This window comes from Actinoplanes campanulatus, from assembly GCF_014647795.1.
Lineage (GTDB): Bacteria > Actinomycetota > Actinomycetes > Mycobacteriales > Micromonosporaceae > Actinoplanes > Actinoplanes campanulatus.
In genome coordinates this window covers 681,224-738,241 of the sequence record NZ_BMPW01000001.1, presented here as the reverse complement: position 1 = coordinate 738,241, position 57,018 = coordinate 681,224, and the positions used below count along the sequence as shown (strand labels likewise).

General features: G+C 71.1%; 50 protein-coding genes and 2 pseudogenes (2 of these 52 only partly in view). 35 read left to right on the top strand and 17 right to left on the bottom strand.

What is annotated here, in order from left to right; translation table 11 throughout:
• Both IEZ13_RS03255 and IEZ13_RS03250 read right to left on the bottom strand, forming a co-directional pair.
• On the bottom strand, nucleotides 1–1,175 hold the 5' portion of the coding sequence (locus IEZ13_RS03255; protein WP_183216478.1) for a YifB family Mg chelatase-like AAA ATPase. The gene continues 361 nt to the left of window position 1, outside the view; only the first 1,175 of its 1,536 coding nucleotides appear in the window; the start codon lies at nucleotides 1,173–1,175; the stop codon falls past the left edge of the window.
• Nucleotides 1,175–1,534: a YraN family protein gene (locus IEZ13_RS03250; protein WP_183216476.1), complete on the bottom strand. Its 360-nt coding sequence runs from the start codon at nucleotides 1,532–1,534 to the stop codon at nucleotides 1,175–1,177. Before IEZ13_RS03250 ends, IEZ13_RS03255 begins: the two co-directional genes overlap by 1 nt.
• Before the next feature lie 348 nt (nucleotides 1,535–1,882).
• Here IEZ13_RS03250 and rpsB point away from each other — a divergent pair, with 348 nt between their 5' ends.
• The 7 genes and pseudogenes from rpsB (at nucleotide 1,883) to IEZ13_RS03215 (ending at nucleotide 8,770) form a co-directional block, all read left to right on the top strand.
• Nucleotides 1,883–2,794, top strand: coding sequence for a 30S ribosomal protein S2 (gene rpsB / locus IEZ13_RS03245; protein ID WP_183216474.1), 912 nt, complete (start codon nucleotides 1,883–1,885; stop codon nucleotides 2,792–2,794).
• Between the two features lie 29 nt (nucleotides 2,795–2,823).
• A complete protein-coding gene (gene tsf / locus IEZ13_RS03240) occupies nucleotides 2,824–3,654 on the top strand; it encodes a translation elongation factor Ts (RefSeq protein ID WP_183216472.1) in 831 nt (276 codons plus the stop codon).
• Nucleotides 3,655–3,761: 107 nt separating this feature from the next.
• A complete protein-coding gene (pyrH, locus tag IEZ13_RS03235) occupies nucleotides 3,762–4,517 on the top strand; it encodes a UMP kinase (RefSeq protein ID WP_183217204.1) in 756 nt (251 codons plus the stop codon).
• 58 nt (nucleotides 4,518–4,575) lie between these two features.
• On the top strand, nucleotides 4,576–5,133 hold the full coding sequence (gene frr, locus IEZ13_RS03230; RefSeq protein WP_183216470.1) for a ribosome recycling factor: 558 nt from the start codon (nucleotides 4,576–4,578) through the stop codon (nucleotides 5,131–5,133).
• A gap of 191 nt (nucleotides 5,134–5,324) precedes the next feature.
• Nucleotides 5,325–6,257: pseudogene (locus tag IEZ13_RS03225) on the top strand (phosphatidate cytidylyltransferase); the annotation flags it as partial.
• 43 nt (nucleotides 6,258–6,300) lie between these two features.
• A complete protein-coding gene (gene rlmN, locus IEZ13_RS03220; protein WP_183216467.1) occupies nucleotides 6,301–7,479 on the top strand; it encodes a dual-specificity RNA methyltransferase RlmN in 1,179 nt (392 codons plus the stop codon).
• A 37-nt stretch (nucleotides 7,480–7,516) separates the two neighbouring features.
• Nucleotides 7,517–8,770 carry a DivIVA domain-containing protein gene (locus IEZ13_RS03215; RefSeq protein WP_183216465.1) on the top strand — a complete coding sequence of 418 codons (1,254 nt, stop codon included), beginning with the start codon at nucleotides 7,517–7,519 and terminating at the stop codon, nucleotides 8,768–8,770.
• 58 nt (nucleotides 8,771–8,828) lie between these two features.
• On the opposite strand, the gene IEZ13_RS03210 is transcribed toward IEZ13_RS03215, so the two are convergent.
• The gene (locus IEZ13_RS03210) at nucleotides 8,829–9,068 is read right to left on the bottom strand and encodes a DUF2631 domain-containing protein (protein ID WP_183216461.1); all 240 of its coding nucleotides are present in this window, start codon (nucleotides 9,066–9,068) and stop codon (nucleotides 8,829–8,831) included.
• 121 nt (nucleotides 9,069–9,189) lie between these two features.
• Here IEZ13_RS03210 and IEZ13_RS03205 point away from each other — a divergent pair, with 121 nt between their 5' ends.
• Nucleotides 9,190–10,740, top strand: a complete 1,551-nt coding sequence (locus tag IEZ13_RS03205) for a Rieske 2Fe-2S domain-containing protein (RefSeq protein ID WP_183216459.1) — start codon at nucleotides 9,190–9,192, stop codon at nucleotides 10,738–10,740.
• Here the strand turns inward: IEZ13_RS03205 and IEZ13_RS03200 are convergent.
• Together IEZ13_RS03200 and IEZ13_RS03195 are read right to left on the bottom strand one after the other, a co-directional pair.
• On the bottom strand, nucleotides 10,737–12,293 hold the full coding sequence (locus IEZ13_RS03200) for a phytoene desaturase family protein (RefSeq protein WP_183216457.1): 1,557 nt from the start codon (nucleotides 12,291–12,293) through the stop codon (nucleotides 10,737–10,739). The two genes, IEZ13_RS03205 and IEZ13_RS03200, sit on opposite strands and share 4 nt — an antisense overlap.
• An 11-nt stretch (nucleotides 12,294–12,304) precedes the next feature.
• Nucleotides 12,305–13,096 (bottom strand): YhjD/YihY/BrkB family envelope integrity protein, encoded by a 792-nt coding sequence (locus IEZ13_RS03195; RefSeq protein ID WP_183216455.1) that lies wholly within the window; start codon nucleotides 13,094–13,096, stop codon nucleotides 12,305–12,307.
• Nucleotides 13,097–13,157: 61 nt separating this feature from the next.
• Here IEZ13_RS03195 and dxr point away from each other — a divergent pair, with 61 nt between their 5' ends.
• The 3 genes from dxr to ispG all read left to right on the top strand — a co-directional run bounded on the left by dxr (nucleotide 13,158) and on the right by ispG (nucleotide 16,886).
• Entirely contained in the window at nucleotides 13,158–14,366 is a 1,209-nt protein-coding gene (gene dxr, locus IEZ13_RS03190) for a 1-deoxy-D-xylulose-5-phosphate reductoisomerase (protein ID WP_183216453.1), read from the top strand.
• On the top strand, nucleotides 14,366–15,625 hold the full coding sequence (locus IEZ13_RS03185; protein ID WP_183216452.1) for a M50 family metallopeptidase: 1,260 nt from the start codon (nucleotides 14,366–14,368) through the stop codon (nucleotides 15,623–15,625). The genes dxr and IEZ13_RS03185 overlap by 1 nt, the downstream gene beginning before the upstream one ends.
• Nucleotides 15,626–15,713: 88 nt before the next feature.
• On the top strand, nucleotides 15,714–16,886 hold the full coding sequence (gene ispG, locus IEZ13_RS03180) for a flavodoxin-dependent (E)-4-hydroxy-3-methylbut-2-enyl-diphosphate synthase (RefSeq protein WP_183216450.1): 1,173 nt from the start codon (nucleotides 15,714–15,716) through the stop codon (nucleotides 16,884–16,886).
• Nucleotides 16,887–16,892: 6 nt separating this feature from the next.
• On the opposite strand, the gene IEZ13_RS03175 is transcribed toward ispG, so the two are convergent.
• A complete protein-coding gene (locus tag IEZ13_RS03175; protein ID WP_183216448.1) occupies nucleotides 16,893–17,732 on the bottom strand; it encodes a GNAT family N-acetyltransferase in 840 nt (279 codons plus the stop codon).
• Between the two features lie 162 nt (nucleotides 17,733–17,894).
• On the opposite strand from IEZ13_RS03175, the gene IEZ13_RS03170 reads away from it, so the two are divergent.
• Nucleotides 17,895–18,455: a PadR family transcriptional regulator gene (locus tag IEZ13_RS03170; RefSeq protein ID WP_183216446.1), complete on the top strand. Its 561-nt coding sequence runs from the start codon at nucleotides 17,895–17,897 to the stop codon at nucleotides 18,453–18,455.
• Between the two features lie 60 nt (nucleotides 18,456–18,515).
• Here IEZ13_RS03170 and IEZ13_RS03165 read toward each other — a convergent pair whose 3' ends face one another.
• The 5 genes from IEZ13_RS03165 to IEZ13_RS03145 form a co-directional block, all read right to left on the bottom strand.
• Complete coding sequence (locus IEZ13_RS03165) at nucleotides 18,516–19,481, bottom strand: LLM class F420-dependent oxidoreductase (protein ID WP_183216444.1); 966 nt, start codon at nucleotides 19,479–19,481, stop codon at nucleotides 18,516–18,518.
• Nucleotides 19,482–19,577: 96 nt separating this feature from the next.
• Nucleotides 19,578–20,645, bottom strand: a complete 1,068-nt coding sequence (locus tag IEZ13_RS03160) for an ABC transporter permease (protein WP_183216443.1) — start codon at nucleotides 20,643–20,645, stop codon at nucleotides 19,578–19,580.
• Nucleotides 20,642–21,535, bottom strand: coding sequence for an ABC transporter ATP-binding protein (locus IEZ13_RS03155; protein ID WP_183216441.1), 894 nt, complete (start codon nucleotides 21,533–21,535; stop codon nucleotides 20,642–20,644). The genes IEZ13_RS03160 and IEZ13_RS03155 overlap by 4 nt, the downstream gene beginning before the upstream one ends.
• A gap of 69 nt (nucleotides 21,536–21,604) precedes the next feature.
• A complete protein-coding gene (locus IEZ13_RS03150) occupies nucleotides 21,605–22,249 on the bottom strand; it encodes a response regulator (protein WP_183216439.1) in 645 nt (214 codons plus the stop codon).
• Nucleotides 22,246–23,481, bottom strand: a complete 1,236-nt coding sequence (locus IEZ13_RS03145; RefSeq protein ID WP_183216437.1) for a sensor histidine kinase — start codon at nucleotides 23,479–23,481, stop codon at nucleotides 22,246–22,248. Before IEZ13_RS03145 ends, IEZ13_RS03150 begins: the two co-directional genes overlap by 4 nt.
• Before the next feature lie 614 nt (nucleotides 23,482–24,095).
• Between IEZ13_RS03145 and IEZ13_RS03140 the strand changes: the two genes are divergently transcribed.
• From IEZ13_RS03140 to IEZ13_RS03110, 7 genes are all read left to right on the top strand, one after another.
• Complete coding sequence (locus tag IEZ13_RS03140; protein WP_183216435.1) at nucleotides 24,096–25,592, top strand: amino acid permease; 1,497 nt, start codon at nucleotides 24,096–24,098, stop codon at nucleotides 25,590–25,592.
• 13 nt (nucleotides 25,593–25,605) lie between these two features.
• Nucleotides 25,606–26,952, top strand: a complete 1,347-nt coding sequence (locus IEZ13_RS03135; RefSeq protein WP_183216433.1) for a glutamine synthetase family protein — start codon at nucleotides 25,606–25,608, stop codon at nucleotides 26,950–26,952.
• A 16-nt stretch (nucleotides 26,953–26,968) separates the two neighbouring features.
• Nucleotides 26,969–28,330: an aldehyde dehydrogenase family protein gene (locus IEZ13_RS03130; RefSeq protein WP_183216431.1), complete on the top strand. Its 1,362-nt coding sequence runs from the start codon at nucleotides 26,969–26,971 to the stop codon at nucleotides 28,328–28,330.
• Entirely contained in the window at nucleotides 28,331–29,095 is a 765-nt protein-coding gene (locus IEZ13_RS03125) for a 3-oxoacyl-ACP reductase (RefSeq protein ID WP_183216429.1), read from the top strand.
• Between the two features lie 181 nt (nucleotides 29,096–29,276).
• The gene (locus IEZ13_RS03120; RefSeq protein ID WP_183216427.1) at nucleotides 29,277–29,990 is read left to right on the top strand and encodes a gamma-glutamyl-gamma-aminobutyrate hydrolase family protein; all 714 of its coding nucleotides are present in this window, start codon (nucleotides 29,277–29,279) and stop codon (nucleotides 29,988–29,990) included.
• On the top strand, nucleotides 29,975–30,709 hold the full coding sequence (locus IEZ13_RS03115; protein WP_183216425.1) for a gamma-glutamyl-gamma-aminobutyrate hydrolase family protein: 735 nt from the start codon (nucleotides 29,975–29,977) through the stop codon (nucleotides 30,707–30,709). Before IEZ13_RS03120 ends, IEZ13_RS03115 begins: the two co-directional genes overlap by 16 nt.
• Before the next feature lie 81 nt (nucleotides 30,710–30,790).
• On the top strand, nucleotides 30,791–34,333 hold the full coding sequence (locus tag IEZ13_RS03110; RefSeq protein ID WP_183216423.1) for a SpoIIE family protein phosphatase: 3,543 nt from the start codon (nucleotides 30,791–30,793) through the stop codon (nucleotides 34,331–34,333).
• Here the strand turns inward: IEZ13_RS03110 and IEZ13_RS03105 are convergent.
• Nucleotides 34,320–34,634 (bottom strand): STAS domain-containing protein, encoded by a 315-nt coding sequence (locus IEZ13_RS03105; protein ID WP_183216421.1) that lies wholly within the window; start codon nucleotides 34,632–34,634, stop codon nucleotides 34,320–34,322. The two genes, IEZ13_RS03110 and IEZ13_RS03105, sit on opposite strands and share 14 nt — an antisense overlap.
• A gap of 79 nt (nucleotides 34,635–34,713) precedes the next feature.
• On the opposite strand from IEZ13_RS03105, the gene map reads away from it, so the two are divergent.
• Nucleotides 34,714–35,571, top strand: coding sequence for a type I methionyl aminopeptidase (gene map / locus IEZ13_RS03100; protein ID WP_183216419.1), 858 nt, complete (start codon nucleotides 34,714–34,716; stop codon nucleotides 35,569–35,571).
• 9 nt (nucleotides 35,572–35,580) lie between these two features.
• Here map and IEZ13_RS03095 read toward each other — a convergent pair whose 3' ends face one another.
• From IEZ13_RS03095 to IEZ13_RS03085, 3 genes are read right to left on the bottom strand one after another with little or no spacing between them, the layout of a single operon-like run.
• A complete protein-coding gene (locus IEZ13_RS03095; RefSeq protein WP_229794418.1) occupies nucleotides 35,581–36,288 on the bottom strand; it encodes a nucleotidyltransferase domain-containing protein in 708 nt (235 codons plus the stop codon).
• Nucleotides 36,289–36,331: 43 nt separating this feature from the next.
• Complete coding sequence (locus IEZ13_RS03090; protein ID WP_183216415.1) at nucleotides 36,332–36,757, bottom strand: ferritin-like domain-containing protein; 426 nt, start codon at nucleotides 36,755–36,757, stop codon at nucleotides 36,332–36,334.
• Nucleotides 36,758–36,775: 18 nt separating this feature from the next.
• Nucleotides 36,776–37,225 (bottom strand): hypothetical protein, encoded by a 450-nt coding sequence (locus tag IEZ13_RS03085; RefSeq protein WP_229794417.1) that lies wholly within the window; start codon nucleotides 37,223–37,225, stop codon nucleotides 36,776–36,778.
• Between the two features lie 140 nt (nucleotides 37,226–37,365).
• On the opposite strand from IEZ13_RS03085, the gene rimP reads away from it, so the two are divergent.
• The 11 genes and pseudogenes from rimP (at nucleotide 37,366) to truB (ending at nucleotide 48,402) form a co-directional block, all read left to right on the top strand.
• Nucleotides 37,366–37,989: a ribosome maturation factor RimP gene (rimP, locus tag IEZ13_RS03080; protein WP_183216412.1), complete on the top strand. Its 624-nt coding sequence runs from the start codon at nucleotides 37,366–37,368 to the stop codon at nucleotides 37,987–37,989.
• Nucleotides 37,986–39,002 (top strand): transcription termination factor NusA, encoded by a 1,017-nt coding sequence (gene nusA / locus IEZ13_RS03075; RefSeq protein ID WP_183216410.1) that lies wholly within the window; start codon nucleotides 37,986–37,988, stop codon nucleotides 39,000–39,002. Before rimP ends, nusA begins: the two co-directional genes overlap by 4 nt.
• Nucleotides 38,980–39,366, top strand: coding sequence for a YlxR family protein (locus tag IEZ13_RS03070; protein ID WP_183217202.1), 387 nt, complete (start codon nucleotides 38,980–38,982; stop codon nucleotides 39,364–39,366). Before nusA ends, IEZ13_RS03070 begins: the two co-directional genes overlap by 23 nt.
• Before the next feature lie 107 nt (nucleotides 39,367–39,473).
• A pseudogene (locus IEZ13_RS47825) lies at nucleotides 39,474–39,624 on the top strand (translation initiation factor IF-2 N-terminal domain-containing protein); the annotation flags it as partial.
• 101 nt (nucleotides 39,625–39,725) lie between these two features.
• Nucleotides 39,726–42,551, top strand: coding sequence for a translation initiation factor IF-2 (gene infB / locus IEZ13_RS03065; protein ID WP_373292965.1), 2,826 nt, complete (start codon nucleotides 39,726–39,728; stop codon nucleotides 42,549–42,551).
• A gap of 229 nt (nucleotides 42,552–42,780) precedes the next feature.
• The gene (locus tag IEZ13_RS03060) at nucleotides 42,781–43,809 is read left to right on the top strand and encodes a TRM11 family SAM-dependent methyltransferase (RefSeq protein WP_183216406.1); all 1,029 of its coding nucleotides are present in this window, start codon (nucleotides 42,781–42,783) and stop codon (nucleotides 43,807–43,809) included.
• 30 nt (nucleotides 43,810–43,839) lie between these two features.
• The gene (locus tag IEZ13_RS03055; RefSeq protein ID WP_183216405.1) at nucleotides 43,840–44,133 is read left to right on the top strand and encodes a DUF503 domain-containing protein; all 294 of its coding nucleotides are present in this window, start codon (nucleotides 43,840–43,842) and stop codon (nucleotides 44,131–44,133) included.
• A 69-nt stretch (nucleotides 44,134–44,202) separates the two neighbouring features.
• Nucleotides 44,203–44,673, top strand: a complete 471-nt coding sequence (gene rbfA / locus IEZ13_RS03050) for a 30S ribosome-binding factor RbfA (RefSeq protein ID WP_183216403.1) — start codon at nucleotides 44,203–44,205, stop codon at nucleotides 44,671–44,673.
• A complete protein-coding gene (locus tag IEZ13_RS03045) occupies nucleotides 44,670–45,683 on the top strand; it encodes a DHH family phosphoesterase (RefSeq protein WP_183216401.1) in 1,014 nt (337 codons plus the stop codon). Before rbfA ends, IEZ13_RS03045 begins: the two co-directional genes overlap by 4 nt.
• 477 nt (nucleotides 45,684–46,160) lie before the next feature.
• Nucleotides 46,161–47,492 carry an MATE family efflux transporter gene (locus IEZ13_RS03040; RefSeq protein ID WP_183216399.1) on the top strand — a complete coding sequence of 444 codons (1,332 nt, stop codon included), beginning with the start codon at nucleotides 46,161–46,163 and terminating at the stop codon, nucleotides 47,490–47,492.
• A 22-nt stretch (nucleotides 47,493–47,514) separates the two neighbouring features.
• Nucleotides 47,515–48,402, top strand: coding sequence for a tRNA pseudouridine(55) synthase TruB (truB, locus tag IEZ13_RS03035; RefSeq protein ID WP_183216397.1), 888 nt, complete (start codon nucleotides 47,515–47,517; stop codon nucleotides 48,400–48,402).
• A gap of 487 nt (nucleotides 48,403–48,889) precedes the next feature.
• Here truB and IEZ13_RS03030 read toward each other — a convergent pair whose 3' ends face one another.
• Nucleotides 48,890–49,279: a response regulator gene (locus IEZ13_RS03030; protein WP_229794416.1), complete on the bottom strand. Its 390-nt coding sequence runs from the start codon at nucleotides 49,277–49,279 to the stop codon at nucleotides 48,890–48,892.
• 10 nt (nucleotides 49,280–49,289) lie between these two features.
• Nucleotides 49,290–51,932, bottom strand: coding sequence for an ATP-binding response regulator (locus IEZ13_RS03025; RefSeq protein ID WP_183216395.1), 2,643 nt, complete (start codon nucleotides 51,930–51,932; stop codon nucleotides 49,290–49,292).
• 76 nt (nucleotides 51,933–52,008) lie between these two features.
• On the opposite strand from IEZ13_RS03025, the gene IEZ13_RS03020 reads away from it, so the two are divergent.
• The 4 genes from IEZ13_RS03020 to IEZ13_RS03005 all read left to right on the top strand — a co-directional run.
• Nucleotides 52,009–52,941 (top strand): bifunctional riboflavin kinase/FAD synthetase, encoded by a 933-nt coding sequence (locus IEZ13_RS03020; protein ID WP_183216393.1) that lies wholly within the window; start codon nucleotides 52,009–52,011, stop codon nucleotides 52,939–52,941.
• A gap of 114 nt (nucleotides 52,942–53,055) precedes the next feature.
• Nucleotides 53,056–53,325, top strand: a complete 270-nt coding sequence (rpsO, locus tag IEZ13_RS03015) for a 30S ribosomal protein S15 (RefSeq protein WP_183216391.1) — start codon at nucleotides 53,056–53,058, stop codon at nucleotides 53,323–53,325.
• A 207-nt stretch (nucleotides 53,326–53,532) separates the two neighbouring features.
• Nucleotides 53,533–55,866, top strand: a complete 2,334-nt coding sequence (locus IEZ13_RS03010; protein WP_183216389.1) for a polyribonucleotide nucleotidyltransferase — start codon at nucleotides 53,533–53,535, stop codon at nucleotides 55,864–55,866.
• A protein-coding gene (locus tag IEZ13_RS03005; RefSeq protein ID WP_183216387.1) for a M16 family metallopeptidase crosses the window boundary here: on the top strand, nucleotides 55,867–57,018 show its 5' portion. It continues 183 nt past the right edge of the window; the window shows 1,152 of its 1,335 coding nt (coding positions 1–1,152); the start codon lies at nucleotides 55,867–55,869; the stop codon falls past the right edge of the window.

Sequence of the window (57,018 nt, the reverse complement as noted above, 5' to 3'; positions counted from 1 at the left end):
ACCGGCAGCAGGTGGATCTTCATGTCGATCCGGTCCAGCAGCGGCCCGGACAGCTTGCCCAGATAGCGGCGCCGGACCAGAGGCGTGCACTGGCAGGCGTGGTCCCCGGCCGGGCTGGCGCAGGGGCACGGGTTCGCGGCGACGACCAGCTGCGCCCGGGCCGGGTACTCGGTGGTGCCGCGGGCCCGGGACAGCACCACCCGTCCGCTCTCCAGGGGCTGCCGGAGCGCCTGGAGCGTGCCGCGGCCCATCTCGGGCACCTCGTCGAGGAAGAGCACGCCCCGGTGGGCGAGGCTGAGCGCGCCCGGCCGGATCAGCCCGGAGCCGCCGCCGACCAGGGCCGCCAGTGACGAGCTGTGGTGTGGCGCCTGGAACGGCGGCCGGCGGACCAGCCCCCCGTCCGGCGGCAGCACCCCGGCGATCGACTGGAGGGCGGTGACCTCGAGGGCGGCGTCGTCGTCGAGCTCCGGGAGGATGGACGGGAGCCGCTCGGCGAGCATCGTCTTGCCGGATCCGGGTGGGCCGAAGAGGGCCAGGTGGTGGCCACCGGCCGCGGCGATCTCCAGGGCGTACCGGCCGATCTCCTGGCCGGCCACGTCGGCCAGGTCGGGACCGGGCGGCTCGGCCGTCTCCGGTGCGGCCGGCGGATCGAGCAGCGCTGCCTCACCGCGGGCGAACTCGACGAGGCGGTGCAGGGTGTCGACGGCCCGCACGGTGACGCCCGGTACGACGGTCGCCTCCCGCGCGTTGCCGGCCGGCACGATGACGCGGGTGATCCCGGCCCGGGCGGCCGCGGCCACCATCGGCAGCACCCCGCGCACCGGTCGCACCGTGCCGTCGAGGCCGAGCTCGCCGAGCAGCACGACCCGGTCGAGTGGTGCCGGCGGCAGCTCACCGGCTCCGGCCAGCACCGCCGCGGCGATCGCCAGATCGAAGGAGCTGCCGTGCTTGGGCAGGGCGGCGGGCAGCAGGTTCACCGTGATCCGCCGGTTGGGCCAGTCCCGTCCGGAGTTCACCACGGCGGCCCGGACCCGGTCGCGGGCCTCGTTGAGCGCGGTGTCGGGCAGGCCGGTGAGGGCCAGTGCGGGCAGACCGGTGGAGAGGTCCGCCTCGACCTCGACGAGGTGACCGGCGACCCCGGCGAGGCCGACACAGAGCACGCGCGCGTAACTCATCAGAAAGCGCCCCGGATGTGCACCAGGCGGGTGGCGCCACGTGGTTGCGGCATGACCTCCACCACGTCGAAACGGACGCTTCCTCCCCGTACCCCCGTCTCGGTCAGCCAGCGGGCCGCCAGCCGGCGCAACCGGCGCACCTTGCGGTCACCCACCGCGGCCGCCGGTGGACCGAAGGACGCCGTGCGGCGGGTCTTCACCTCGCAGAAGACCAGGTCGTCGCCGTCGCGCAGGATCAGGTCGACCTCGCCGTCGGCGCAGCGCCAGTTGCGTTGCAGCAGGATCAGGCCGCTGTCCTGGAGGTGCCGGGCGGCCAGTCGTTCGCCGTACGCGCCGACCGCTCGTCGCTGAGTCGTCATGACCCGGCACCGTGGCACCGATCGCGGCGGACCGCTCGGCGCCCTGTGGGTCGCGCGGCGCTGTGGATGACCGTCAGCCGTCCGCCGGATCGTGATAGCGACCCAAGACAAGAGGGTGGACCGGCCCGGCGCGGGGCTTGGCGTATGCTTGTCGGCGGCGACCGCCCACGCGGTCGACCTCGCGTGCCCTCCGAACGTGCCGTGGTCTGAGTCACTCAGAGTAACGGTCGTCGGCGGCGGCCCTCCCTGGTCCCGATCTCTTCGGGTCCGACCGTGGCCGCTGACCGGGCGCCAGGACGCCCACCGCCGGTGGGCGTGACAACCAGGGAAGATCAGGGAGTGCCAACCATGGCCGTCGTGACCATGCGTCAGCTGCTCGAGAGCGGTGTCCACTTCGGGCACCAGACCCGGCGCTGGAACCCGAAGATGAAGCGCTTCATCTTCACCGAGCGCAACGGCATCTACATCATCGACCTGCGCCAGACCCTCGACTACATCGAGAAGGCGTACAGCTTCATCCGGGACACCGTCGCCGAGGGTGGCCACATCCTCTTCGTCGGCACCAAGAAGCAGGCGCAGGAGGCCATCGCCGAGCAGGCGACCCGGGTCGGTCAGCCGTATGTCAACCACCGCTGGCTCGGTGGCATGCTGACCAACTTCCAGACGGTGTACAAGCGTCTTCAGCGGATGAAGGAGCTCGAGGCCCTGGGTGACCTGAGCGGCACCGCCGCCGGTTACACCAAGAAGGAGACCCTCCAGCTCTCCCGCGAGAAGGAGAAGCTCACCAAGACCCTCGGTGGTCTGCGTGACATGACCAAGGTGCCGTCGGCGATCTGGGTCGTGGACACCAAGAAGGAGCACATCGCGGTCGACGAGGCCCGGAAGCTCAACATCCCGGTCATCGCGGTGCTGGACACCAACTGTGACCCGGACGAGGTCGACTTCCCGATCCCGGGCAACGACGACGCGATCCGCTCCGCCGAGCTGCTGACCAAGGTCGTCGCCAGCGCCGTCGCCGAGGGCCTGATCGCCCGCTCCGGCCGTGGCCGCGGTGGCAACGCCGAGAAGCCCGAGCCGGGCACCGTCGCTGCCGGCGAGCCGCTGCCCGAGTGGGAGCGGGACCTCTACGAGGGCGCCGAGAAGAAGGCTGAGGAGCCGGCCGCCGCCGCTGCTCCGGCTGAGGCTGCTCCGGCCGAGGCCGCTCCGGCTGAGGCTGCTCCGGCTGAGGCCGCTCCGGCCGCCGCCGTCCCCGCCGAGTAACTCGACCGACTGACATCGAGAGAAGAGTCATGGCTAACTACACCGCCGCGGACGTCAAGAAGCTCCGCGACCTCACCGGTGCCGGCATGATGGACTGCAAGAAGGCGCTCGAGGAGTCCGAGGGCGACTTCGACAAGGCTGTCGAGTTCCTCCGCATCAAGGGTGCGAAGGACGTCGGCAAGCGGGCCGGCCGGACCGCCGCGAACGGCATCGTCAGCCACTCGGGCGGCGCGCTGCTCGAGCTGAACTGCGAGACCGACTTCGTCGCCAAGACCCCGGACTTCGTGGCTCTGGGCGACCGGCTGGTCAAGTTCGGTGAGGACAACAAGATCGCTGACGCCGCCGCGCTGCTGGCCGCCACGATCGAGGACGGCAAGACCGTCGCCGACCTGGTCCAGGACTACGCCGCCAAGATCGGCGAGAAGATCGTGGTCAACCGCTTCACGATCGTCGACGGCACCGTTGCGGTCTACCTGCACCGCAAGGCGCAGGACCTGCCGCCGCAGGTCGGCGTCCTGGTGCAGTACACCGGCAAGAGCGACGAGGCGGCCGACAACGACGCCCGCGCGGTCGGAATGCAGATCGCCGCGATGCGCCCGAAGTTCCTGACCCGCGAGGAGGTCCCGGCCGAGGTCGTCGAGACCGAGCGCCGCGTGGCCGAGCAGACCGCTCGTGAGGAGGGCAAGCCGGAGCAGGCGCTGCCCAAGATCATCGAGGGCCGGGTGAACTCCTTCTTCAAGGACTTCGTCCTGCTCGAGCAGGCTTCGGTCGTCGACAACAAGAAGACGGTCAAGCAGGTCGTCAGCGAGTCCGGCATCGAGGTCACCCGCTTCGTCCGGTACGAGGTCGGCCAGGAGTAAGGCGAGTAACGCTGTGGCACGGGAGGTCGGGTACGCGATTCAGCGCCCGGCCTCCCGGTCGCATAAGGTCTCCTGCAGATAGCGAAGGAAAGGCGGGTCTCATGACGATGGTGACCGAGCAGTCCGCCACGGTTGACCAGAACCCGCCGGCCATGCGGCCACGGCGGGTCGTGCTCAAACTCTCCGGCGAAGTCTTCGGCGGCGGCGCGGTCGGGGTCGAGCCCGACGTGGTCCAGTCGCTGGCGAAGCAGATCGCGACCGTGACGCGGCGCGGCATCCAGGTCGCCGTGGTGGTCGGCGGCGGCAACTTCTTCCGTGGCGCGGAGCTGCAGAAGCGCGGCATGGACCGCAACCGGGCGGACTACATGGGCATGCTCGGCACGGTGATGAACTGCCTGGCCCTCCAGGACTTCCTGGAGAAGGAGGGCATCGAGACCCGCGTGCAGACCGCCATCACGATGGCCCAGGTCGCCGAGCCGTACCTCCCTCTCCGTGCGATCCGTCACCTGGAGAAGGGCCGGGTCGTGATCTTCGGCGCGGGCGCCGGCATGCCGTACTTCTCCACCGACACGGTGACCGCCCAGCGTGCGCTGGAGATCCACGCGGACATGGTGCTGATGAGCAAGAACGGCGTGGACGGGGTCTACACCGCCGACCCCCGGATCGACCCCACCGCCCGGAAACTGGAGACCATCACCTTCCAGGGCGTCCTCCAGCGCGGGTTGCGGGTGGCCGACCAGGCCGCGTTCAGCCTCTGCGAGGAGAACAAGCTCCCGATGCTGGTCTTCGGCGCCGAGGGCGACGACACCATCGTGCGCGCGTGTGCCGGCGAGCGGATCGGGACCCTGATCACCGCCGACTGATCGCGCTCCGTCCCCACATCCCGCACCACCGAAGACAGCAAGGAGGCGAGAAGAGCCGGTGATCGAGGAAACCCTCTTCGAGGCCGAGGAGAAGATGGAGAGCGCGGTCGAGCACGCCAAGGAGGAGTTCGCCGCCATCCGTACCGGCCGGGCTACTCCCGCGATGTTCTCCAAGATCCTGGTCGACTACTACGGTGCGCCCACGCCGGTGACGCAGATGGCGTCCGTCGGCGTCCCGGAGCCGCGCATGGTCATCGTGAAGCCCTACGACGCGTCCCAGCTGGGTCCGATCGAGCGGGCGATCCGTGACTCCGATCTCGGGGTCAACCCCAACAACGAGGGTACGCAGCTGCGCATCCACCTCCCGCAGATGACGGAGGAGCGCCGCCGAGAGATGATCAAGGTGGCCCGCGGCAAGGCCGAGGACGGCCGTGTCGCGATCCGTAACGTCCGCCGCAAGGCCAAGGACCAGATCGACAAGCTGGTCAAGGACGGCGATACCGGTGAGGACGAGGGCCGTCGCGCCGAGAAGGAACTCGACGACGTCACCCACCGCTACGTCGCCGCGATCGACGAGCTTCTCAAGCACAAGGAAGCCGAGTTGCTCGAGGTCTGAGCACCGGACGAAGCCCGGCCCGCCTCGCCGTCAGGTGTGCCGGGCTTCCGCCTGTTCGGCCGGTCCCGGTTCACGGATGGTTAAATTCCCGGCCATCTCGAACCCTGTTCAACCGTCACCTTTGCAGTACGCTCTGCACGGTTTCTGTGAGCATGAGGTAGGGGTCGGCATTGTCTTTGCAACCAGCGGCAGCGCCGCCCGCGTACCCCGGAACGGAATCGATGATCGAGCCCGGTAACCCGCAGCCGGCGGAGACCGCCAGGAGCGGCGGCAAGGGCCGCCGCCGTGCCGGGAAAGGCCGCAAACCGCAGGGTGGCAGCCGCGCCGGCCGTAACCTGCCCGCCGCCATCGCGGTCGGTCTCAGCCTGGGCCTGATCGTCCTGGCGTCCCTGCTGATCGAGCCGATCGCCCTGCTGGCCGTCCTCGTGGTGGCCTCCGGGGTCGGTGCCTGGGAGATGGCCCGCGCGCTGGCCACCACCGGCGCCCGTCCGCCGTTGATCCCGCTGATCGCCGGCAGCACCGTGATGATCGGCCTGGCCTGGTTCGAGGGCGTCGACGCGCTGACCTTGGGCCTGGTCGCCACGGTCGGCGCCGCGGTCCTGTGGCGGCTCGCCGACGGGGTGGCCGCGGTCCGCCGGGACTTCACCCCCAGCCTCCTGATCGCCGTCTACGGCCCGTTCCTGCTGAGCTTCGCGGCCGTGCTGGTGCAGATGGACGACGGCCCGCTGCGGGTGATCTGCACCCTGGTCGCCGTGGTGCTCTCGGACACAGGTGGGTACGCCGCCGGGGTGTTCCTCGGCAAGCACCCGATGGCTCCGAAGATCAGCCCGAAGAAGTCGTGGGAGGGCTTCGCCGGTTCGGTCACGGCGGCCGCCATCGGCAGCGGCGCGCTGCTCTTCTTCCTGCTCGACGTGCCGGTCTACGGGGGCCTGCTGTTCGGCGCGGTCATCTCGGTGGTGGCGGTGCTCGGCGACCTGGCCGAGTCCATGCTGAAGCGGGATCTCGGCGTGAAGGACATGAGCAACCTGCTGCCCGGGCACGGCGGCCTGATGGACCGGCTGGACTCGATCCTGTTCGCCGTTCCGACCGCGTACCTGCTCTTCGCGATCATCGCCCCGAGCTAGCTATGGGCGAGAGACTCGGCGAACGTGGGAGACTGGATACGCCATGACGATTCTTCCGGTCATCCCGATCAGCCCCGACCAGCCAGACGCGGTTACTACCCGCCGCCGTCCGAGCATGCCCCCGCGCCACCTCGCCGACCTGGATCTCGCCGGCCGCAAGAGCGCGGTGGCGAGCCTGGGCGAGCCCGCGTTCCGGGCCAAGCAGCTCTCCACCCACTACTTCGGCCGCCTGGTGCGGGACGTCTCCGAGATGACCGACCTGCCGGCCGCGACCCGCGAGCGGCTCACCGCGGACCTGCTGCCCACCCTGCTCACCCCGATCCGGGAGCAGGCGTGCGACGACGGCGCGACGCGCAAGACGCTGTGGAAGCTGCATGACGGCGCGCTCGTGGAAAGTGTCCTGATGGGTTACCCCGACCGGGTGACCGCCTGTGTGTCGAGCCAGGCCGGCTGCGGTATGGCGTGCCCGTTCTGCGCGACCGGCCAGCAGGGCCTGACCCGCAACCTGTCGGTGGCGGAGATCGTGGACCAGGTGGTCTACCTGGCCGGTGTGGCGGCGTCCGGTGCGGTCACCGGTTCCCCGCCGCGGCTGTCTCGCGTGGTCTTCATGGGGATGGGCGAGCCGCTGGCCAACTATCCGCGGGTCATCGAGGCGGTGCGGCGCCTCACCACGCCCGCTCCGGAGGGTCTCGGGCTGTCACAACGGCACATCACCGTGTCCACGGTGGGTTTGGTGCCCGCAATGCGCCGGTTGATCGCCGAACAGCTCTCGGTGACTCTTGCGCTGTCACTGCATGCCCCCGATGATGATCTGCGCGATGAGCTTGTGCCCGTCAACCAGCGTTGGAAGGTGGCCGAGGTGCTCGATGCCGCGTTCGACTACGCGGCGCAGACCGGCCGTCGGGTTTCCATCGAATACGCCCTGATCAGGGACGTAAACGATCATCCCTGGCGTGCCGACCTGCTGGGCCGCCTTCTGAACGGCAAGCTGGCCCATGTGAATCTCATCCCGCTCAACCCGACACCGGGCAGCAAGTGGGATGCCAGTCCCAAACCGGTCGAGCGCGAGTTCGTCCGCCGGCTTCGTGAGGCCGGCGTCGCGGCGACCGTTCGCGACACCCGGGGGCGGGAGATCGACGGCGCATGCGGCCAATTGGCCGCGGGCGAGCTGACGCACGCGAGCGCAGGGGGCGCCGCAGCCGACGCGGAGGTGGCACAGTGACTGGGCGTAGGTCCCAGCGAGCGGAGTGGGAGACGTTGTGACGAGTCAGGGGCAGCGTTTCCGAAGGCGTGCGCTGCGGCGTGGCTACAAGGTCGACGAGGTCGACGCGTTCCTGGACCGGGTCGAGGCGACCCTGGCCGGGGAGCAGGTCGGCCCGCCGGTGGCGGCGCAGGAGGTGCACGACGTCGTCTTCCGTGTGCGCTTCGGCGGCTATGACGAGTGGCAGGTCGACCTGCACCTCGACCGGGTGGAGCGGCAGCTCGCCGAGTTCGAGGAGCGGGGCGGGCGTCCCGCTCCGGATCCCATGCGCGACTCCATGCGCAGCGGCCTGACCGCCGCCTCCGCCTCCGGTCCCCCGTCGATGGGCCCCGGCCCCGGCGGCCCCGGCCAGGGCTTCGACCGTGGCGGCTTCGACCGTGGCCCCGGCGGCCCCGGTGGCATGCCGCAGGGGCAGGGCTTCCCGCCCCCCGGCCAGGGTTACCCGCCGGGAGGCGGCATGCAGCCGCAGGGCATGCCCGGTCAGGGTGGCTTCGGCGGCCCGCAGCAGCCGGCCGGCCCGGCCATGAACCCGGCGGCCCGGATGGCGTCCCCGCCGACCGAGCGGCTGCCCGCACCGGTGCGTGACGACCGGATGCTGCCCCCGCAGATGCCGCAGCGGCAGCAGCAGCAGCTTCCGCCCGGCCCCGACCCGTACGGGCGGTACGACGAGCCCACCGGTTACGGCCAGCAGCCCCCGCAGCAGCAGCCTCCGCAGCGGCCCGGCCCGCCGCCCGGCTACGACCAGGGTGGTTACGACCAGGGCGGCTACGACGGTTTCGAGCCCGGCCGGCACGGCAAGGCCGACATGACCGCCGAGATCCGGATGCCCGACCGGGACCCGCGCGGCGGTTACGGCCAGATGCCGGGCGCCCCGATGCCGGGTTCGCCGATGGCCATGCCCGGTTCGCCGATGCCGGGCGCGCCGATGAGCGGCCCGCCGTACGGCGGGGGTTACGGCCCGCAGCAGCCGCAGCTCGGCCCGCCGCTGGGTGAGCCGGGTGGCGAGCTGTACCGGGTGGACCAGTTGCGCCGCACGTTCCAGCCCCGCCGGTTCGGCAGCGGCTACGACCCGATGCAGGTGGACCGGCTGTTCGAGGGCATCCTCCAGGCGATGACCGGTCGCGGCCCGATGCCGGTGAACGAGAACGACCTCGACATGCTGCAGTTCGGTCTGGTGCCGAACGGCTACTTCGAGGCTGAGGTCGACGCCGCGCTGCGCGAGGTGAAGGACATCCTGCTGCGGCGCCGCTGAGTCAGCGAAACCGAGAAAGAGGGGGCCGACGGCCCCCTCTTTCTTCGTCAGCCGAGGGCTACTGGTCGTTCGGCCGGAGGCCGCTGCGGCGCAGGATGGCGTCGCCGATGATGATGGCGATCAGGCCCACGGCGATCACGGCGAGCCAGACCTTCTCGGTGTTGCCCTGCTGGTTGCCCCAGAAGAAGAGCAACATGATGGCGGCCGAGATGATCGCGCCCTTCTGAGCCCGCTTGCGGTTGCCGGGCTTCAGCTGGTCGGGCGCGTAGACCTCCTCGTGGTGTTCTTCCGCAGCCACGGTGGCGACCTCCTAGTCGATGTTGAATCGGAAACAGTCTGTCACGGGGTCGGCGGGCGGAACCCACCAACCCGGCTGTACTTTCGAGGCGGTAAAAAGCCGCAAGCAGAGGAGCGATTCAGTGCGGATCACGGGCACCGGCCATGCGAGCATGCGGATCGACACCGCTGCCGGCAGCATTCTGTGCGATCCGTGGGTGAACCCGGCGTACTTCGCCTCCTGGTTCCCGTTCCCGGACAACTCCCAGCTGGACTGGGAGACCCTGGGCGACGTCGACTACCTGTACGTCTCCCACCTGCACCGGGACCACTTCGACGCGGAGCACCTGAAGAGGTTCATCAGCAAGAAGGCCACCGTGCTCCTGCCGGAGTACCCGACCAGCCAACTCGAGGACGAGCTGCGGGCGCTGGGCTTCACCAGCTTCCTGCGGACGAAGTCCGACGAGGTGCACGAGCTGGACGGCGGCCTGAAGGTGATGATCCAGGCGCTGATCAGCCCGACCGACGGCCCGATCGGTGACTCGTCGCTCTGGGTGGAGTACGACGGCGTCCGCGTGCTGAACCAGAACGACGCCCGGCCCGCCGACCTGACGCGGTTCAACGAGCTGGGCCACGTGCACGCGCACATGCTGCAGTTCTCCGGCGCCATCTGGTACCCGATGGTCTACGAGCTGCCGGAGAACGCGAAGACCGCGTTCGGCAAGCAGAAGCGGGAGCGGCAGTTCGACCGCACCTGGCGTTACATCGACGACCTGAAGGCGGACTTCGTCTTCCCGATCGCCGGTCCGCCGTGCTTCCTCGACGACGAGCTGTGGCAGTTCAACGACATCCACGGCGACGAGGGCAACATCTTCCCCGACCAGTCGGTGTTCCTGTCCGAGTACGCGAAGGTCGGCGGCACCAACGCGGTCGTCCAGCTGCCCGGCAGCGTGACCGAGCTGACCGACGGGGGCACGAGGCAGAGCACCACGCACCCGATGCCGGTCAACGAGTTCTTCGCCAACAAGAAGGCGCACCTGGAGGAGATGCGGGAGCGTAAGCGCCCCGTCATCGAGGCCGAGAAGGCGTCCTGGCGGCACCCGGAGATCGACGTCCTCGGCGAGCTGAAGAAGCGGATCGAGCCGCTGCTCGAGGAGTCGATCTACATGGCCAAGGGCGTGGGCGGCCCGGTCCGCTTCGACCTGGTCTCCTACGACGGCGACGAGGTCGAGTCGATCGTGGTCGACTTCCCGGGCAAGCAGGTCCGGGCGTACGCCGACGAGAAGGTCCGCTACCGCTTCCGCACCCAGCGCGAGCTGATCGAGCACCTCATCTTCATCGACGAGGGCGACTGGGTGAACTCGCTGTTCCTGTCCTGCCGCTTCTCGGCGGCCCGGATCGGTCAGTACAACGAGTTCGTCTACGCGTTCTTCAAGTGCCTCTCCGAGGAGCGCCTCCAGTACGCCGAGGGCTGGTACGACGAGCACGAGAAGGCGGTCGACGCCGAGGACATCGAGTTCGGCGACTGGACCGTGCAGCGCCGCTGCCCCCACCTGAAGGCCGATCTGTCCCGGTTCGGCATCGTCGAGGGCAACGTGCTGACCTGCCAGTTGCACGGCTGGAAGTTCGACCTGCCGAGTGGCCGTTGCCTCACCGGCGTCGGCCACAAGATCCGTGCCGAGAAGAAGGCCTAGACGGCGAGATCGCGAAGGATGCGGCGGGCCGCGTTGTGGCCCGCCGCGCCGATCACGCTGCCGGCCGGGTGCGCGCCGGCCGAGCCGTGGTACAGCCCGTCCAGCCCGGTGAAATAGGGCATCCGCCGGTCGAAGGCGACCGTGTTGTCGACGTGGTGGATGTGCCCGCCGGTCATCCCGAAGTGCTCCTCGATCCCCGGCGGGGTCAGCGGCATCACATCGGCCACCAGGTCCGACGTCCCCGGCGCGTACCTGTCGCAGATCGCGAGCAGGCGGTCCACGTACCCCGGAAGCTCTTGATCCCACGAAGATCCGGCAGGTTGGAAGGGCACCGACTGCACGAAGAGCGCGGACGAGTGATGCCCGGCCTCGTCGCGCAGCGACGGGTCGATGGTGGTGTGCAGGTACCACTCGATGGTCGGCTCGTCCGGCAGCACCCCGGCCTGCACGTCGGCCCACATCCGCCGCAGGTTCGTCATCGGTGAGGCATCGCCCGGCAGCAGGTGGATGGTCGACCCGAACGGCGACGGCGCACCCTCCGGCAGGCAGGAGAAACGCGGCAGATCGCGCAACGCGAGATTGACTTTGAGGGTGCTGCCCGGCCGCTTGACCGCGGTCATCCGCTCGGTGAGCGAGACCGGCAGAGCACCTTCAGGGACAAGACCCATCAATTGGTACGGGTCACAGCCGCCCAGAACGACATTCGCCGCGACCGACCGCCCATCGGCCAGGACCACCCCGCTGGCCGCCCCGCCGTCCACGGTCACCGCCGTCACCCGGGCATCCGTGTAGAGGCGGGCCCCGGCGGCCCGCGCGGCGTCGGCGAACACCCGGGAGACCGTGCCCATCCCGCCCTCGGCGATCAACCAGGTCCCGTCCGAGCCGGGCAGCCGGCACATGTTGTGGACCAGGAAGTTGTGCCCGGTGCCCGGATCGTCCGGTCCGGCGTTCAGCCCGGACAGGCCGTCGGTCACCGCGTACATGGCGATCAGCAGCTCACTGGCGAACCCGAAACGGCCCAGGTAGTCGACGACCGATCCGCGTACCAGATCGAGGAAGGTGCTCTGGAGCTGCGGCCGGATGTAGCGGTCGGCGATCTCCTCGACGGACCCCGGCTCGGTCAGCCAGGAAGGCGCGAGATCGGCGCGCAGCGCGCCGATCTCGCAGGCCAGCGTTTCGTCGGCGGCGGCGTCGCGGGGGGCCAGTTGCGCGCGGTTGGCCGCGCCGTCACTGCCGAAGAGGAGGTACGGCGAGCCGGCCGGCCCGGGCGACGGCAGGAAGTAGTGCGGATCCCGGCGCAGCACCGGAATGTCCACGTCCAGCGTTGTCAGCAGCTCCGGTGGCATGAGGCCGAGCAGGTAGGAGCCGGTCGACTGGCCGAGACCGGGAACCTTGGCGAAGGGATGCTCGGTACGCGTGGCGCCGCCGAGCACGCCCGCCGCCTCGAGCACGACGACGTCGAGCCCGGCGCGGGCCAGCAGGATGGCGGAGACCAGGGCATTGTGACCGGCTCCGATGATCACCACGTCGGCGCGGCCAGGAATGGGCGTCATGTGCTGCCACGCTACCTCGCGATCGGCGCGGCATCCTCGGACGAACGATCCTTGACAGCGCGCGTGGCCGCGAACCCGGTCAGCACGATCACGTGGAACAGGTAGAGCCAGAGGCCGACCGCGACCACCCCGCCGATCACGGTGAATCCGCCGAACGGCAGACCCAGGTCCAGCGGAAGGGAGCAGAAGAGCACGAAACCGTGCAGGAAACCGGAGAGGTTCGCCGCGGTGAACGAGCCGATCAGCACGGTGGCCGGCCATGGCGGGCGACCCGGCGCCACATAGCGGAAGACCCAGATCACCACCGGGGTCAGCACCAGCCACACGGCCAGGAACGAGAGCACCACGCCGAGCACCGACCACCAGCCGCCACGCAGCCACAGGGCGCTCGTCGTGGGCAGTGCCAGGAGCAGGGCCAGGAGCAGGGCCGGGGCGGCGGCCAGCAGCGGCAGCCAGAGCACCCGGCCGCGCCAGCCGACCAGCCGCTCGCCGGGGCGGGCGATCGAGGCGAAGGCGCGGCGCAGGCCCTCGCCGTACAGGGTGGCCGGGAGCAGGCTGGCCAGCGCCAGCATCGGGGTCAGCCCCAGCCCGGCGTCGATGAGGGCGGAGAGGGCGTGCGGCGCGCCGATGTCGTCCGGCAGCGCCGCGATGGTCCGGCCGGTCAGCTGGCGTACCCGGTCCGCGCCCACCGCCAGGCCGGTCAGCCAGACCGCGAGCAGGGCGACCGGGACCACCGCGATCCCGGCGTAGAAGGTGATCGCGGCCGAGTGCAGCGCGAGATCCTTCCCGCGCAGGAGAGCCATCGATCGCACGCCGGATCGATACCCCGATCCGGCGGCCGGCTCACCCGGGCCGTCCGGAAAGATGAGCGGTATGCGTGACCTCGTACTGCTCGGCTCCACCGGATCCATCGGCACCCAGGCCATCGACATCGTCCGGCGCAACCCGGACCGGTTCCGGGTGGTGGCCCTCGGCGCCGGTGGCGGCAACGTCGAACTGCTCGCCGCCCAGGCTCTGGAACTGGGCGCGGAGGTGGTCGGCGTGGCCCGTTCCTCGGTCACCCAGGACCTTCAGCTCGCCTTCTACGCCGAGGCGCAGAAGCGGGGCTGGGCCACCGGCGACTTCAAACTGCCCAAGATCGTGGCCGGCCCGAACGCGATGACCGAGCTGGCGAAGTGGCCGTGCGACGTGGTGCTCAACGGCGTGGTCGGCAGCCTCGGCCTGGCGCCCACCCTGGCCGCGCTGGAGAGCGGCCGGATCCTCGCCCTCGCCAACAAGGAGTCCCTGGTCGCCGGAGGGCCGCTGGTCCGCCGGGTCGCCAAGGAGGGCCAGATCGTCCCGGTCGACTCCGAGCACTCGGCGCTCGCCCAGTGCCTGCGCGGCGGGACGGCGGCCGAGGTGCGGCGGCTGGTGCTGACGGCCAGCGGCGGGGCGTTCCGGGGCCGCCGGCGCGACGAGTTGACGAACGTCACCCCGGAGGAGGCGCTCAAGCACCCGACCTGGGACATGGGCCCGGTCGTGACGATCAACTCGGCCACCATGGTGAACAAGGCGCTCGAGGTGATCGAGGCGCACGAGCTGTTCGGGGTGGCGTACGACGACATCGAGGTGATGGTGCACCCGCAGTCGGTCCTGCACTCGCTGGTCGAGTTCACCGACGGCTCGACGCTGGCCCAGGCCAGCCCGCCGGACATGCGGCTGCCGATCGCCCTGGCCCTGGCCTGGCCGGAGCGGGTGCCCCACGCGGCGGCCGCGGTCGACTGGACGAGCGCACACAACTGGGAGCTGCGCCCGCTGGACGACGAGGCGTTCCCGGCGGTGCGGCTGGCCAAGCAGGCCGGCCGGGCCGGGCGCTGCCTGCCGGCCGTCTACAACGCGGCGAACGAGGAGTGTGTGGCCGCTTTCGTCTCCGGTCGGCTACCGTTCCTGGGCATCGTCGACACCCTTGAGCGGGTGCTGGCGGCGGCCCCCGATTTCGCGGAGCCGGGTAACGTCGATGACGTGCTTGCCGCAGAGGCGTGGGCCCGCGCCCAGGCACAGCGGACGATCGCGACTGTGGCTGAAGGAGCCTGATGCTGTTCTGGCTGGGTGCGGCGGCGTTCGCGCTGACCATTCTGATCTCGGTGAGCCTGCACGAGCTGGGTCACATGATCACGGGCAAGCGCTTTGGCATGAAGGTGACCAAGTATTTCGTCGGGTTCGGCCCGACGATCTTCTCGTTCCACCGCGGTGAGACCGAGTACGGATTGAAGCTCATCCCGCTCGGCGGATTCTGCAAGATCGTCGGGATGACGCCGCAGGACGACGACGTCGCCCCGGAGGACCAGCACCGCGCCATGTGGCGGTTCCCGGTCTGGAAGCGGACCGTCGTGATGGCCGCCGGCTCGATCACCCACTTCATGCTCGCGCTGGCCGGCGCCTGGGTGATGGCCTGGAGCATCGGCCTGCCGAACATCGCTCTGCCGAACACCCCGGAGGAGCAGCGTGCCGCTCCCGCGATGATCTTCGTGGGCGACTGCGTCCGCCCCTCCCTCTCCGACACCAGCCCCGAGTGCGTGCCCGGCCAGAACGGCGCCGTGGCGGCTCCGGCCAAGGCCGCCGGCCTGCAGACCGGCGACGTGATCACCAAGGTCGGCACCACCGCGGTGGCCAGCTACGGGCAGCTCACCGACGCCATCCGGGCCCAGGCCGCCGGCCCGACCCCGTTCGAGTACGTGCGGAACGGCCAGACCGGGACCGCCACGGTGAACCTGGTCAGCGCCGAACGGACCCCGCTGGATGACCCGGACGGCCCGGTTTCCCAGGTGCCGGTCGCCGGTGTGAACTGGACGACGGACCAGCCGAGGGTGATCGAATACAGTCCTCTCGGCGCGATCCCCGCCTCCGGCGAGTTCAACTGGTACCTGGTGGAGAACTCGATCAAGGCGATGGCCCGGATCCCGGAGAAGATCCCCGCGCTCTGGAATTCGATCACCGGCGACGAGCGCGACCCGGACACCCCGATCAGTGTGGTCGGGGCCAGCCGGATCGGCGGCGAGGCCATCGAGAAGGGTGTGCCCGAGGTCTTCTGGCAGGTCTTCATCTCGCTGAACGTGTTCATCGGGCTGTTCAACCTGCTGCCGCTGCTGCCGGTCGACGGCGGGCACATCGCCATCGCCTGGTTCGAAGCAATTCGCTCGTGGGTCTACAAGCGTTTCCGGCGGCCTGATCCGGGCCGGGTGGACTACTACAAGTTGATGCCCGTGACGTACGCGGTCATCCTCATCGGTGGTGCGTTCACCCTGCTGACCGTCACCGCCGACATCATCAACCCGATCACGATCTTCAAGTGAGTGCTATGAAAGTTGTTCACGACGGTGGAGACCATGGATCCGAAACTCACTCTCTCTGCGACTCACGGAAGGTCGTGAACAACTTCCAATGACTTCCATCAGTCTGGGCATGCCGGCCGTTCCTCCGCCGCCGTTGGCCCCTCGTCGGCAGAGCCGTCAGATCAACGTCGGGGGAGTGCTGGTCGGCGGCGGCGCGCCGGTCAGCGTCCAGTCGATGACCACCACCCTCACCTCGGACGTCAACTCCACGTTGCAGCAGATCGCCGAGCTCACCGCGTCGGGCTGCCAGATCGTCCGGGTCGCCGTCCCGTCGCAGGACGACGTCGAGGCGCTGCCCGCGATCGCCAAGAAGTCGCAGCTCCCGGTGATCGCCGACATCCACTTCCAGCCGAAGTACGTGTTCGCCGCGATCGACGCCGGCTGCGCCGCGGTCCGGGTGAACCCGGGCAACATCCGGCAGTTCGACGACAAGGTGAAGGAGATCGCGAAGGCGGCCTCCGACGCCGGCATCCCGATCCGGATCGGCGTCAACGCCGGTTCGCTCGACAAGCGGCTGCTGGAGAAGTACGGCAAGGCCACCGCCGAGGCGCTGGTCGAGTCGGCGCTCTGGGAGTGCTCACTGTTCGAGGAGCACGGCTTCCGGGACATCAAGATCTCGGTGAAGCACAACGACCCGGTCGTCATGATCCGGGCGTACCGGCAGCTCGCCGAGCAGTGCGACTACCCGCTGCACCTCGGCGTGACCGAGGCCGGTCCGGCGTTCCAGGGCACGATCAAGTCGGCCGTGGCGTTCGGCGCCCTGCTGGCCGAGGGCATCGGCGACACCATCCGGGTCTCGCTGTCCGCCCCGCCGGTCGAGGAGATCAAGGTCGGCAACCAGATCCTGGAGTCGCTGGGTCTGCGCGAGCGCGGCCTGGAGATCGTCTCCTGCCCGTCCTGCGGCCGGGCCCAGGTCGACGTCTACACCCTCGCCGAGCAGGTCACCGCGGCTCTCGACGGGTTCCCGGTGCCGCTGCGGGTGGCCGTCATGGGCTGTGTCGTCAACGGTCCCGGTGAGGCCCGTGAGGCCGACCTCGGTGTGGCGTCCGGCAACGGCAAGGGCCAGATCTTCGTCAAGGGCAAGGTCATCAAGACCGTGCCCGAGTCGATCATCGTGGAGACCCTGGTCGAGGAGGCGCTGCGCCTCGCCGACGAGATGGGCGCCGACCTGCCTGAGGAGCTGCGCGACCTGCTCCCCGGCCCGACCGTCACCGTGCATTAGGGGAAGCTAGAAGAGAACAGTTGCGAATGAGCCCGCCGAGACGAAGCCACAGCGTGCGTAGACTCGGCGGGCCGTCGTGTTGTAGTCGTTGACGTAGAGGCTGACCGTCGGCGCGACCCGGCGCAGGGCGTCCGCCACGACGGTCGCCATGGCGCCCGTGGCGATGCCGCTGCCGCGGTACTCCGGATGCACCCAGACGCCCTGGATCTGCGTGGTCCGCCGGGTGACGATCGCCAGCTCGGCCTTGAAGATCACCAGGTCGCCGTCGAACTTCGCATACGCCCGCTTCGCCTTCACCAGCTCCGCGATCCGCCGCCGGTAGCCACGCCCGCCGTCGTCCTGCAACGGTGAGACGCCGACCTCCTCGGTGTACATCGCGACCGCGGCCGGGAAGAGCTGATCGACCTCGCTGGAGCGGACCAGCCGGACCGAGGGGTCGGCGCGCACCACCGCGTCCCGGTTGGTGACCAGCAGCGGCTGATGGGGTCGGACATCCCGGGCCGGCCCCCAGTTGCCGCCGAGCCTGTTCCACAGATCGAGCACCGCCTCCGAGCGGCCGATGATCGACGAGCAGACCCGTGGCTCGGCGCCCAGCAGATCGGCGAAGGCGGCCGTGGCGGGCGGTGTCGCGCCCACCGGCACCAGATGCGCCCCGGACCAGACGATCGACTCGATGTGGCGCTCCGGCTCGTAGCCGTAGATCCGCCCGTCCGACCGCCACCAGTTCAGGCCGTGTGCCGCGACCCGCTCAGCGATTTGGGCGCCCGCGTAGGGGTCGGCGTCGAGGATCCGCTCGACGGCCGCGCGCTCGGGCTCACCGAGCTGGCGAATGGGCACCGTCAACACAGGTATCACATTGCCAGATGCGCGCCCGCTGACACGTACCGCAACCCCGCGATCTCAGAAACCCTTGCCGTCGACAGATTGCCGATATATCGTCTAACTATCGACGACAGAACGGAGAAGGTCATGAGGCACCCTCACGGAGGACCCGGACACGGTGGCTGGATGGGCGAGGCGCGCAGGCGTGGCTTCGGGTTCCCGCCCGGTTTCCCCTTCGGCGGCCCCGGTGGCCCCGGTTTCCCGCCGCCCGACTTCGGCGGCAGGCCCGGGCCACGGCGTGGTGGTCGCGGCGCCCGGCAGAACGTCCGGCCCGCCATCCTGGCGCTGCTCCTGGAGCGCCCGATGCACGGTTACGAGATGATCCAGGAGCTCGACTCCCGGACCGGGGGGATCTGGCGCCCGAGCCCCGGCTCGGTCTACCCGACCCTGCAGCTACTGGAGGACGAGGGCCTCATCGAGGTCACCGCCGAGGGCGGCCGCAAGAGCTACCGGCTCACCGAGGACGGCCGGCCCGAGGCCGAGACCGCGGCACAGAACCCGCCGTGGGCCCAGATCGGCGCCGACACCATGTCCCAGGTGCAGGACTTCCGCGACGCGGCGGTCGGCATCATGGGCGCGCTCAAGCAGGTCGGTTTCAGCGGCACCCCGGAGCAGCGCCAGAAGGCGCTCGAGGTGCTCAACGACACCCGGCGCAAGCTCTACGCCATCCTCGCCGAGAGCGAGTGAAACCCCGCGAAAAGGCGCACCCGGTTCGGTCCGGGTGCGCCTTTTCCATGCAAACGGCCGTCAGTTGCGGCCCAGGGCGGCGATCAGCTCCAGGAGGGCCGGGAGGCCGCCCCGCTCCAGCTCCGGGGTGGGGGTCAGCGCCATGATCGGAACGGTGACGCCGGCGTCCGCGTAGGCCTGCACGCGGGCCCGGCACTCGTCCGGCGACCCGTGCACGATCAGGTCGTCGACCAGTGAGTCCGGGATGGCGGCCAGCGCGCCCTTGCGGTCGCCGGACTGCCAGGCCTGCCACATCGGGGTGAGGATCTCCTCGCGGCCGAGCCAGCGGTGGAAGGCGGCGTACGCCGGGACGGTCAGGTACGACGTGATCAGGCGACGGCCCACGGCACGGGCGTAGGCGGCGTCCTCGGTGGGGACCATGAAGATCCGGGTGGCCACCTCGAAGCCGGGCCGCGCCTCCTTGGTCTCGGCGAGGGCGGTGGCGACGTCGCCCGCGGACAGCCAGTTCAGGATCACGCCGTCGGCCTCGGCCGCGGCCAGGCGCAGCATGCCGGGGCGCAGTGCGGCGAGCATCACCTGCGGCGGGACGGCCGGCGGCCGCTCCAGGCGGAACCGGCGCACCCGGAAGGTGCCGAACTCGCCGTCGGTCAGCTCCCCGGCGAGCGCCGAGCGCAGGAAGCGGAGCACGCCCCGGCTGCGCTCGAACGGCTTCGTGAACTCCACCGCGTTCCAGTCGCCGACCACGACCGGCGAGGACGCGCCGATGCCCAGCTGAAACCGACCCGGCGCGGCCTCGGCCAGCGCGGCGGCGGTCATCGCGAGCAGGCCCGGCCCACGGGTGAAGACCGGGGCGATGGCGGTGCCCAGGCTCAGCCGTGGCTCCCAGGCGGCGGCCAGGGTCAGCGGGGTGAACCCGTCGGCACCGGCCACCTCGGCCGTCCAGGCGTCGGTGAAACCCGCGTCGGCCAGCGCCGTGAACACGGGCGCGTGGTCGGCCAGCGGAATGCCGCCGAACGGTAAGGTCATGCCCCATCGCATCGACATGACCTCGATCCTGCCGTTCACGATCACGTGATGTCCACCACCTCGGGACGGATGTGGGATTTCTCCACCGGGCCGGGATCAGCCGATCGGGGTGGGGTTGCGCCAGGCGGTCGCGAAGGACGTACGCCCGTTGGTGCGCAGCAGCGACCCCTGGTAGATCCGGGCCCCGGCCAGCAGGGTGAGCCCGGTGGTCAGCAGGAGCAGGGCCAGCGACACGAACGGCTCCCAGGTGGCGGCCTCGCCGGTGAACAGGCGGACCGGCATGGCCACCGGGGCGGAGAACGGGACGTAGGACAGCACGGTCATCGCCACCGGGTTCGACTGGAAGGCCAGTACCAGGAAGAACGGCGTCATCACCAGGAGCTGGAGCGGGGCCGTGGTGGCGCCGAGATCCTCCTGCCGGGCGGCCAGCGCGCCGACCCCCGCCCAGAGCGCCGCGAGCATCAGGAAGCCGACCACGAAGAACGGCAGGAACCAGCCGATCGCCGGCAGGATCGCGTCGATCACCGGGCCGCCCACGTCGGCCACCCGCATGCCGACCAGGCCGACCACGGCGATCAGGGCGAGTTGGCCGAAGGCGAGCACGGTCATGGCGGCCACCTTGCCGGTCAGCAGCGCCCGGACCGGGATGCTGGCGACCAGGATCTCCACGATCCGGGTCTGCTTCTCCTCGGTGACGCTCTGCGCGATCTGCACGCCGAACGAGATCGTGGTGAAGAAGAAGAGCGTGGCCAGGGCGAACGGGACCAGGAAGCGGGCCGCCTCGTCGAGGGCGTCCGGATTGAGGAACTCCACCGGGGGCGAGGTGCTGAGCGCCGCCACCACCTCGCCCGGCGCCTCCTCCATGGCCAGCACCCTCGGCCCGTCGACCACGGCGGCCGTCACCTCGTCGTCGCGGACCATCCGTTCGGCGGCGGCCGCGTCCGGGACGGTGATCACCTCGAGGCCGGCCCGCTCCAGGACGGCGACGTGGGTGGTGCCGACCACGGCGACCTTCTCCGGGCCGCCGTTGATCAGCATCGGCAGCACCACCCCGAGCGCCGTGAAGAAGAGCAGCAGGACCGTACTGAAAAGGAAGGTCTTGTCGCGGAGCTTGACCCGGATCTCCCGGCCCGCGACCAGCTTGGCGGCTTCGAACGTGGTCACTGGATCACCTCTCGGAAGATCTCGGCGAGCGAGGGGCGGACCGGCGCGAAGGCGCGGACCGGGCCACGGGCCAGGGCGGCGTGCAGGAGCGCCTGCTCGTCGGCGCCGGGGTCGAGGTCGACGACGGCCCGGCGGCCGTCCAGCTCCAGCAGGGTCACCCCGGGCTCGTCGCGAAGCCAGCCGGCATCGGAGTCCACCTCGATCCGGAAACGGGGCAGCGTGTACTGATCGCGCAGCCGGGCCCGGGGGCCGGCCGCCCGGATCGTCCCGTCGGCGATGATCACCAGGTCGTCGCAGAGGCGCTCGACCAGCTCGAGCTGATGGCTGGAGAAGAGCACGGCGGCGCCGGCGCGGGCCCGCTCGCGGAGCACGGCGAGCACCGTCTCGATGGCGATCGGGTCGAGACCGGAGAACGGCTCGTCCAGTACCAGCAGCTCCGGGTCGTGCACCAGGGCGGCGGCGATCTGGGCGCGCTGCTGGTTGCCCAGCGACAGCTTCTCCACCGGATCGTTCCCCCGCTCGGCCAGCTCCAGCCGCTCCAGCAGGGCGGTGGTGCGCCGGCGGGCGTCGGCGACGCCGATCCCGTGCAACCGTCCGAGGTAGACGATCTGCTCGGCCACGGTCATCTTCGGGTAGAGGCCGCGCTCCTCCGGCATGTAGCCGAACCGCTGCCGGTCGGCCCGGGTGATCGGGGCGCCGCGCCAGGTCACCGCCCCGGTGTCGGCGGCGAGCACGCCCAGGACGATCCGCATCGTGGTGGTCTTGCCGGCGCCGTTCGCGCCGACGAAGCCGGTGAGCCGGCCGGAGTCCACGGTGAACGAGACGTCCTTGAGGACCCGGCGCTCGCCGAAGGACCGGCTCACGGCATCGACGTTCAGGACGGTGGTCATGGGAACCACGCTAGATCCGCGTCGATGTCCCCGTCGTCCGGCTCGGGTAGGTCATCCTCGCGGAGGACCTCACCCGCCGGGCCGGACCACCCCGAGCTCGTACGCCAGCACCACGGCCTGCGTGCGATCGCGCGCGCCGAGCTTCATGAGCACCCGGCTGACGTGCGTCTTCACCGTCGTCTCGCCGAGCCGCAGGGTGGTCGCGATCTCCGCGTTGGTGGCGCCGCCCGCCAGGAGGACCAGCACCTCGTGCTCGCGCGGGGTGAGCTGGTCCAGCCGGACGCCGGCGGCCACCGGCGCGGTGAACGTGGAGATGACCCGGCGGGTGACGGCCGGCGCGAGCAGGGCCTCCCCGGCGGCGACCACCCGGACCGCCTCGGTGAGCGCCTCCGGCGTGCCGTTCTTGAGCAGGAAACCGCTGGCCCCGGCCCGGAGCGCGGCGAACAGGTAGTCGTCGCGGTCGAAGGTGGTCAGGATCAGCACCGACGGACCTCCCGCGGCGGCGATCCGGCGGGTCGCCTCCAGGCCGTCCATCCCGGGCATCTCGACATCCATCAGTACGACGTCCGGCCGCAGCCGCAGGGCCAGTTCGACGGCCTGGGCGCCGTCCGCCGCCTCGCCGGCCACGGTGATGTCGTCCTCCATCTCGAGGATGACCCGGAACCCGGTCCGCACCAGTTGATGATCGTCCGCCAGAAGCACGCTCACGCTCATGTCGTCACCTTGGCCGGGTAGGGGATCCGGGCGCGGACCCGGTACCCGCCGTCCGGCTGTGGACCGTGCTCCAGGGTGCCGTCGTGCACCGCCACCCGCTCGCGCATGCCGATCACGCCCAGCCCGCCGCCGTCGGCCGGTCCACCCCGCCCGTCGTCGGTCACGTCCAGCTCGATCTGCCCGTTGAGATAGCGGACCCGCACGTCGACCGCGCTCGCCCGGGCGTGTTTGAGGGTGTTGGTCACCGCCTCCTGGACGATCCGGTAGGCCGCCTGCGACAGCGACTCGGGCAGTGGCACCGGATCACCGTAGACGGCGTACCGGACGGCCAGTCCCGCCTCCTCGGCCCGTTCGGCGATCTCCGGCAGCCGGTCGATGCCGGCCGGGCTGCCGGCCTCGGGCGCCCCGGAGGCCCGCAGCGCACCGAGCATTCGCCGCAGTTCGTCGACCGCGGTCCGGGCGCCCTCCTCGATGGCGGTGAGCGCGGTCCGGGCGCGGGCCGGGTCCTTGTCCATGGCCCGGCGGCAGGCGGACGCCTGGATGCCCATGACCGACACGTGGTGGGCGACCACGTCGTGCAGTTCCCGGGCGATCCGGACCCGCTCGCCGAGGACCGCCCGCTCGGCCGCCGCGGCGTGCGCGGCCCGCAGTTCGGCGGTCTGTTCCTCGAGCTCGTAGCCGTGCCGGACGCCGCGCCAGACGGCGTCGCCCATCAGGTGGCAGAAGGCGAAGAAGGCCGCGTTCACCACGAACGTGTTGAACGCCGCCGAAGCCTTGACCGCGGGAGCCACCGAGTCGCCCTCGAAGATGACGAAGATGGCGGCGAGCCACGCGAACATGGCGCCGATGATCGCCAGCCGCAGCAGCCGGGACCGGCCCCGGTCCCGGCCCCAGGCGCCGAGCGTGTAGATCGAGGCGAACAGCACACCGATGGTGACCTGCTGTTCCTGGGAGCCGCGGGCCTGGCCGCCGATGAAGGCCGCCGCGATCACCACGGCCACCACGTCGGGGTAGCGGCGGCGCATGGTCAGCGGCAGGGTGATGGCCAGCACCCAGCAGATCTGTTCGGCCAGCGGCGCGACGTCCTCGGACTTCACGAACCCGGCGTGCCGGACGATGAAGAGGTTGAGCAGGGCGACGGCGGCGACCGCCAGGCCGGTCCACACGTCGGTGCGGCGCTGGCCGGTGGTCGGTCCGGGCCGTCGCCATTCGTCGGGGTTCACCGATGGCATGCGGTGAGGGTCGCACGGACCCCTCAGATCAGGGAACGCACATAGTCCAGGGCCCCGGCGGGTAACCGGGGCCCTGGCTTTTCAATTCTTGTGCCGGTCACTGGCCGGCGCATGTGGTCGACCGGCTGCGTGCCGCTAGCGGTCGACCGGAGTGATGGGCATCGGCTGCGATCACCTCTTGTCGGGCCGGGGACGTCTTGATTACGCGTTGCTGCGGTATCTCGTCCTCCTCCTCCAACTCAGCGACTGTGCCAGTTGCTTGTCAGCCGTGGCCGACACATCGAATGTAGGCCTGCACGAGGCGGATTTCTAGACTCGCCGCTGTAGATTTTTTAGCCGCAAAAGTCTGACTGAGCTGGGGAAACGCTCCGCCGGGAGAGCGGCGGCGCGGGGCGGGCGCTTGCCGAAGAGAGAGGTGACCGCGCCCCGCGCCGCCGCTGGGAGGTGAGTCCCGCGGGGGCGACCCGGCCGAGGAATCGCCCGCATTCAGGCTCGCACCGGCCCGGTCACGCGGCAACGCAATTAACCCCTGTCATTGACGCCCGTAACACGGCGGAGCGATCATCACGGCATTAGTGGCTCAGGTCACACACCTTCGGGTAGGGGGTACTCACGTGAGCACCGACGAAGAACGGCTCGCCCAACTCGGATACAAACAGGAACTCCACCGCCGGCTCTCCGGCTTCTCGAACTTCGCCGTCTCCTTCTCGATCATCTCGATCCTGGCCGGCGCGATCACCTCGTACGGCATCGCCATGAAGGCCGGTGGACCGGTCGCCATCACGCTGGGCTGGCTCGGCGTCGGTGTCATGGTCACCTTCGTGGCGCTGGCGATGGCGGAGGTGTGCTCGGCGTACCCGACCGCGGGCGCCCTCTACTGGTGGGCCGCCGCGCTGGCCAAACGCAACAAGGCCGCCTGGGCCTGGTTCATCGGGTGGTTCAACTTCCTCGGCGAGGTGGCCGTGACCGCGGCCATCGACTTCGGCGCCGCGATCACCACGGCGGCCTTCTTCAGCCTGACCCTGGGCATGGAGGTCACGGCGCTCAAGACCTTCCTGATCTTCCTGGTCATCATCGCCGTGCACGGCCTGCTGAACACCTTCGGCGTCAGCCTGGTCCGGATCCTCTCCGACGTGAGCGCCTGGTGGCACCTGGTCGGCGTCGCGGTGATCGTCGGCGTCCTCGCCGTCGTCCCGGACCAGCACAAGCCGCTCTCCGAGGTGTTCTTCGAGGTGCACAACGCCACCGGCTTCACGTTCGCCGGGGCGGGTGTCTACGCCGTCCTGGTCGGTCTGCTGATGGCGCAGTACACGTACACCGGCTACGACGCCTCGGCGCACGTCGCGGAGGAGACCCACGACGCGGCCCGGGCCGCCCCGCGCGGCATCGTGATGTCCGTGGTGGTGTCGGTCATCGCCGGCTTCGTGCTGCTGGTCGCGATCACCTGGTCCATCCAGGACTACGAGGGCTCGCTGGGCACCCCGCTCGGCCTGCCCCCGGCGCAGATCTTCATCGACGCGGCGGGGCACGACCTCGGCGCGTTCCTGCTGTTCATCTGCATGATCGCGCAGTGGTTCTGCGGCATGGCGTCGGTCACCGCGAACTCCCGGATGTCCTACGCCTTCGCCCGCGACGACGCGCTGCCCGGTTCGTGGATCTGGAAGAAGGTCAACCCCCGCACCGGTACGCCCACCAACTCCATCTGGCTCTGCGTGGCCCTCTCCACGCTCCTGGTCCTGCCGTCGCTCTGGAACGTGGTCGCCTACTACGCGGCCACCTCGATCGCGGTGATCGGGCTCTACATCGCCTATGTCGGCCCGGTCCTGCTGCGCCGGCTCAACCCGGACTTCCAGCCCGGCCCGTGGAATCTCGGCAGGTGGAGCGCTCCGGTCGGCTGGATCGCGATCGTCTGGGTGGGGATCATCTGTGTCCTCTTCGTACTGCCGCCCGGCTCGCCGATCACCGCCGAGACGTTCAACTACACGATCGTCGCGGTGGCGGTGGTGCTCGGCGCGGCCGCGATCTGGTGGTTCGCCGGGGCCCGGAAGTGGTTCACCGGACCGAAGCAGAACCTGCTGGAGAAGGCCGCCCACGGCGAGTCGACGGACTGATAGGACTGTTCGCATGGATCTCGAGGAGCTGGACGTCGCCGTCGACAACGGCGGTATCGACACGGTGCTGCTGGCACTGACCGACATGCAGGGCCGGTTGCAGGGCAAACGGCTGCACGCGCGCTACTTCATGGACGAGGTGGTGTCCGGCGGCAGTGAGGGATGCAACTACCTGCTCGCGGTCGACGTCGACATGAACACCGTCGACGGCTACGCCATGTCCTCCTGGTCCACCGGTTACGGCGACTTCGTGATGCGGCCGGACTTCTCCACCCTGCGCCGGGTCCCGTGGCACCCGGGCACGGCGCTGGTCCTGGCCGACCTGTACGACGTGTCCGGGGCGCCGGTGCCGGCCTCACCCCGGCAGATCCTGCGCCGCCAGCTCGACCGGCTGGCGGCGCACGGCCTGTCCGCTTACGCCGGGACCGAGCTGGAGTTCGTCCTCTACCGGGACTCCTACGAGCAGGCGTCGCAGAAGAACTACCGGGACCTGGTCCCGGCCAACCAGTACAACGTGGACTACTCGCTGCTCGGCACCGCCCGGGTGGAGCCGCTGCTGCGCCGGATCCGCAACGACATGTACGGCGCCGGCCTGACCCCGGAGAGCGCCAAGGGCGAGTGCAACTTCGGCCAGCACGAGATCGCCTTCCGCTACTCGGACGCGCTGACCGCCGCCGACCATCACGTGGTCTACAAGAACGGGGCGAAGGAGATCGCCGCCCAGGAGGGCATGGCGCTCACCTTCATGGCCAAGCCCAACGAGCGGGAGGGCAACTCCTGCCACATCCACTTCTCGCTGCGCGACGAGAACGGGCGGTCGGCGATGCTCGGCGACGGCCCGGCCCATCTCAGCGAGACCGGGCAGCGGGTGCTGGCCGGGCTGCTCGCCACGATGCGGGAGTTCAGCCTGCTCTTCGCGCCGAACATCAACTCGTACAAGCGCTACCAGCCGGGGTCGTTCGCGCCGACCGCGCTGCGCTGGGGCGTCGACAACCGGACCTGCGCGCTGCGGATCGCCGGGCACGGGCAGGGCATGCGGGTGGAGAACCGGGTGCCGGGCGGGGACGTGAACCCGTACCTGGCGATCGCCGCCCTGGTGGCCGGGGCCCTGCACGGCATCGAGAACGAGCTGTCGCTGGAGGACGAGTTCACCGGCAACGCCTACCAGGACCCGGAGGCCGGCCGGGTGCCCGGCACCCTGCGGGAGGCGACCGCGCTGTGGGCGGACAGCGCGGTGGCGGAAACCGCGTTCGGCCCGGACGTCGTGGCCCACTACGCGAACATGGGACGGGTGGAACTGGCGGCCTACGACGCCGCGGTGACGGACTGGGAGTTGCGCCGTGGATTCGAGCGCCTCTGAGTGTGAGGATCTTGGCGTGGCGACTACAGAGGTGATCGATCCTTCGACGGGTGAGGTCTTCACGACCGTACCGTCGCTGGGTCTGGCGGAGACCGACGCGGCGATCGAGCGTGCGCGGATCGCTTTCGGTGAGTGGCGCCGGGTCTCGCCCGGAGACCGGGCGCGGCTGCTGCGGCGCTTCGCGACGGTGGTCGAGGAGCACATCGAGGAACTGGCGCGGCTGGAGGTGCGCAACGCCGGGCACACCATCGGCAACGCGCGCTGGGAGGCGGGCAACGTCCGCGACGTGCTGAACTACTACGCCGGCGCTCCGGAGCGGCTGTCCGGGCGGCAGATCCCGGTGGCCGGCGGCGTCGACGTGACGTTCCACGAGCCGCTCGGCGTGGTCGGGATCATCGTGCCGTGGAACTTTCCGATGCCGATCGCCGGCTGGGGGTTCGCGCCCGCGCTGGCGGCCGGCAACACGGTGGTGCTCAAGCCGGCCGAGCTGACCCCGCTGACCGCGATCCGGCTCGGCGAGCTGGCCCTCGAGGCCGGGCTCCCGGAGCACGTGTTCCAGGTGCTGCCGGGTAAGGGCAGCGTGGTCGGGCAGCGGTTCGTCACCCACCCGGCGGTGCGGAAGGTCTGCTTCACCGGGTCCACCGAGGTCGGCAAGTCGATCATGGCGGGCTGCGCCGACCAGGTGAAACGGGTGACCCTGGAGCTCGGCGGCAAGAGCGCCAACATCGTCTTCGCGGACGCCGATCTCGACGCCGCGGCCGCCGCCGCACCCGGCGCCGTCTTCGACAACGCCGGACAGGACTGCTGCGCGCGCTCCCGGCTGCTGGTTCAGGAGTCGGTGTACGACAAATTCCTCGCGCTCCTCGAACCGGCCGTGCGGGGTTTCCGGGTCCTCGACCCCGCCGATGACTCGTCGGAGATGGGACCACTGATCTCCTCCGGACAGCGGGCCGCCGTCACGTCGTACCTCGAAGGCTCTGACATCGCGTTCCGCGGCACCGCGCCGGACGCGAACGGATGGTGGTTTCCGCCGACCGTGCTGCTGGCGCGCTCGAACGCGGACCGGCACTGGCGCGAGGAGATCTTCGGGCCGGTGGTGAGCGTGTTGCCGTTCCGGGACGAGGAGGAGGCGATCCGGCTGGCCAACGACACCGAGTACGGGCTGTCCGGCTCGCTCTGGACCCGGGACGTGGGCCGGGCGCTACGCGTCTCGCGGGCCGTGGAGACCGGCGCGCTGAGCGTGAACAGCAACTCCTCGGTGCGCTACTGGACCCCGTTCGGTGGCATGAAGCAATCCGGTCTCGGGCGTGAGCTGGGCCCGGACGCACTGCTGTCCTTCACGGATGTGAAGAACGTATTCATCTCAACGGGAGACTGAGTGGAACGCTTGCAGGACCGGGTCGCCGTGATCACCGGCGCCGGCAGTGGCATCGGGCTGGCGACCGCCCGGCGGTTCGCCGCGGAGGGCGCCAAGGTCGTCGCCGTGGACATCTCGGAGGATGCCGGAAAGGCCGTCGCCGCGGAGGTCGGCGGCGAGTTCGTGGCCTGTGACGTCAGCGACGAGGAGCAGGTCAAAGCTCTCTTCGACGGCGTCGCGGAACGGCACGGCCGGGTCGACATCGCCTTCAACAACGCCGGCATCTCGCCGCCCGACGACGACTCGATCCTGGTCACCGGCCTGGACGCCTGGGAGCGTGTGCTCAGGGTCAACACCACGAGCGTCTTCTTCTGCTGCAAGTACGCGATCCCGCACATGCAGCGGCAGGGCAAGGGCTCGATCATCAACACCGCCTCGTTCGTGGCCCTGCTCGGCGCGGCCACCTCGCAGATCGCCTACACCGCCAGCAAGGGCGGCGTGCTGGCGATGACCCGCGAGCTGGGTGTGCAGTTCGCCCGCGAGGGCATCCGGATCAACGCGCTCTGCCCCGGGCCGGTGGCCACGCCGCTGCTCATGGAGCTGTTCGCCAAGGACCCGGAACGGGCCGCCCGGCGGCTGGTGCACGTGCCGATGGGCCGGTTCGCCGAGCCGGGCGAGATCGCCGCCGCGGTGGCGTTTCTGGCCAGCGACGACGCGTCGTTCATGACGGCGTCGCAGTTCGTCGTCGACGGCGGAATCACCGGAGCGTACGTAACGCCGCTGTGACACGTTTGTCGACCCGCTACGGTGGGAAGGGAAACCCCAACACCCAGCCCAGCCAGGCGGCGAGGGGTGTTGGGGCCGAATCCCCGCCCGCGCAGGTCAGATCCCCGTGTGGGTGGGACAGAGGGGCCCGTGACGCGGCGCCGGTTCACCGGCGCCGCGCGCCTGTGACTACGGTGGTGCGATGCGTCCGATCATCGGCATAACGTCCTATGTGCTGCCCGCGACGTGGGGCGTCTGGGTCGATCTCGAGTCCGCGCTGGTGCCGCACGACTACGTCGAGGCGGTCCGGCTGGCCGGTGGCCGTGCGGTGCTGCTGCCCCCCGACGATCTCGACACGGACGTGCTCGACCGGCTCGACGGCCTGGTGCTGGCCGGCGGGCCGGACGTGCAGCCGGCCCGGTACGGCCAGGACCCGCACCCGGCCACCGTCACCCAGCCGGAACGCGACGCGGCCGAGCTGGCCCTGCTCCGCGCGGCCCTGGACCGGGACCTGCCGTTGCTCGGCGTCTGCCGGGGCATGCAGCTGCTCGCCGTGGCGGCCGGCGGCAGCCTGCACCAGCATCTGCCCGACGTGCTGGGCCACGAGAAGCACCGCCCGGGCCCGGGGATCTACGGTTCGCAGTCCGCGCGGTTCGCTCCGGGCAGCCGGATCGCCGCGCTGATGGGCGATGACCCGACCATCAACTGCTTCCACCACCAGGGGGTCGCCGACCCCGGACCACTGACCGTCACCGGCTGGGCGCCCGACGGAGTGCCCGAGGCGATCGAGGACCCGGATCGGAGGTTCGTCCTCGGTGTCCAGTGGCATCCGGAGGTCGGCCGGGACCGGCGTCTCTTCGGCGCCCTGGTGGCGGCGGCCACGAAGGAGAGCACCGGAACATGCGCAGACCGCTGATCGGCCTCACCGCCTACGCCGAGCAGGTGCAGTACGGCCGGAACGACCTGTTGGCCGGAATGCTGCCGATGACCTACGTGAAGGCGGTGCACGCCACCGGTGGCCGGGCCGTCCTGATCACCCCCGACGATCCCGGCACCGACGTGCTGGAGGCTCTGGACGGCATCGTGTTCTGCGGCGGCGGGGACATCGACCCGGCGAACTGGGGCACCCCGCCGCACCCGGCCACCGAGGTCGACAAGGTCCGCGACCTCTCCGAGCTGATGCTGATGCGCGCCGCCCTGGACGCCGGCCTGCCGATGCTGGGCGTCTGCCGCGGCATGCAGATGATGGCCGTGGCCACCGGCGGCTCGCTGCACCAGCACGTGCCGGACCTGGTCGGGCACGAGCGGCACCGGGCCGCCCCGGGCACCGACCCGCTGGCCGCCAACGCCTCCGACTACGGCCGGCACGACGTGGTGATCGAGGACGAGACGCTGGCGCACCGCCTGTTCGGCCGCTACCTCACGGTGAACTCGTTCCACCACCAGGCGGTCGCCGATCCGGGTGCGTTCCTCCCGGTCGGCTGGTGCCCCGACGACCGGGTCATCGAGATCGTCGAGCACCCCGGGCAGCCGTTCGCGCTCGGCGTGCAGTGGCACCCCGAGCGGACCAACGACCTGCGATCCTTCGAGGCACTGGTCGAGGCGGCGGTGCGGGGACGGGCCGTCGCCGCCTGATGAGCGGACCGGCCGGTCCGGTGTTAACGTGCCACGGGACCGGGTGTGCCACCCGCGTCCGGTGATCCGTGGGAGGCATGCATGGGTGCCCTGCCGAGGCGGCTGCGCAACGCCTTCGAGCGGGGCGGCGAGATGGGCGCCCGGATGTCCGCCCTGGACTGGTCCACGAGCCCGGTCGGTGACCCGTCCACCTGGCCGCCCGAGCTGATCGGCGCGGTGTCCACGATGCTGGCCTCCCGGGCCCAGATCGTCATCTTCTGGGGGCCGGAGTACACCGCCCTCTACAACGACGCCTACACCGTGACGATGGGCGGCAAGCACCCGGGCTTCCTGGGCCGTCCCGGCCGGGAGCTGTGGGCCGAGGCCTGGGACGTGCTGAACCGGCTCTTCGACGGGGTGCTCGCGGAGGACACGTCGTTCTACGCCCGGGACCACATGTTCATGCTGGAGCGGAACGGGTTCCTCGAGGAGACGTACTTCGACATCTCGTACGACCCGATCCGGTCCGGCGACGGCACACCCGGCGGGGTGATGTGCATCGTCACCGAGACCACCGGCCGGGTGCTCGGCGAGCGGCGTGTCCGGACCCTCAGCGCCCTGGGCCGCCGCCTGGCCGACTCGCCGGACCAGGGCGCGCTCGCCGCCGAGGCCGCCGCGGTCCTCACCGAGAACGGCGCCGACGTACCGTTCGCCGCGCTCATCCTGGACGATCCGGACCCGCATCCGGCGATCCGGGCGGTCCGTGCCGGCGGCCGTCCCGGCCTCGTCCCGCTCGCCGAGCTCACCGAGCCCGGGCCGTCGGCCGCCGCGGAGGCGCTGGTGCTGCCGATCGGCGTGGCGGCGGACACGGTCGGCGCGCTGGTCGTCGGGGTGAGCCGGTTCCTCGCGCTGGACGGCGACTACCGGGACTTCCTCGATCTGGCCGCCGCGCAGATCTCCCGGGCGGTGGCCAACGTGCGGGCTTACGAGCAGGAGCGCCGCCGGGCCGCCGAGCTGGCCACCCTGGACCAGGCCAAGACGAACTTCTTCTCGAACGTGAGCCACGAGTTCCGTACCCCGTTGACGTTGATCCTCGGCCCGATCGAGGACCTGCTCGACGATCCGGCGCTGGACGGGCCGTTGCGTGACCGGCTCACCCCGGTGCACCGCAACGGGCTGCGCCTGCTCAAGCTGGTCAACACGGTGCTCGACTTCTCCCGGATGGAGTCCGGGCGGATGCGGGCCGTCTACCGGCCGACCGACCTGGCCGGGCACACCGCGCGGCTGGCCGGCACGTTCCGGCCCGCCATCGAGCGGGCCGGGCTGGCGCTCACCGTCGACACCCCGCCGCTCGGCGAACCGGTCCACGTCGACCACGAGCTGTGGGAGAAGATCGTCTTCAACCTGCTCTCCAACGCGGTCAAGTTCACCCGCGAGGGCGGCGTCGAGGTCCGGGTCCGAGCCGTGGACGGGCACGCCGTGCTCGCCGTCCGGGACTCCGGGGTCGGCATCCCGGCCGGTCAGCGACCGCTGCTCTTCGACCGGTTCCACCGGGTCACCGGGGCCTGGTCCCGCAGCCACGAGGGCACCGGCATCGGGCTGGCGCTGGTCCGCGAGCTGGCCGAACTGCACGGTGGATCGGTCGGCGTGACCAGTGAGGTCGGGGTGGGCAGCGAGTTCACCGTGCGGATCCCGTTCGGCACGGCCCACCTGCCGCCGGACCGGATCACCGACGACCCGGCGGCGCCCGGCGAGACGGCCGAGCCGCTGCTCTGGGTGGACGAGGCGACCTGGTGGGCAGGGGACGGCCCGAAGACGCCGCAGCCGGTGGGACACGGCGTGGGCGGCCGGATCCTGCTCGTCGACGACAACGCCGATCTGCGTGAACACGTCTCGCGGCTGCTCGGGCCGTACTGGGAGGTGGTCACCGGGGTGGACGGGCTGAACGCGCTGGACCTGGCCGCCGAGCACCAGTTCGACCTGGTGCTGACCGACGTCATGATGCCCCGGCTGGACGGCTTCGGCCTGATCGCCCGGCTGCGTGCCGACGAGCGCACCCGGGACGTGCCGATCGTGGTGCTGTCCGCCCGCGCCGGCGAGGAGGCGGCGGTCGAAGGGCTGGCCGCCGGCGCCGACGACTACCTGGCCAAGCCGTTCTCCACCCGGGAGCTGATCGCCCGGGTCCGGGCCAACCTGGAACTCGGCCAGTTGCGCCGGCGGACCGTCAGCCGGCTGCGCGGGCTGGTCGACGCGGCCGCCGCGCTCAACGCGGTGCCGACCACCGCCGAGGTCCTCGACGTCGCGGCCCGGCACGTGCTCACCATGACCTCGGCCGGGCGGGTGGTGCTGACCGTGCCGGGCGCCCGGGCCGAACGCGACGGCGGCGCCGTGGCGGGCGCGCAGGCGGACGTGGTGCTGCCGTTGCCGGACACCGCCGGGCCGCCCCTGGGCGAGCTGCGGGTCTGGGCCGGCCCGGACGGGTCCGCCGAGCCGGCCGTGCTCACCCAGTTGGCCCGGCTGGTCGGGCTGCGGCTGGCCAACGCGCGGCTCTACGAGGCCGAGCACCGGATCGCCTCGACCCTCCAGCACAGCCTGCTGCCGCAGTCGCTGCCCCGGGTGCCGGGCGCCCTGGTGGCCGGCCGGTACGTGCCGGGCAGCAGCGAGGCCCGGGTCGGCGGCGACTGGTACGACGTGATCCCCGGCCCGGACGGCGAGCTGTTCCTGGTGATCGGCGACGTGGTCGGCAAGGGCGTGCAGGCGGCCGCCGGCATGGGGCAGCTGCGTAACGCGCTGCGGGCGTACCTGCTGGAGGGCTTCGACTGCGGCACCGCGCTGACCCGGCTCAACCGGCTGGTCGACACGCTGGGCCGGCGGCAGTTCGCGACCGTCCTCTGTGTCGGCTTCGACCCGCGGACCCGCCGGGTGCGCTACTCGTCGGCCGGCCACCCGTCACCGGTCGTGGTCACCCCCGGCGAGCGGGGCACCTTCCTGTACGGCGCGGCGCTGGGCCCGCCGATCGGGGCGCTCGGCTCGGTCACCTACCCCACCCGGGAGACGTCCCTGGCCGCCGGCGCGCGCCTGCTGCTCTACACCGACGGCCTGATCGAGGACCGCCGGGAGGGCATCGACACCGGCCTGGCCGGGCTGACCGTGGACGCGGCCGTTCCCGCCGACCACATCGACGACCTGCTGGACGCGCTGCTCGCCGAGGCGGCCCGGCACACCCGGCACGACGACATCGCCCTGGTCGCCCTGGAGGTGACCGAGCCGCGCGAGTTCGTGCTGCGGCTGCCCGCCGAACCGGGCCGGCTGACCGTGCTGCGCCGGCGCCTGGAGGACTTCCTGACCGCACACCAGGTGCCCGAGGCGGACGCCTTCGACCTGGTGGTGGCGGTCTCCGAGGCGGCCGCGAACGCCATCGAGCATCCGGTCGACCCGGCCGAGCCGGTGATCATCGTGACCGCGTCGCTCGGCGACGGCGCGGTGACCGTGACGGTCCGCGACACGGGAGGCTGGCGCCCGGCCCCCGACCCCGGCTTCCGCGGCCGTGGCCTGGCCCTGATCGGCGCCCTCACCGAACTGTCGGTGCACCGCGGTGCCGAGGGCACCGAGGTCACCCTGCGTCGGCCGCTTACGAAAGCTTGATCCAGGGCTGGTCGCCGAGCCCGGAGATGTCCAGCACCCGGCGCACCCGGTCGGAGGGGTAGACCTCGAGGGCGCCCGGATAGTGGTCGGCCAGGCGGATCAGCGTGTGGATGGCCGCCGAGTCGAAGAAGGTCACCGCCCGCAGATCGACGGAGGCGGAGGTGACCCGGTCCGGGGTGGCGGCCTGGAACAGCGCGTCGGCGGTCGCCATGTCGACCTCACCGGTCACCGTGACGGCGACCCGGTCACCGGTCACCTCGCCGACCGCCGAGAAGTTCGGGTCCAGGCCCTCTTGATCCACGGGAACACGATTTCACAGGGTCCCGGGGGCGGCAAGGACAGGTCCGATCGGCTCCGGCACGGCCGGTTAGGCTGTGGTCATGACCGTACGTGCCCCTCTCGTGCCGGGAAAGCAGTCGCCCTGGCGGTCGGTCCCCGCGCACATCGTTCGCCCCGAGTACGTGGGCAAGAAGCGCCCGCGTGAATGGAGCGGCTCGCATGTCCAGACGCCCGAGACCATCGAGAAGATGCGGGTCGCCGGCCGGATCGCGGCGCAGGCCACCCAGCTGGCCGGTGAGCACTGCAAACCGGGCGTGACGACCGACGAGATCGACCGGGTGGTGCACGAGTTCCTGCTCGACCACGACGCCTATCCGTCGACGCTGGGCTACAAGGGCTTCCCGAAGTCCTGCTGCACCTCGCTCAACGAGGTGATCTGCCACGGCATCCCGGACTCCACGGTTCTGGAGGACGGCGACATCATCAACGTGGACGTCACGGCGTACCTCGACGGGGTGCACGGCGACACCGACGCCACCTTCTGCGTGGGCGACGTCAGCGAGGAGGCGCGGCTGCTGGTCGAGCGCACCCACGAGGCGATGATGCGGGGCATCCGCGCGGTCGCCCCGGGCCGCCCGATCAACGCCATCGGGCGGGTCATCGAGGCGTATGCGCGACGGTTCGGCTACGGCGTGGTCCGTGACTTCACCGGCCACGGCATCGGTGAGGCGTTCCACTCCGGGCTGTACGTTCCGCACTACGACAACCCGCAGCTCACCACGGTGATGGAACCGGGCATGACGTTCACCGTCGAGCCGATGATCACCCTGGGCACCTATGAGTACGACATCTGGCGCGACGGCTGGACGGTCGTCACGAAGGACCGGAGGTGGACCGCCCAGTTCGAGCACACACTGGTGGTCACCGAGGACGGTTACGAGATCCTGACCCTGCCCTGACGAGCGTCCTCAGTCGAAGAGCGCGCCGAGCCGGCCGTCCACCGGGCGGCCGCGGGCGGTCAGCTCCTCGGCCTGGTATTTGAGGATCGCGCCCAGCTCCTGCATGTCGGCCGCGGCCACGCCGGTGCGCTTGACCGCGTCCGCCGTGTTGCGGAAGTGGGTGCGGGTGAGCAGACCGGCGACCAGGGCGGCGTGCAGCCGGGCCTCGGCCATCAGGATCAGGGCGGCGTCGGTGTCGTACCACTGGGCCAGGCGCGCCGCCCGGGTGTGCGCACCGTTGGCGACCGCCCAGTCCTGCCGGGCCAGGCCGGTGAACTCCATCGGCCGGGCCTCGGCGAGCAGCGACAGGTGGGCCTCCCGCCGGTCGGCGAACCAGTTCTGCGGGTCGTGGAGCGGGAACGCGGTGAGGTAGGCGTCGGCCAGCAGCGGCCATCTCGGGGTGAGCTGCCGGGCCTGCCCCAGCCCCTCCTCCGCGGTGACCACCCGCAGGTCGACCGGGATGCCGTCGACCTTGCGCAGCGTCGGCTTGGGGCCGGTCTTGGGCCGGTAGGTGACCACCAGGACGTTGACGTCGCTGCTCTCGTTGTCGTCCCCGTGCGCCATCGAGCCGGACAGCCCGATCGCCTGCACCTCGGCGGACCACCGCTCCTGGACGGCGTCACGCAACCGGATCGCGAGCGAACCGCGGGGCGAGGAGGCGTCGAGCTCGTCGATCACGGTCCCATTGTCGGCCATTCACGTTTCCGGAGTGGCCCGATCCTCAGCCCGGCCTGCCGGGGAAGGGCATCGTCAACGGTGTGACCTCGGCGATCCGGCGCCACCGTGTCGCACGAACTGCGGAGTCGGTCAAATACGACAGGGAGTCGACGCGGTCGGCGCCCTCGGTCACCGGTAGCAGAGCACGCCAGGTCTGGGCCACGCCGTCCTCCACGTGCACCGCCAGCTTCAGGGCGCTCTCCCGGTCGGTCACCTCGAAGGGCAGCTGGTACGCCGGGGGCGCGGGCGCGGTGCTGGCCTGGATCCGGTCCAGCCGGTCCACCAGCTCGTCGCGCCGGCGCCGGTGTTCGAGCTCACAGGCGCGGGCCCGGGACACCTCGTCGGCGTCTTTCAGGTGCACCCCGATCACGCCGTACGCATAGATGGCCGCCTCCTCGGCGGCGAGGGCGGCGGCGAGTTGTTCCGTCACGCCGTGGACAGTAACCGGTCAGCGCAGCGCTTCGGCATGAGTGGCCCGGCAGGCCGCGATCGAGCCGGTCAGCCCGGCCCGTTCCGGGGTGGCCGCCTTGCACGCCGCCACCGCCGTCCGCTGGGCGGCCTGCTCGGCCTTACGCAGCGTGGCCGTGGTTTCGCCCGCGCCGGCCGGGGCTGAGGAGGACGGCGCGACGGAGGGCGCGGCCGTGCCGATCACCCGGGACAGTTCGGCGGCGTGTGCCCGGTGGTCGTCGGCCAGCGGGGTCAGCCGGGCGGCCAGCGAGGCGTCGGCGAGGATCGCCCGGTCGTACGCCGCGGCCAGCGCCAGGGCCTCGTTCAGCAGGGGTTGCAGCGGGTCGGGCTGCGGCTCGGGCTCGGGGTCGGAGTCCAGGAGCCCGCACCCGGCCAGGGCGGCGGAGCTCAGCGCCGCCCCCAGGAGCAGCCGCCGTGAAGTCGATAGCACCCGGCCAGTCAACACCATTCGGTGCGGCGCTGCTCCGACCCGCCCACCGGCGCGTTACGCTCAGCGTCAGCCGCGGGGCCGCATCGTGCCCGGCGGCATATAGTCGTTCCTGCGAGAAAGCTAGTGAGAGGTCGAGCCCGATGACGCAGCGTGGTCGCGCCGGGTCCCGGCCCGGTGGGCGCCCCGGCAACCGCCGTTCCCGGCCGGAGCCGGAGACACGTAGTACCCCGTCCCTGCCCCGTGTCGATCTGAGCGCCGCCCGCGCCCGGATCCGCGAGGTGATCGAGCCGGTGGTGGCCAAGGCCGGCTACGACCTGGAGGACCTGACCCTGTCCCGCGCCGGCCGCCGGTTCGTGGTCCGGGTGCTGATCGACACCGACGGCGGCGTCGGGCTGGACGATGTGGCGGTGGTCTCCCGGGAGATCTCCGAGGCGCTCGACCTGGCCGAGGAGTCCGGCGGCGAGCTGCTCGCCGGGGAGTACCAGCTGGAGGTCGGCTCCCCGGGCATCGACCGGCCGCTGACCGAGCCACGGCACTGGCGCCGCAACATCGGCCGCCTGGTGGCGGTCGGCGGCCTCACCGGGCGGGTGCTCTCCGTCGACGACACGGGTGTGGCGCTGGACGTGGACGGGACGACCCGGGAGCTGGCGTGGGCCGATCTCGGGGCCGGCAAGGTCCAGATCGAGTTCAAGCGCATGGACGAGGCCGACTTCGGTGACGAGGACGGCGAAGAAGACGACGACGAAGGGGAGGGCGGGGAATGAACATCGACCTCGCGGCGCTGCGCGCCCTGGAGCGCGAGCGGGAGATCCCGTTCGACACCATCCTGGCGGCCATCGAGACCGCTCTGCTGACCGCCTACCGGCACACCGAGGGCGCGGAGAGCCACGCCCGGGTGGACATCGACCGCCGGAGCGGCGTCGCCTCCGTCCTGGCGCAGGAGCTGGACGCGGACGGCACGTTGGTCCGGGAGTGGGACGACACCCCGCACGACTTCGGCCGGATCGCGGCGATGACCGCCAAGCAGGTGATCCTCCAGCGTCTCCGGGAGGCCACCGACGAGCAGCACTTCGGGGAGTACGCGGGACGCGACGGCGACCTGGTCACCGGCGTGGTGCAGGCGGACGCGGCCCGGGCCGAGAAGAACATCGTCACCGTGGACCTGGGCAAGCTGGAGGCGGTGCTGCCGCAGTCCGAGCAGGTGCCGGGGGAGACCTACCCGCACGGCGCCCGGATCCGCTGCATCGTGGTGCACGTGGCCAAGGGCTTCCGCGGCCCGCAGATCACCCTGTCCCGCTCGCACCCGGCCCTGGTGAAGAAGCTGTTCGCCCTCGAGGTGCCGGAGATCGCGGACGGCACCGTGGAGATCGCCGCCATCGCACGTGAGGCAGGTCACCGTACGAAGATCGCGGTGCGCTCGACCGTTCAGGGCGTCAACGCGAAGGGTGCCTGTATCGGCCCGATGGGCCAGCGGGTCCGCGCGGTGATGAGCGAGCTGCACGGCGAGAAGATCGACATCATCGACTGGTCGGACGACCCGGCCCAGTTCGTCGGCAACGCGCTCTCACCGGCCAAGGCCCTGCGGGTCGAGGTGGTCGACGCGGCCAGCCGAACGGCCCGGGTGACCGTGCCCGATTTCCAGCTCTCCCTGGCCATCGGCCGGGAGGGTCAGAACGCCCGTCTCGCCGCCCGTCTCACCGGGTGGCGCATCGACATCCGTCCGGACAGCGAGCCGGCTGGAGCCTCGGACCGTGATGCGGCAGAGGCGGGGAACTGACCGGATACGCGGTCGGCGCGATCGAGGGGTAGACTTGGCCTCGGTCGGCCCGACGCGAACCTGCGTCGGCTGCCGCAATCGCGCGCCGGCCGCTTCATTGCTGCGGTTCGTCGCGGCAGAATCGGAGGGAAACCTTCGGCTTCTGCCCGATCCGAGTCGCCGACTGCCGGGGCGGGGAGCACATCTACATCCCGATCCGGCCTGCTTCTCGCAGGCAGAGCGGCGCCGCGCCTTCGGGCGTGCGTTGCGTCTCACTGGTTTTGCTGACCCAGAGCTGCTCGCGGAGCACATCCGTACGGTCTCCGTGCCGTCCGGATCCACCGATGGCGAGGCGTCGCCGCTTCGTCACGACCCAGCAAGGTAGGACGACCCAGATGAGCACACGATGAAGTCCCTGAAATGAACAGGCTTCTAGTGCACGAGTGAGGTCAGTGCGGGTGCTGCTCGCGCGACCTCGAAGTGAGGAGTGCAGTGCCAGGCAAGGCCCGCGTACACGAGCTCGCCAAAGAGCTCGGGGTCGACAGCAAGACCGTTCTCGCCACGTTGAAAGAGATGGGCGAGTTCGTTAAGTCCGCGTCCAGCACCGTCGAGGCCCCCGTGGCCCGGCGGCTCCGTGGCGCCCTTGAGCAGGGTGGCGCCATTCCGGCGTCCCCGTCGTCCTCGGCGTCCACCGCCGCGTCCGGTGGCCCCGGTGCCCCCGCGGCGCCGCGCCCGGGCCCGCCGATGGGGCGGCCCCAGCCGCCGCGCCGTCCGGGTCCGACGCCCGGTGACGCGCCTACCAACCAGCCCACCTCTCCGGCGCCCACGCCCGGCCCGTTCGTGCGGCCCAAGCCGCCGGCCGGCCGTCCGGGCCCGACGCCCGGCCCGGTCGCCAAGCCGGCCAGCGCGCACGACATCGAGGTGGCGGCCGCCGAGGCCCGCGCCTCGGCGCTGAAGGCCGAGCAGGAGGCCGCGGTCAAGGCCGCGCAGGCAGCCCGTACCCGGGACGCCGAGCGCCGTCAGGGCACCCCGTCCGAGGGCGGTGGCCAGCGTGGCCCGCGTCCCGGTCCGGGCAGCGTCCCGCCGCGTCCGGGTTCGCCGGCCGCGACCCGTACCCCGGCCCCGGGTGCCCCCGGTGGTCCTCGTCCCGGCCCGGCCGGCGGCGCTCCGCGTCCGCCCGCGCGTGGTCCGGGCAACAACCCGTTCGGTGTCTCCGGTGGCGGCGCGTCGCGCCCGTCGCCGGCCTCGATGCCGCGTCCGAACCAGCCGGGCATGCCGCCGCGGCCGAGCCCCGCCTCGATGCCGCCGCGGCCCAGTCCCGCCTCGATGCCCGCGCAGCGTCCCGGTCGTCCGGCCGGCCCCGGTGGCGCCGGTGGCGCCGGTCGTCCGGGTGGTCCCGGCGGCGGCCGTGGCGGCCCCGGTGGCGGTGGCGGTGGCTACCGCGGCGGTGGCGGCGGCGCCGGTGGCGGCTTCCGTCCCGGTGGCGGCGGCGGTGCCGGTGGCGGCTTCCGTCCCGGCGGCGGTGGCGGTGCCGGTGGCGGCTTCCGTCCGGGTGGTCCCGGCGGTGGCGGCGGCGGTCCGGTCGGCGCTGGTGCGCCCGGCCGTCCCGGTGGCGCCGGTGGCCGTGGCCGTGGCGGCGGTGCGGCGGGTGCCTTCGGGCGTCCCGGCGGCCGGCCGACCCGTGGCCGCAAGTCGAAGAAGCAGCGGCGTCAAGAGTTCGACAACCTGTCCGCTCCGCAGATGAGCTCCGGTGCTCCGCGCGGTAGTGGCCAGGAGATCCGGCTCTCGCGCGGCGCGTCGCTCTCCGACTTCGCCGACAAGATCAACGCCAACCCGGGCTCGCTCGTCCAGGAGATGTTCAACCTGGGTGAGATGGTGACCGCCACGCAGTCGGTGTCCGACGACACCCTGCTGCTGCTCGGCGAGCACCTGGGCTTCACCGTGAAGATCGTCAGCCCCGAGGACGAGGACCGCGAGCTGCTCGCGCAGTTCGACATCGACCTCGACGCCGAGGTGGCGGAGGACCGTCTGGTCACCCGTCCGCCGGTGGTGACCGTCATGGGCCACGTCGACCACGGTAAGACCAAGCTGCTCGACGCGATCCGCAAGACCAACGTGGTCGCCGGCGAGGCGGGTGGCATCACCCAGCACATCGGCGCCTACCAGGTCGTCGTCCCCCACCAGGGGCAGGAGCGGGCGATCACCTTCATCGACACCCCGGGTCACGAGGCGTTCACCGCCATGCGTGCCCGCGGTGCCAAGGTGACCGACATCGTGATCCTGGTGGTCGCGGCCGACGACGGCGTCATGCCGCAGACGGTCGAGGCGCTCAACCACGCGAAGGCGGCCGACGTGCCGATCGTCGTCGCGGTGAACAAGGTCGACAAGCCGGACGCCAACCCGGACAAGGTCCGGCAGCAGCTGACCGACTACGGCCTGCTCGCCGAGGAGTACGGCGGCGAGACGATGTTCGTCAACGTCGCGGCCAAGCCCGGCATCGGCATCGACGACCTCCTCGAGGCCGTCCTGCTGACCGCCGACGCGGCGCTCGAGCTGACCGCCCCGATCGACGGCCCCGCCCAGGGTGTCGCGGTCGAGGCCCACCTGGACAAGGGTCGCGGTGCCGTGGCCACCGTCCTGGTGCAGAAGGGCACGCTGCGGGCCGGTGACTCGATCGTGGCGGGTGGCGCGCACGGTCGCGTCCGGGCCATGCTCGACGAGAACGGCCAGCAGGTGGCCGAGGCCGGTCCGGCACGTCCGGTCCTGGTCCTGGGTCTCACCTCGGTGCCGAGCGCCGGTGACACGTTCCTCGCGGCTGAGGACGACCGCACGGTGCGGCAGATCGCCGAGCAGCGGCAGGCTCGCCGTCGTGCGGCGACCTTCGCCAACTCGACCCGCCCGAAGACGATCGACGAGATCGTCAAGGAGATCAAGGAGGGCGAGAAGGCTTCGCTCACCCTGATCATCAAGGGTGACGGGTCCGGTTCGGTCGAGGCTCTCGAGGACGCGCTCTTCAAGATCGACATTCCGGAAGAGGTGCAGCTCAAGGTCATCCACCGCGGCGTCGGTGCGATCACCGAGAGCGACGTCAACCTGGCGTCCGCCTCCTCCGACCAGAGCGCGACGATCATCGGCTTCAACGTCCGTGCGTCGAACAAGGTCAAGGAACTGGCCGACCGCTCCGGCGTGGAGATCCGCTACTACAGCGTGATCTACCAGGCCATCGAGGAGATCGAGGCCGAGCTCAAGGGCCTGCTCAAGCCGGAGTACGAGGAGGTCGAGCTCGGCACGGCGGAGATCCGCGAGGTGTTCCGCTCGTCCAAGATCGGTCTCATCGCCGGCTGTATCGTCCGGTCCGGTCTCATCCGCCGCAACACCAAGGCCCGCGTCATCCGCGAGGGCACCGTGGTGGCGGACAACGTCACGATCAGCTCGCTCAAGCGGTTCAAGGACGACGCGACCGAGGTCCGCGAGGGCTTCGAGTGTGGTCTGACGCTGAGCGGTTACGGCTCGCCGCAGACGGGCGACGTGATCGAGACCTTCGAGATGCGTGAGAAGCCGCGGGCGTAAGCTTCGCGACTTTCCAACGGCCCGGCGTTTCTGCGCCGGGCCGTTGGCCGTGCTTGATTGCTCCGCTTCGCTTCGCGGTAAAACGCCTGGTAACCGGTGTCGAGGCAGGTGATTTCCCGCCACCCCGCAAACCCCGCGGGGCGTCGGCAAATCACGTGCCTCGACACCGGCGGCGTTTTGCGGGTAGTCCCGTTCGTGGGGGTCCTCGCATGCTGGGAGGATTGGCGGCATGTCCCGCTATGCCATGCTGCTCGCACCGTCCGCCAACCGCGTCTACGCCGACCAGGCGTCGCGCATGTCCCAGGCGGAGCTGGCCGCGTTCGCCCCGGTGCTCTCGCCGGGGCTGGACGACATCGGCGTGACGGTGCTGGGCGGGGTGGAGTACCTGACGTTCTCCGCCGATCTCACCGAGCGCGATATCGCGTACGTCTCGAATCTCTCCTCGGCCCATGCCCTCTTCGAGCGGGTGGACGACGGCCTGTTGCGCCCGCTGGCGCTCGCGCCGCTGGCGCGTTATGACAGCGATCTGATCACCATCCCGAAGTACGCGGGGAAGACCAACGAGCAGTTCACCAAGCTGGTGCTGAACCTCACGGTGCTGGCCTCCGGTTCGGCCGGCCGGATGCTGGACGGTGGGCTGACCGTCCTCGACCCGGTCTGCGGCCGTGGCACCACGCTGAACCAGGCGCTGATGTACGGGTACGACGCCATCGGCGTGGAGATCGACGGCAAGGACGTCGAGGCCTACAAGCTGTTCCTCCAGACCTGGCTGAAGCGCAAGCGGCTCAAGCACACCGCCGAGCTGGTGCAGGTGCGCCGGCAGGGCCGCCGGGCCGCGCGCCGCCTGGAGGTGACCATGGCCGCCAGTAAGGACGATCACAAGGCCGGCGCGGTGCAGAAGGTCACCGTGCTGAACGCGGACACCACCTCGCTGGACGGGCTGATCCGCGGCAACGTGGCGGACGTGCTGGTCGCCGACCTGCCGTACGGGATCGCGCACGGCAGCTACGACGACGAGGGCGGCCTGTCCCGGCGCCCGCTGGACCTGCTGGAGCGGGCCGTGCCGCAGTGGCTGCCGCTGCTGCGCCCGGGTGGTGCGATCGGCCTGTCCTGGAACACCAAGGTGGCCAAGCGGGAGCTGGCCGAGGACATCCTGCTGGCGAGCGGGCTGGAGCTGGTCGAGCACCTGCCGCTGGCGCACCGGGTGGACCAGGGCATCGAGCGGGACGTGGTGGTGGCGCGGAAAAACCCGCGCTGAGCAGGCCGATCATGAGTACCCTGCTCGCTGATGTATACCGAGACCGCAGTCTTCGATCTGCTCCTGCCCGGTGACTCCCACTCGCTGAAGCAGAAGCGCTCCTATGTCCGCCCGATTCTGGCGATGCTGAAGAAATTCGAGGTCAGCGCCGCCGAGGTGGGCTTCCACGACCTGCATGGGCGGGCCCAGCTCGGGGTAGCCGTGGTAGCGGCGGAACCGGCCCAGGCCCGTGCCGTGATCGACACGTGCGAGAACCAGGTGGCCGGCCGTCCCGAGATCGAGCTGCTCTCGGTCAAACGACGGGTGTACGGCGACGACGATTGACCTGGGTACTCTTCATCAGTTGGGCGGGGGCTGTCGGACCCGCGGGATACATAGTCGGAGGTGGGCGAAATGTCGGACCCAGCCAAGACACGCCGGCACGCGGAGCGCGTCCGGGAGTTGGTGGCTGCGCTGGTGCGGGAGATCAAGGATCCCCGCCTCGGCATGCTGACGGTCACGGATGCCCGGATCACCGGCGACCTGCGTGAGGCGACGGTCTTCTACACGGTCCTGGGCGATCCGACGGAGCAGGCGTCGACCGCCGCGGCCCTGGAGAGCGCCAAGGGCATGCTGCGCAGCCGGGTCGGTCACGCGCTCGGGCTGCGGCACTCGCCGAGCCTGACGTTCGTGCTGGACAACGTGCAGACCCACGTGAAGGAGATCGACGACCTCCTGGCCCAGGCGAAGCACCGCGACCAGGAGGTGCAGCGGCTGGCCGCCGGGGCGAAGTACGCCGGGGATCCGGACCCGTACAAGAGTGACGACGAAGAGATCGAGGACGACGAGGCCGAGCGGGTCGGCGCCCGCGAGGATAACGGGTGACCCTGTCCGGGCCTACCGCCGAGGAGTGGGCCGCCGCGGTCGCGGCGGTCCGCTCGCTCGGCGCCGACGACGAGATCCAGCTGATCTGCCACGTGAACCCGGACGGCGACGCGCTCGGCAGCATGCTCGGTTTCGGGCTCGGTCTGAGCCGGCTGGGGTATACCCGGGTGCGGGCCACCTTCCCCGGTGAGTTCGCCGTTCCCGGCCCCTATTCCGCCCTGCCCGGTTCCGCCCTGCTCGTGCCGGAGGCGGAGGCCTGGACCGGCCCACGGCTGGTGGCGGTCTTCGACGTGGCGAGCGAGTCCCGTCTCGGCGGGCTGGCCGGCCGTCTCACCGCGGCACCGGTCAGCGTGGTGCTGGACCATCACGCGTCGAACACCGGCTTCGGCACGGTGCGCCTGGTCGACCCGGCGGCCGCGGCCACCTCGGTGGTGGCCGAGCAACTGCTGGCCCGGCTCGGTGTGGAGCTGGACGCGGAGATCGCCGAGTGCCTCTACGTGGCGCTGGCGACCGACACCGGGTCGTTCAAGTTCGACATGACCACGGTAGCGGTTCACGAGCTGGCCGCGCGGCTGATCGCCACCGGGATCCGGCCGGGGGAGATCTCCCGGCGGATCTTCGACAGCAGGCCGTTCGGGGCCATGAAGCTGACCGGTGAGGTGATCGGCCGGGCCGTGCTGGAGCCGGGCGCGGCCGGTGGGCGGGGCATGGTGTGGACCTACGCCACGCTGGCCGACCTGGAGCGGCACGCGCAGCAGCCGTACGTGCTGGACACCCTGATCGACCCGGTGCGCGCGGTGGCCGAGGCGGACGTGTCGGTGGTGGTCAGGGAGGTCGCGGCCGGCGAGTGGTCGGTGTCGCTGCGCAGCAAGGGCGCGGTCGACGTGAGCGGCGTGGCGATCTCACAGGGCGGCGGCGGGCACCGCTTGGCGGCCGGCTTCACCGGGTATGGCGAGGCCGCCCAGGTGGTGGACACCGTGCGTCGGCTATTGGACGAATACCTGAACTGAGCAGTGTTCACCCTGCTGAGCGGGGGTCACCCAATCGGGTGGCCTCCGCTTTTGGCGTCCCGGATCCCGGGAAGCAGGCCTGCGGAGAGGTGACTGAACGTTAGTTTGGGGCCTGAACGGTGATTTGGTTTCGCGCGGCTGCCACCACCGCCTTCCGCGAGGCCTCGAGCCACCCGGGTACACCGCCCCGGGTCGCGTCACCTTTGCCAGTGGTCCCGGCGATCCCGGACCGGCGAGTGACGCCCCGCTCGACCGCAGGGGCGCTCCGTTTCACGGCGCGCCCGCACCCGTTGGAAGGATTGCCCTCTCATGGCCGCCAACCCGAAGCCCCAGCCCGCCGAAGACGCCCGCGAGCAGGCCCTCCGCGCCCTCCAGACCTCCCTGGACACGCGCCAGTAGGGGTCCGTCACGAGTCGGTAGGGGTAAGTAACAAGGCCGCGTTGCGGCCCTTACCTCAGGCGGGCATCATGGGGAACCATGAGCCCGCCTGCCGATGCGCCTGCCCCGCCGCAGCGCACCGCGACCGCCCGCCGGATCGCCGGCCTGGCGCTGCCCGCACTCGTGGTGCTGGCCGCCGAGCCGCTCTACGTACTGGTGGACACCGCGGTCGTCGGGCATCTCGGCGCCGTCCCACTGGCCGCCGTCGCCATCGGCGGCACGGTCATGTCGGTGGCCGCCTGGTTCGGCACGCTCATGGCGTACGGGACGACCGGCCGCGCGGCCCGTCGCTTCGGCGCCGGAGACCGGACCGCCGCGATCGCCGAAGGGGTTCAGGCCTCCTGGATGGCCCTCGCCGCCGGCGTCCTGCTGGCCCTGCTCGGCCTGGCCGGCGCCGGCCCGCTCACCAGCGTGCTGGCCGGTGACCCGGAGACCGCCGAGGCGGCCGCCGGCTGGCTGCGGATCGCCGCTCTGGGCGCGCCCGGCCTGCTGCTGGCCGCGGCCGGGAACGGCTGGATGCGCGGCGTCCAGGACACCCGCCGACCACTCTGGATCGTCCTCGGCGCCAACGTGCTGTCCGCGATCCTCTGCCCGGTCCTGGTCTATCCGGCGGGCCTCGGGCTGACCGGCTCGGCCATCGCCAACGTCACGGCGCAGAGCCTCGGCGGCGCCCTCTTCCTGGCCGCGCTGGTCCGCGAGACCCGGGCGCTGCGGCCGGTGCCGTCGATCATCGTGAGCCAGCTGGTGCTCGGTCGCGACCTGCTGATCCGCGGCGCGGCGTTCCAGGCCTGCTTCCTGTCGGCGACCGCGGTGGCGGCCCGGTTCGGCGTGGCGGCAGTCGGTGCCCACCAGATCGTGCTGCAACTCTGGTTCTTCGCGGCGCTCGCCCTGGACGCGGTCGCGATCGCCGCTCAGTCGCTGGTCGGGGCGTCGCTCGGGGCCGGCGACGACCGCGAGGCCCGGGACGTGGCCCGTCGCGTCACCCTGGCCGGCGGGGTGTCCGCCCTGGCCTTCGCGGCGCTCGCGGCGGCCGGCGCCGCGGTGGTGCCCGGGTGGTTCAGCGACGACCCGGCGGTCCACGAGCAGGCCGCCGTCATCTGGCCGTGGTTCGTGGCGCTGCTGCCGTTCGCCGGGGTGGTCTACGCCCTCGACGGGGTGTTCATCGGCGCCGGGGACGTGGCCTTCCTGCGTACCGTCACGGTGCTGTCCGCGCTGCTCGGCTTCCTGCCGGCGATCTGGCTGGCCTACGCGTTCGACCTGGGGCTGGGCGGTGTCTGGGCCGGGCTCGGGCTGTTCACCCTGGGCCGGTTCGTCTCGCTGATGTGGCGGTGGCGTTCCCCGTACTGGGTGGTCACCGGCGTCACCCGGTAGACCGGGAAATAGGGTGGTCGGCGTGAACACGGACGGACTGATCGTGGTGGACAAGCCGGCCGGGATGACGTCGCACGACGTCGTCGCCCGGATCCGGCGGCTGGCGAAGACCCGAAGGGTGGGGCACGGGGGCACGCTGGACCCGATGGCGACCGGTGTCCTGATCATCGGGGTGAACCGGGCGACCCGCCTGCTGACCTATGTGATCGGTTCGGAGAAGAGCTACGCCGCGACGATCCGGCTGGGGGAGTCCACGGTCACCGACGACGCCGAGGGCGACGTGACCGGGACGGCTTCCACGTCGGCGGTCACCGACGACGCGATCCGGGCCGGGCTGGCCGCCCAGACCGGCGAGATCGACCAGGTGCCGAGCGCGGTCAGCGCTATCAAGATCAACGGGCAGCGGGCGTACAAGCGGGTCCGCGAGGGCGAGTCGGTGGAGATCCCGGCCCGCCGGATCACCGTCCACCGGCTCGACGTCCTCGACATCCGGCGGCCCGAGGGGCATGACGTGATCGACGTGGACATCGACGTGACCTGCTCCTCCGGCACCTACATCCGGGCCATCGCCCGTGACCTCGGCGCCACGCTCGGCGTCGGCGGGCACCTGACCGCGCTGCGCCGGACCGCCGTCGGCGGCATGACCCTGGACGCCGCCGCCACCCTCACCGAACTCGAGGAGCGCGCCCCCGACGTGATCGGCCTCCCGCTCGCCGAGGCGGCCCGCCGGTCCTTCCCGCAGCGCACCGCCACCGAGGAGGAGACCCGCATCCTCCGGCACGGCGGGCCGCTCGCGGCGGCCGGCATCGACGGGCCCTACGCCGTCTTCGACCCGTCCGGCGAGGTCCTGGCCATCGTCCGGGAGCGGGCGGGCCGCGCCCGGGCCGAGATCGTCCTCGCGCCGGCTTGAGCGTTCCGGTCCCGCTCAACCCCTATTCTCCGGTACGGAAGTGCGCACCCTCAACCGCACCCGGGCCGCTCCGCCGGTTCCCGCGAGCACCTGCCGGGTCCAGCCTCTGCCGCGCCCGCCGGGCGTAGATCGGTGGTCCGGCGGGCGTGAGCGGTGTTTCATAGGCGCCCGAAACAGCCCTCTGTCCGTCCTCCGACTCGTTTGCGCCGACCAGCGCACACGTAACGGGTTCTGTGGTCGCCTGCCCGCGTCATGGCGGCAGCCCGGACAGCGCGGGCGGCGTGACGTGAGCGCCCGCCGGGCCGGAAGCGCGGGCGGCGGATGTGCGGTGGGGTAATCGACCAGCGGGGTCAGCTCTGCGGGCCCGCCGGACCACCGGTCTACGCCCGGCGGGCGCGGCACGGGCGCGACCAGGCAGGTGCTCGCGTGGCGCCGCGGAGCGGGCCGGGTGCGGTCGGGGCGGTGTGGCCCGTACCGGAAAAGGGGTTCAAGAAGCGAGATGGCGGGCGACCGTGGCGACCAGGTCGGCCGCGGCGTAGGGCTTGTCGAGGAAGTCGTCGCAGCCCGCGTCGAGGGCGGCTTTCTGGTCCTGGGGCAGGACGCTCGCGGTGACCGCGACCACGCGGGGTCTGGGCCCGCCGTGGCCGGCGAGTTCCCGGGCCAGGGTGAGGCCGTTGCCGTCGGGCAGGTTGAGGTCCAGCAGGATCAGGTCGAACTCGCCGGTGGCGAGACGGCTCCGGGCGGCGGCCAGGGTCTCCGCGTCGACCAGTTCGGCGTCGCGGACCGCGGCGACGGCGGCGCGGGCGAGGACCGCTTTGACCAGCATGCGGTTCAGTTCTTCGTCCTCGACCAGGAGGATGCGGTGGGGTGCGCTCACGGCTGTCTCCTCACGGTTGGGAGCCGGGTGGTGGGACGGCGCCGCGCAGCTTGATCGCGACGTGGCCTTGGAAGTGCCGGCGGACGGCCGGGGGAGGGGCGTGCACCAGTGGGGGCAGGCCGTCCCAGCCGTTGCCGGTCATCGCCTCGGCGACCGCGTTTCCGGCCATCGCCGTGGCGATCAGCGGGGTGGTGTCGCCGGATGCCAGCGCGGCGGCGCTCAGACCGAGTACCGGGGTGTGCCGGCCGGACGGGTCCCGCTCGATGGCGGCGAGCAGGCTGAAACCGTCCTCCTCCGGCGACTGCATGTCGCAGACGATGAGGTCGAAGTTCTCACTGCGGCTGCGGGCCAGCCCGTCCCGCCCGTCCGCGCAGGCGACCACGTCGGCGCCGCCGGCGCGCAGGCCGTCCTCGATCGCCTGCCGGACCGTGTCGTCGTGGTCGACCACCAGCACGCGCGGCACCGGGCGGGCCGCGATGGCGTTCGCCAGGGCGCTGAGCAGGGCCGGCTGGTCGACCGGCTTGACGAAGTAGTCGTGCGCGCCGAGCGCGAGCCCGGCCGGCGCCTCGTCCAGGATGCTGGCGAAGAACACCGGGATCGCGTTGAGCCGTGCGTCCGCCTTGAGCCGGCGGATCACCTCCCAGCCGTCGATGCCGGGCAGGGTGACGTCCAGCACCACGGCGTCCGGCCGGTGCTCGCGGGCCAGCGCCAGGCCGCTCTCGCCGGTGCCGGCCACCTCGACCCGGTAGCCGGCGTTGCCGAGCTGGGTGCGCATCAGCTCGGCGGACTGCGGGTCGTCCTCGATCAACAGCACGTACGGCCCGGTGCCGGCGCCCGCCGAGGAGGTGGCCACCGGCGCGGCGGGCAGGACCACGGCGAACTCGCTGCCCACGCCCGGCTCCGAGGTGAGGAGGATCTCACCGTGGTGGGCGGCGACCAGCCGACGGGTCAGGGCCAGTCCCAGGCCGGTGCCGGAGTGCCGCTGGTTCGGGTCGCCGGCCTGCTGGAACTCCTCGAAGACGCGTTCCAGGTCCGCGGTGGCGATGCCGACCCCGGTATCGGCCACGGTCACCCGCACCCGGTTGCCAGCCGGCCCCGCGGTCACCGTGATCGTGCCCTCCTCGGGTGTGAACTTCACCGCGTTGGACAGCAGGTTCTCGACGATCTGGCGGAACCGCAGCCGGTCGGCGTACGCGGTGACCGGCGCCAGCTCGGTGCGGACCGTGAGCCGTTTGCCGGTGAAGAGCGGGGTCAGCGCGGTGAGCAGGTCCTCGATGGCGGTGTCGGCCCGGACCGGGGTGAGCCGCAACTCCAGCCGGCCGGCCTCCACCTTGCTGAGGTCGAGGATGTCGTTGATCAGGCCGAGCAGGTGGCGGCCGCTGCCGTGGACGTGATCCACCCAGTCGGCGGGAACCCGGCGGCGGTCGCCGTCCGGCTCCTCCATCCGCATCAGGTCGCTGAACCCGATGATCGCGTTGAGCGGGGTACGCAGCTCGTGGCTCATGTTCGCCAGGAAGTCGCTCTTGGCCTGGCCGGCCCGGGTGAGCGCGGCCACCGAGGCGCTCAGCTCGGCGGTGATCGCCTGTCGCTCGGCCAGCACCCCGGCCTGTCCGCCCAGGTCGGCCAGCAGTCCGAGGTCGTCCTCGCTGAACAGGTTGCGGTGCCGGTTGAACAGCAGGACCGCGCCCTCGACGTCCGGTGGCACCCGCATCGGCAGCACCCGGACGTAGTCGTCGGCCAGTTCGGCGCCGAAGTGGTCGACCAGCGCGGGGGTTTGGTCGCGGACCCGTACCGGGACGTGGCGGCGGGTCAGCGTGCCGTCGATCGGCGGCCCGGCGGCGGGCAGGCCGGGACCGGCGTAGGCGATCCGGTGGTACGTCCCGTCCGCCGCGTGCAGCAGGACCGCCACCGCGTCGGCGCCGGTCTGCACCCGCATGATCTCGGCGTAGGTCTGCCACACCTGCTCCGGCGAGTCGGCCGGCGCCCGCAGCAGCCGCTCGGTGACCGATTGGGCGGCGAGCGCCGCGAAGTGCCGCCGCAGCCGGCGGGGCGGCTGGAAGGCGATGAGGTAGCCGAACGCGCTGCCCAGCGCCAGCACCACGCTGAACGCCCGCACCGGCGAAGGGCCGAAACCCACCCGCAGCACGATCACCAGGCCGAAGGCGAGGGTGGCGCCGGCCGCGATCATCAGCCGTGCCCGGTTCGCCCCGGTACGGTTACGCGCCTCACCGTAGAGCAGCCCGGCGGCGACCATCTCCACCCCGAGGAAGTAGAGGACGTACACGGTCCGGGCACCCGGCGGCAGCGGGCGGGGCAGGACCGCGACCAGGCCGAGGACCACGACATAGCCCAGCAGCACCACGGCGGTCAGCGCCCGGGGGATCGAGCGCAGCCGCCCGGCCAGGCGCAACGTGAGGTACGGCTGGGACAGCACCACCGCGGAGTTGAGCACGTTCACCGCGGAGGGCATGGGCCCGAGCAGGAGGCGCAGCAGGTCCACGCAGAGCGCCACCGTGAACGGGGCGAAGACCAGGGCCACGTCACGTTGCAGCGGGTCGCGGCGGCGCCTCCAGGCGAGTAGCGCGCGGAGGAACAGCACCGCGAAGGTGATCTCCGCGGCGAGGAGGACGGCGCGGGTCCACTCGAAGCTCATTTCACGATTTATCGTACCGATCCGGGCGGGGAGGAGGGGCCACACCGGACTGCTGAACGATCGATACGCTAGGGCCATGCAGCGATGGCGGGGGTTGGAGGCGGTTCCCTCCGGGTGGGGCCGTTCGATCGTGACGATCGGGGTCTTCGACGGGGTGCACCGCGGCCATCAGGCGATCATCGGGCACGCCGTGAAGCGGGCCCGCGACGCCGGGCTCCAGTCGGTGGTGATGACCTTCGACCCGCACCCGGCCGAGGTGGTGCGCCCCGGGTCGCACCCGGCCGTGCTCACCGAGCCGGTCCGCAAGGCGGAGCTGATCGAGGCGCTCGGCGTCGACGCGCTCTGCGTGGTGCCGTTCACCCCGGCCTTCTCCCAACTCTCGCCGAACGAGTTCGTGCACGACGTGCTGGTCGAGACGCTGCACACCGCGGGCGTGGTGGTCGGCGACAACTTCCGGTTCGGGCACCGGGCCGCCGGGGACGCGGCACTGCTCGAGTCGCTGGGCCGCACGTTCGGGTTCACCGTGGAGGACGCGCCACTGGTCTCCGAGGACGGGCTGGTGTTCTCCTCGACGTACATCCGCAGTTGTGTCGACGCCGGCGACGTGCGGGCCGCGGCGGCCGCGCTCGGCCGGCCGCACCGCCTGGCCGGCGTGGTGGTCCGCGGCGACCAGCGCGGGCGCGAGCTGGGCTTCCCGACCGCCAACCTGATGGCCCACCGGTACGCCGCGGTTCCCGCCGACGGCATCTACGCGGCCTGGCTCACCCGCGGGGGCGAGCCCGGGGTCCGGCGGCCGGCCAGCGTTTCGATCGGCACCAATCCCACGTTCTCCGGGCGGGAGCGCCGCGTGGAGGCGTACGTTCTCGATTTCGAGGGTGATCTGTACGGCGAGCGGGTGAGCCTCGATTTCGTGGCGCACCTTCGTGAGCAGCGGAAATACGACGGGATCGAGCCGTTGATCGCGCAGATCCGGGCCGATGTCGAAGAGACCCGAACGTTGTTGAGTTGACCCCCTGGTAGGGTTGAAACGTCGTTGGAATATCCGACACCGGTCCCGCCTGCCTGCCCGACGCCGCGGGTCGCGGGGTAACCGTGAAATCGGCAACACAGAAGTTCGGAGAACATGGCGCTCGATCAAGAGACCAAGAACAAGATCATGGGTGAGTACGCGACCAAGGAGGGCGACACCGGTTCGCCCGAGGTTCAGGTCGCCATGCTGACCAAGCGGATCGCCGACCTGACCGAGCACCTCAAGGCGCACAAGCACGACCACCACAGCCGTCGTGGTCTGCTGCTCCTGGTCGGCCAGCGCCGCCGCCTGCTGAACTACGTTCAGAAGAAGGACATCGCCCGCTACCGGACGCTCATCGAGCGTCTCGGCCTGCGCCGATAGCTTGACCCGAGGGAGCGGCCGGCTGGTCGCTCCCTCGGATTTCCACCCCACGGACCCGCGCGGATCACTCCGTCAGCACCGGTCCTCGGTAGTGGTTCCCAGGCCACTGAGCTGACTACCACTCATCCTGGGCACTTCGATCGAAGACCGGCTCGACTGAAACGCGCTGTTGACCGCCGGGTCCTAGACGAAGGAGTACCACTCTTCATGACCGAGCAGAACAACGCTCTCGGCAACGAATCCCGCACCGCCGTCATCGACAACGGATCGTTCGGCACCCGCGAGATCGTGTTCCGGGTCGGCCGCCTCGCACAGCAGGCCGCCGGCTCGGTGATCGTCCAGCTGGGCGACACCACCGTCCTCTCCGCGACCACCGCCAGCAAGCAGCCGAAGGAGCACTTCGACTTCTTCCCGCTGACCGTCGACGTCGAGGAGCGGATGTACGCCGCGGGCCGCATCCCCGGCTCGTTCTTCCGTCGTGAGGGCCGCCCGTCCGAGGACGCCATCCTCACCTGCCGCCTGATCGACCGGCCGCTGCGCCCGTCCTTCACCAAGGGCCTGCGCAACGAGGTCCAGGTCGTCGAGACCGTCCTCGCGCTGGACCCGGCCCACCCGTACGACGTCGTCGCCATGAACGCGGCGTCGATGTCGACCAAGCTCTCCGGCCTGCCGTTCAGCGGCCCGGTCGGCTCGACCCGGGTCGCCCACGTCGAGGGCCAGTGGGTCGCCTTCCCGACCCTCGAGGAGCTCGAGCGCGCCACGTTCGACATGGTCGTGGCCGGTCGCGTCACCACCGAGGGCGACGTCGCGATCATGATGGTCGAGGCCGAGGCCACCCCGCACGCGATCAAGCTGATCTCGGCCGGCGCCACCGCGCCGACCGAGGAGATCGTGGCGAGCGGCCTGGAGGCCGCCAAGCCGGCCATCCGCGAGCTGTGCCGCGCGCAGAGCGAGCTGGCCGAGATCGCCGCGAAGCCGGTCGCCGAGTTCCCGGTCTTCCTGGACTACCAGGACGACGTGTACTCGGCCGTCTCCGACGCGGTTCGCACCGAGGTCGCCGAGGCGCTGAAGATTGCCGGCAAGCAGGAGCGCGAGGAGTCCCTCGACCTGGTCAAGGCGAAGGCGCACGAGCTGCTCGACGAGCGGTTCGAGGGCCGGGAGAAGGAGATCAGCGCGGCGTTCCGCTCGGTCACCAAGTCCGAGGTGCGCCAGCGCGTGCTGCGCGAGCAGGTCCGCATCGACGGCCGTGGCCCGCGTGACATCCGCCCGCTGACCGCTCTCACGGGCGTGCTGCCCCGCGTGCACGGCTCGGCGCTGTTCGAGCGCGGCGAGACCCAGATCCTGGGCGTCACCACGCTGAACATGCTGCGCCTGGAGCAGTCGCTGGACACTCTCGCTCCCGAGAAGACCAAGCGCTACATGCACAACTACAACTTCCCGCCGTACTCGACCGGTGAGACCGGCCGGGTGGGCTCGCCGAAGCGCCGCGAGATCGGTCACGGCGCGCTGGCCGAGCGGGCCCTCGTGCCGGTGCTGCCGTCGCGCGAGGAGTTCCCGTACGCGATCCGTCAGGTCTCCGAGGCCCTCGGCTCCAACGGCTCCACCTCGATGGGCTCGGTCTGCGCCTCGACGCTGGCCCTGCTCAGCGCGGGTGTGCCGCTGAAGGCCCCGGTCGCCGGCATCGCCATGGGCCTGATCTCGGACGAGGTCGACGGCAAGACCGAGTACGTCGCGCTGACCGACATCCTGGGCGCCGAGGACGCGTTCGGCGACATGGACTTCAAGGTCGCCGGCACGGCCGAGTTCGTCACCGCCCTGCAGCTGGACACCAAGCTCGACGGCATCCCGTCGGACGTGCTGGCCGGCGCTCTGCAGCAGGCGCACGAGGCCCGCGCCACGATCCTCGCGGTGATGACCGCCGCGATCGAGGGCCCGGCCGCGATGAGCGAGCACGCCCCGCGGGTCACCACCGTGAAGATCCCGGTCGACAAGATCGGCATGGTGATCGGCCCCAAGGGCCAGACCATCAACGCGATCCAGGACGAGACCGGCGCCGACATCTCCATCGAGGACGACGGCACCATCTACGTCGGCGCGACCAACGGCCCGGCCGCCGAGGCCGCGGTCGAGCGGATCAACGCGATCGCCAACCCGACCCTGCCGAAGGTGGGCGACAAGTTCCTCGGCACCGTGGTGAAGACGGCCGCGTTCGGCGCGTTCATCTCGCTGCTGCCCGGCCGTGACGGCCTGCTGCACATCTCCAAGGTGGGCGACGGCAAGCGCGTCGAGAAGGTCGAGGACTTCCTCAACGTCGGCGACAAGGTCGAGGTGTCCATCGCGGACATCGACGCCCGCGGCAAGATCTACCTGGACAAGGTGCGCCCGGAGGGCGAGGAGGCCCCGGCGGCCGCCGAGGGTTCCGAGGGTGGCCGCCCCGAGCGGGCGCCGCGTGAGGACCGCGCGCCCCGCGGCGAGGGTGGCGGCGAGCCCCGCCGTCGCCGTTCGCGCCCGTCCGGCGACCGCGGCGAGCGCCGCGACTAAGTGACAGCGAACGACGGACACGGGCCGGCCACTAGGCCGGCCCGCGTCTCTACCCGCACCCTGCAGGACGGCGTCAAGAAGACCGTTCTGCCCAGTGGCCTGCGCATCATCACCGAGGCGATCCCGACCACCCGCAGCACCGCGCTCGGCATCTGGGTCGGGATCGGGTCCCGCGACGAGACGCCCACCCTGCACGGCGCCTCGCACTTCCTGGAGCACCTGCTCTTCAAGGGCACCCACAAGCGCACCGCCCTGGAGATCTCCTCGCAGATCGAGGCGGTCGGCGGCGAGACGAACGCCTTCACCACGAAGGAGTACACCTGCTACTACGCGCGGGTGCTCGACGCTGATCTGCCGCTCGCCGTGGACGTGCTGGTCGACGCGGTGGCCGACTCGATCCTCGATCCGGCGGACGTGGAGACCGAACGTGGCGTGATCCTCGAGGAGATCGCCATGCACGAGGACGAGCCCGGTGACGAGGTGCACGACATCTTCGCCGAGGCCATCTACGGCGACCACCCGCTCGGCCGGCTGATCTCCGGCACCCCGGACTCGATCAGCCCGATGACACGGGACCAGATCAACCGGTTCTACCGGCGCCACTACACGGCGCCGGAGATCGTGGTCGCCGCCGCCGGGAACCTCGACCACGCGGCGGTGGTCCGGCTGGTTCGCAAGGCCCTGGCGGGCACCCCGCTGGACACCGGGCCGGTCGAGCCGGCTCAGCCGCGTGCGGGCGACAAGAGGGTACGCGTACGCAAGGCGCGCAACCTCGTCCTGCATCGCGACACCGAGCAGGCGCACATCGTGCTGGGCGGCCCCGGGGTGGGCCGGCACGACGAGCGGCGGTTCGCCCTCGGTGTGCTCAACAACGTGCTCGGCGGCGGGATGTCCAGCCGTCTCTTCCAGGAGATCCGGGAGAAGCGCGGGCTGGCCTACTCGGTCTACTCCTACGCCGGGCACTACGCCGACAGCGGCCTGGTCGGCGTCTACGCGGGCTGTGCCCCGGCCAAGGCCCGTGAGGTGCTCGACCTGATCCGCGCCGAGCTGGACCGGATCGCGGCGCACGGCATCACCGCGGAGGAGCTGGTCCGCGGCAAGGGCATGGCGAAGGGCTCGTACGTGCTGGGCCTGGAGGACACCGGCTCCCGG

Bases quoted from the DNA above. Each gene is read 5' to 3' on its own strand.
- IEZ13_RS03250 (WP_183216476.1), bottom strand. From the start codon at position 1,534: ATGACGACTCAGCGACGAGCGGTCGGCGCGTACGGCGAACGACTGGCC.
- rpsB (WP_183216474.1), top strand. From the start codon at position 1,883: ATGGCCGTCGTGACCATGCGTCAGCTGCTCGAGAGCGGTGTCCACTTC.
- tsf (WP_183216472.1), top strand. From the start codon at position 2,824: ATGGCTAACTACACCGCCGCGGACGTCAAGAAGCTCCGCGACCTCACC.
- pyrH (WP_183217204.1), top strand. From the start codon at position 3,762: ATGGTGACCGAGCAGTCCGCCACGGTTGACCAGAACCCGCCGGCCATG.
- rlmN (WP_183216467.1), top strand. From the start codon at position 6,301: ATGACGATTCTTCCGGTCATCCCGATCAGCCCCGACCAGCCAGACGCG.
- IEZ13_RS03200 (WP_183216457.1), bottom strand. From the start codon at position 12,293: ATGACGCCCATTCCTGGCCGCGCCGACGTGGTGATCATCGGAGCCGGT.
- IEZ13_RS03195 (WP_183216455.1), bottom strand. From the start codon at position 13,096: ATGGCTCTCCTGCGCGGGAAGGATCTCGCGCTGCACTCGGCCGCGATC.
- dxr (WP_183216453.1), top strand. From the start codon at position 13,158: ATGAGCGGTATGCGTGACCTCGTACTGCTCGGCTCCACCGGATCCATC.
- IEZ13_RS03185 (WP_183216452.1), top strand. From the start codon at position 14,366: ATGCTGTTCTGGCTGGGTGCGGCGGCGTTCGCGCTGACCATTCTGATC.
- ispG (WP_183216450.1), top strand. From the start codon at position 15,714: ATGACTTCCATCAGTCTGGGCATGCCGGCCGTTCCTCCGCCGCCGTTG.
- IEZ13_RS03170 (WP_183216446.1), top strand. From the start codon at position 17,895: ATGGGCGAGGCGCGCAGGCGTGGCTTCGGGTTCCCGCCCGGTTTCCCC.
- IEZ13_RS03165 (WP_183216444.1), bottom strand. From the start codon at position 19,481: ATGACCTTACCGTTCGGCGGCATTCCGCTGGCCGACCACGCGCCCGTG.
- IEZ13_RS03155 (WP_183216441.1), bottom strand. From the start codon at position 21,535: ATGACCACCGTCCTGAACGTCGATGCCGTGAGCCGGTCCTTCGGCGAG.
- IEZ13_RS03150 (WP_183216439.1), bottom strand. From the start codon at position 22,249: ATGAGCGTGAGCGTGCTTCTGGCGGACGATCATCAACTGGTGCGGACC.
- IEZ13_RS03145 (WP_183216437.1), bottom strand. From the start codon at position 23,481: ATGCCATCGGTGAACCCCGACGAATGGCGACGGCCCGGACCGACCACC.
- IEZ13_RS03135 (WP_183216433.1), top strand. From the start codon at position 25,606: ATGGATCTCGAGGAGCTGGACGTCGCCGTCGACAACGGCGGTATCGAC.
- IEZ13_RS03120 (WP_183216427.1), top strand. From the start codon at position 29,277: ATGCGTCCGATCATCGGCATAACGTCCTATGTGCTGCCCGCGACGTGG.
- IEZ13_RS03115 (WP_183216425.1), top strand. From the start codon at position 29,975: ATGCGCAGACCGCTGATCGGCCTCACCGCCTACGCCGAGCAGGTGCAG.
- IEZ13_RS03110 (WP_183216423.1), top strand. From the start codon at position 30,791: ATGGGTGCCCTGCCGAGGCGGCTGCGCAACGCCTTCGAGCGGGGCGGC.
- map (WP_183216419.1), top strand. From the start codon at position 34,714: ATGACCGTACGTGCCCCTCTCGTGCCGGGAAAGCAGTCGCCCTGGCGG.
- rimP (WP_183216412.1), top strand. From the start codon at position 37,366: ATGACGCAGCGTGGTCGCGCCGGGTCCCGGCCCGGTGGGCGCCCCGGC.
- nusA (WP_183216410.1), top strand. From the start codon at position 37,986: ATGAACATCGACCTCGCGGCGCTGCGCGCCCTGGAGCGCGAGCGGGAG.
- IEZ13_RS03070 (WP_183217202.1), top strand. From the start codon at position 38,980: ATGCGGCAGAGGCGGGGAACTGACCGGATACGCGGTCGGCGCGATCGA.
- infB (WP_373292965.1), top strand. From the start codon at position 39,726: ATGGGGCGGCCCCAGCCGCCGCGCCGTCCGGGTCCGACGCCCGGTGAC.
- IEZ13_RS03060 (WP_183216406.1), top strand. From the start codon at position 42,781: ATGTCCCGCTATGCCATGCTGCTCGCACCGTCCGCCAACCGCGTCTAC.
- IEZ13_RS03055 (WP_183216405.1), top strand. From the start codon at position 43,840: ATGTATACCGAGACCGCAGTCTTCGATCTGCTCCTGCCCGGTGACTCC.
- rbfA (WP_183216403.1), top strand. From the start codon at position 44,203: ATGTCGGACCCAGCCAAGACACGCCGGCACGCGGAGCGCGTCCGGGAG.
- IEZ13_RS03040 (WP_183216399.1), top strand. From the start codon at position 46,161: ATGAGCCCGCCTGCCGATGCGCCTGCCCCGCCGCAGCGCACCGCGACC.
- IEZ13_RS03025 (WP_183216395.1), bottom strand. From the start codon at position 51,932: ATGAGCTTCGAGTGGACCCGCGCCGTCCTCCTCGCCGCGGAGATCACC.
- IEZ13_RS03020 (WP_183216393.1), top strand. From the start codon at position 52,009: ATGCAGCGATGGCGGGGGTTGGAGGCGGTTCCCTCCGGGTGGGGCCGT.
- rpsO (WP_183216391.1), top strand. From the start codon at position 53,056: ATGGCGCTCGATCAAGAGACCAAGAACAAGATCATGGGTGAGTACGCG.
- IEZ13_RS03010 (WP_183216389.1), top strand. From the start codon at position 53,533: ATGACCGAGCAGAACAACGCTCTCGGCAACGAATCCCGCACCGCCGTC.